A 55617-nucleotide genomic window follows, 5' to 3' on the forward strand; every position below is an offset into this window, starting at 1 on the left:
TGCCGGAGCTGGCGCCCACCCTCGTACGCCACCAGGTGCTGCCCGGTGACGCCCCGCACCTGTCGGTGGGCCTGAGCCGGCTGGAGGCGGCCCGGCGCGGTCACACCCTGCTGGTGGTGGCTCCGGAGCAGCCCGGGGACCGGCTGCTGGAGCGGGTGCACGACGCCCGGCGCGCGGGGGCGACCGTACTGTCCCTGGACGGCGGGGACCCGGATCTCGGGACGCTCGCGCACGAGGTGCTGTCCGTACCGGACGGGGCCGCCGAGCTGGACCTGGACACGGTGCAGCACCTGGTCAGCGCGGCGGCCGGGGAAAACAGCCTGCCGGTCCAGCGCGGGCCGCGGCGGTTCCGCGACCGGCTGGCGCGGCTGGCCGACCAGCTGGCCGCGCCGCCGCCCAGCCGCTGGTAGGCCTAGGCCGTGCCCGTACCTTCTTCGCCCTCGCGCGTCTTGTCGTTCCATTTGGGGTCGTTCTGCCATTCGAGATTGCGCTCCTGCGCGGTCTCCATGGCGTGGTTCGCCTCTTCGGGTGTCGCGTAGGGCCCGAAACGGTCCTTCGCCGGGCACTCGGGGCCTTCCTCGACCTTCTTGTGGACCAGGCAGTAGTACCACTCGCCGGGTTTGCCCACCTGGCGCTTCTTGAACAGGGCCATCGTCAGGCTCCTCTCTTCTGTCGCCATGCTGCCCCATACCCGCTCGATACACTCGCTCGTATGTCTGGCCAGTCGCTGCTCGTACCAGGCGAGCTCACTCCCGTCCGTTCCGTTCCCGGAAACATCCGCCGGCCCGAGTACGTGGGCAAGCCCGCGCCCACTCCGTACACCGGACCGGAGGTGCAGACGCCCGAGACCATCGAGGCCATGCGCATCGCCGGCCGGATCGCCGCCCAGGCGATGGAAGAGGCCGCCAAGCTGATCGCGCCGGGGGTGACCACCGACGAGCTGGACCGGGTCGCCCACGAGTACATGTGCGACCACGGTGCCTACCCCTCGACGCTGGGCTACCGCGGTTTCCCGAAGTCCCTGTGTTCCTCGCTCAACGAGGTGATCTGTCACGGGATCCCCGACTCGACCGTCCTGCGGGACGGCGACATCGTCAACCTCGACGTGACCGCGTACATCGGCGGGGTGCACGGCGACAACAACGCCACGTACCTGTGCGGTGACGTGGACGAGGAGTCGCGGCTGCTCGTGGAGCGCACCCGCGAGGCCCTGAACCGGGCCATCAAGGCCGTCAGGCCGGGCCGGCAGATCAACATCATCGGCCGGGTCATCGAGTCGTACGCGAAGCGCTTCGGCTACGGCGTCGTCCGGGACTTCACCGGTCACGGGATCAACTCCTCCTTCCACTCCGGCCTGATCGTCCCGCACTACGACAGCCCGCACGCCACCACCGTCATCGAGCCCGGGATGACCTTCACCATCGAGCCGATGCTGACCCTGGGCACCCACGAGTACGACATGTGGGAGGACGGCTGGACGGTGGTCACGAAGGACCGCAAGCGGACCGCGCAGTTCGAGCACACGCTGGTGGTCACGGACACCGGGGCGGAGATCCTGACGCTGCCCTGATCCGAGGGAGAACACCTCGCGGAGGTTTTTGCCGACAAGGCGTCGGGAACATATTGACTTAGGTAAGCCTAAGAAGGAGGATCGGGTGTGGCGGCACGGCCGCCACACCTGTCTCACCCTTGCTCCACCCTTGTTCCTCCCTTTTCTTCCGATTCCTCGGAGGTCCGCCTTGGACGCCTTCTCGACCGTCATCCGTGTCGCCTCGCACGAGCAGCACACCGAGGCGGAGACGTCTACCTTCATGAGCGACCTGCTGGGCGGCCGTCTCGGCGTGGACGCCTACACCCGCTACACCGAGCAGCTGTGGTTCGTGTACAAGGCCCTGGAGGACGCCGCGGAGGCCCTCAGGGGCGACGCCGTGGCCGGGCCGTTCATACAGCCCGAGCTGATGCGCCTCGCCGAGATCGAGCGGGACCTGGCCCACCTGCGGGGTCCCGCATGGCGCGAGAGCCTGGTCGCGCTGCCCGCCACCGAGGCCTACGCGGCCCGCGTGACCGAGTGCGCCGCCTCCTGGCCGGGCGGGTACGTGGCCCACCACTACACCCGCTACCTGGGCGACCTCTCCGGCGGCCAGATCATCCGCGACAAGGCGGAGCGGACCTGGGGCTTCGAGCGCAAGGGCGACGGCGTCCGCTTCTACGTCTTCGCGGACATCTCCAACCCGGCCGCCTTCAAGCGGACCTACCGCGAGCTGCTGGACACGATCGCCGCGGACGACCTGGAGAAGCAGCGCATCATCGACGAGTGCAAGCGCGCCTTCGACTTCAACGGCGCGGTCTTCCGCGAGCTGGGCGAGCAGTTCCCGCTCAGCGCGTAGCGCGGGCCGCGGGCTGAACGGGGAAGGGGGGTGGGCCCATCGGGCCCACCCCCCTTCCGTGCTCCTGCGCCGCGCCTCACACCCCGGCGGGTCCGGAGGGGGCGAAGCGGACCCGGCCGCCGATTTCCACGGTGCCGTCCGGGGCCGGGGCCGTGAGGATCTGGGAGCCCCTGCCCTGGGTGATGTTCAGGGCGCGGTTCAGTTCGGCCGTCAGGAGGATCGCCGCCGAGCCGGTGGCCTCGTCCTCGACGATCACCCCGTCCGGGCGCCGCGGGAAACCGCGGGCCCGGATCCGGCCCGCGGCCTCGTCCTCCCAGGCCCAGGCGTACAGCCAGCCCTCGCCCGGCGGCGGGCCGGGCAGCGCGTCCACCGCGGCGGCATCGGCGTACTGCTCGGTGCGCTTGCCCTCGACCCACTCGGGCCGCGCGCTGATCCAGGTGAACTCCCCGTCGTCGCGCGCCCATACGGCGCCCGCGGGGGGCTGGAGCTCCTCGATGTCGAGCAGCCACGCGACACCGACCAACGGGTGCCCGGCGAAGGACATCCGGGTGCCGGGCGTGCGGATGTCGACGATCCCGCGCTCGGGATCGTCGACGAACACCGTCTCGCTGTAGCCGAGTTCGGCGGCCAGTGCCTGCCGTGACGCATCGTCGGGGCAGGTCCGGCCGTCGCGTACGACGCCGAGCGTGTTGCCGTGGCTGCCGTCACCCGCGCAGAAGACCCTGAGGACGTCTAGATCGTTCACGCGGGAATTGAAGCACGGGTCAGATCTGGGCGGTGCGGCGCCTGCGCGCGACGAACACCGCGCCCCCGCCCGCGGCGATGATGGCGGCGGAGGAGCCGAGCAGCGCGCCGGCCGGGATCTCGGAGCCGGTGGCGGCGAGGCCGCCGCCGACCGTGCCGCCGCCTCCGGTGCTGCCGGTGCCGCCCGTGGTGCCGGTGCCGATCGGGGTCAGGGCGGCGCCCTTGGCCACCGAGACCGTCAGGTTGACGTCGTCCGCCCGGGTGCCCACCGGGTACATCGAGCCGGTGGTGGAGTTGGCGAAGGCCGCGGAGCCCTCGGCCGTGAGCGCGGTGCGCACCGCGTTCAGGGTGAGCACGCCGTTCTTGGTCTTGTAGTCGGCCTTCGAGAGGTCGAGCGTGGCGAAGGGGATGTTCGCCTTGACCCCGGCGGCCGTCTTCACGTCCAGGACCAGGGTTCCCTTGTCGCCCTGGGCGTTGACGCGGACGTTGCCGAAGGTCATGTCGATGCCGTGGCCGGCGTACTGGAAGCGCAGGTTGCCCGCGAAGGTGGCGTTCAGCTTCCGCGCCTTGGTGTCGAGGGTGCCCTTGCCGCCGCCGAAGGCGAAGCTGTCGCCGTTCGCGACCGCGCCGCCCGCCGGGGTGACGGTGCCGCCCGCGCTCTGGACGTACTTCCGGAAGGACTCCTTGACGCCCCAGCCCAGCTTGCCGCCGAGGATCTTCTGCGGGCCGCCGGTCGCCGGGGAGCTGGTGGAGGCGGAGGGGCTCGGGGAGGCGGGCTTCGACGGTGCGGGCTTGGTCGGGGTCGGGGTCGGCTTCGTCGGAGAGGTGGAGGGCGACGAGGTGGGCGTCTTCGTCGGGCTCGCCGAGGAGGACGGGCTCGGGGTGGGCTGCGGCGGGAACTTCAGTACGGCCGTCAGCGGGTCGCCCGCCTTGTCCTTGTAGCTGTCCGAGCCGAGGAGCTTGGCGGCGTCGGCCGTCAGCGTGGTGCCCAGGTTGGCCATCGACTGCCCGCCGAAGGCGACCTTGGCGAAGGGGACGTTCTTGGTGAGCACGCCGTCCCGGGTGACGTCGATGATCAGCAGCTTCTTGCCCGTGTCGATGCGCGGGTTCGCGAGCTTCACCTCGAAGCGGTGCGCGGCCGAGGTGAAGGTGACGCTGCCCTTGAAGGCGGCGGTCACGAGGTGGGTGGCCGGGTCGTACGCGCCGGTGGCCGAGCCGAAGGTGAAGCCCTTGGCGGTCTTCTTCGCGCCGCCCGCGACGGTGATCTCGCCCTGGGCGATGGTCGTCACATAGGTGCGGTAGCTCTCCAGCACACCCCAGTCGAGGGTGCCGCCGACGACCGGGATCACCGCGGGGGCGCTCTGCGCCGCGGGGGCGCTCTGCGCCGTGGAACCGGCCGCGGTGGCGGGCAGGACGAACGCGGTGGCGGCTATCGCGGCGGAGGTGGCCACGGCGGCTGCGAGGGCGACGGGGCGGCGGATCGATGACATGGCGGGTCTCCTGAAACGGGGGTGAAGGAGGCGAGGGAAGAGAGGAAGTGCGGGGCGTCCGATGGCACGGCGAAGCCGAGCCCTGGCGGTACGGGGCCCTGCGGGGCCCTGCGGGGCTTGTGTGTGGGTGCGGGGGTTGCGCGTGAGCGCGGTACGGGGCTTGCGGGCCGGGCCGGTTCGGATGGGCCCGGCCCGCACGGCAGGGTGGTGCGGGGCCCTGCGGGTGCGGGGCCTTGCGGGTGCGGGCGGTAAGGGTTCGGGGCGCCGGTCAGCCGCGCGGAGCGGCTCCGTCGGCCCCCGAGGAGTCGGAGGAGTCGGAGGAGTCCGGTTGCCCGGGGGCCGGAGCGGCCGGAGTTCCGGTGCCCGGAGCCGAGGCCGCGTCCGGGGTCGGGGCCGCGTCCGGGGCCGGAGTCGGGGCCACGCGCGGAGTCGGGGCCGGAGCCGAGGCCGCGTCCGGAGCCGGGGCCGGGGCCGCGCCTGCGTCGCCGTCGCGGCGGTTGCGGAGGGTTAGGAAGGTGGCTCCGCCCGCCAGGACCAGGACCGCCACCGCGAGGGCGGCGTACAGGCCGGTGTTCGAGGAGTCGTCCGCCTTCGCGGCGGCGGCCGGGGTCGGGGTCGGGGCCGGCGGGGCGGCCGGGGTGGCCGTGGAGCCGAGGTTCGGGAGGGCCGGGAGCTTCGCGGCTCCGTCGAGGGCGACCGCGAGGGAGACGGGGTCCATCTCCGTGCCGGACTTGTACATGGAGTTGAAGGCCTGGGCTCCGCCTTCCGTCAGCGTGGCCGGGGCTTCGGTGAGGGTGGCGAGGCCGCCCTCGGTCGTGAGGCCCTTCGCGTCGAACTCGACGAGCGGGACGGCGGGTTTGGTGTCCGCGCCGGTGGTGACGTCGGCAAAGAGCACGCCCTTGCCGTTCTCCACCTTGACCGTGACCGCTCCGAGCTTCAGGTCCACGTGCGCCCCGGTGAAGTGCACGGAGCCGGCGAAGGCGGCGTCAAGGGTGCCCTTCGCTCCGTCGTACGCGCCCTTGCCCTGCGGGAAGCGGAACAGCGCGCCGCCGTCCTGGGCGCCTTCGGCCAGTTCCCACTTGCCCTGGCCGATGGAGCCGGAGACGTATTCGCGGAAGGTGCGCCGCACGCCCCAGTCGACGGCGGCGTCGGTGAACGCCCCGCCGGCCTGCGGGGTCTGCGCCGCCGGGGCGCTGGGCGACGGTGAGGCGGGCTGCTCGGCCGCCGCGGCCTTGACGTCCACGGAGAGCGAGACCGGGTCGAGCTGCGCGCCCGCGGCGTAGTAGCCGGCGAAGGCCTTGGCGCCCTGCTCGGTGAGGGTGGCCGGGATGTTGGCGAGGGCGATCGGGCTGCCGCCGCCCTTCATGTTCACCCCGCCCAGGCCCAGCTCGGCGAAGGGGACTTGGGAGGCGGTGGTGACCGCTCCGCCCTCCTTGGCCTTGCTGGAGACGTCCACGTAGAGGGTGCCGCTGCCGCCGCTGATCTTGATGGTGGGGCGGCTGACGCTCATGTCGAGCTCGTACGTGCCGTCCGGCTTCTGGTGGCCCTGGAAGGTGACGCCCCCGCTGAAGGAGGCCTGCAGGGAGCCGCTGTCCGGGTCGTAGGAGCCGCTGGCGGAGTGGAAGCGGAACAGGCTGCCGCCCGCGGTGGCGGCTCCGTTCTTCAGCTTGAACCCGCCCTTGGCCACCGGCCCGGTGACATAGCTCTGGAAGGAGGATTTAATGCCCCAGTCAAGTCGGCCGCCCTCCACGGTGCGGCCCGCCGCCTGGGCGGCGGTCGCCGGAAGCAGGACTCCCAGCAGGGCCGCCAGGGTCGCCAGCAGGGCGACGGCGGAAGCACGGGCGGGTCTTGCGGACATGAATGTCCCCTCCAGGGTCTAGCGAGCGAGGTTAGGCTAACCTAAGCTACGTTCGGCCGGGTGTGAAACCCCCTGGCCCCCGGAACCTTCGGAGCCTCGGTCCGGGCCCCACTCCCAGTCGGACGATCAGGACGGTGCCTTCGTGCCTACGCCCGCCGCGTCAACCCGCTTGTCCCGCTTCGCCGTCGCCCTGACCGCCGTGGTCCTGGCACTCGGCGTGAGCGCCTGCGGAGGTACGGCCGCCCCCTCCCCCGCCACCGGTGCCCCGGCCCTCCCGGACCGGGTGGAGCCGCTCGCGCAGGCGCCCGCGCCCGCGCTCCCGGCGACGGTTGCCTCGGCGGACGGCGCACAGGTCACCGTCGCCTCGGCGGAGCGGGTGATCCCGCTGACGGGCGGCCTCAACGAGATCGTGTACACCCTCGGACTCGGACCCAAGGTCGTCGCCCGGGACATCACCGCCACCTTCGAACAGGCGGCGGACCTCCCGGTGGTGACGCGGGGCCACGACGTCTCCGCCGAGAGCGTGCTGTCGCTGCGTCCGACCCTGGTGCTGGCCGAGACCACGTCCGGCCCCGCCGAGGCGATCCAGCAGATCCGCGACGCCGGCGTCCCGCTGCTCGTGGTGGCCCCGGCCAAGTCCCTGGACGACGTGGCGAAGCGGACCGACACCGTCGCCGCCGCGCTGGGCGTCAAGGAAGCCGGTGCGCAGCTGAACCGGCGCACCGCCGACCGCATCGCCGCCGCCCGCACGGCCCTGCCCGCCTCGGGCAAGAAGCCGCGCGTGGCCTTCCTCTACCTGCGCGGCACCGCCTCCGTCTATCTGATGGGCGGCTCCGACTCCGGCGCCGGCTCCCTGCTGGAGGCGGCCGGCGCGGTGGACACCGGCCCGGAGTCGGGGCTCGGCAAGGACTTCACCCCGATCACGAGCGAGGCCCTGGCCGCCGCCGCGCCCGACGCCATCCTGGTCATGTCCAAGGGCCTGGAGTCCGTCGGCGGCGTCGACGGACTGGTCAAGATCCCGGGCGTGGCCCAGACCCCGGCGGGCATGGACCGGCGGGTGGTCAGCGTCGACGACGGGGTCCTGCTCAACTACGGTCCGCGCACCGACCAGGTCCTGACCTCCCTCATCACCCAGCTCTACGGCAAGGCCTCCTGACGTGTCCCTCTCGTACGACCAAGCCCCCGAGACGCCGCCCGGAGCGGGCCCCCTTCCCGCTCCCGGACGGGCGGCGTCCCGGGCCCTGCCCACCGCCGCCGGCGCACCGCCCCGGCGGCGGTGGGGTTCCGCCTGGCTCACCGGCTCGCTGGCCGCCGTACTCGTCCTGCTCGCGCTGGTCTCCGCCGGCGTGGGGGCGTACGAGATCCCGCTCGGGGAGGTGATCGGGTCGGTGCAGCACCGCCTCGGCCTCGGGGGCGCCGCCCTCGACCGGGTCGGGGAGAGCGTGCTGTGGAACGTACGGCTGCCCCGTGTGGTCCTCGCCCTGCTCGTCGGGTCCGCTCTCGGCTGTGCCGGGGCGCTGATGCAGGGGGTGTTCGGCAATCCGCTGGCCGAGCCCGGGGTCATCGGGATCTCGGCGGGCGCGGCCGTGGGCGCGGTCGCCGCGATCGGGCTGGGCCTGACCTTCTTCGGCAACTGGACCGTCACCGCCTGCGCGTTCGTCGCGGGGCTGATCACCGTCGGCGCCGTGTACCTGCTGTCCCGCAACGGCGGCCGGACGGAGGTCGTCACCCTCATCCTGACCGGCATCGCCGTCAACGCCTTCGCGGGCGCCCTGATCGGCCTGTTCGTCTTCTTCGCCGACAGCGGCCAGGTCAACCAGATCACCTTCTGGCAGCTCGGCTCCCTCGCCCAGGCCACCTGGCCCAAGGTGCTGGCCGTCCTGCCCTGCGCCCTCGCCGGGCTGCTGATCGCCCCCTTCTACGCGCGCAAGCTGGACCTGCTCTCCCTCGGCGAGCGGCCCGCCCGTCACCTCGGCGTCGACGTGGAGCGGCTGCGCCTGGCGCTGATCCTGGTCGTCGCGCTGCTGACGGCGGCGGCCGTCGCCGTGGCCGGGATCATCACCTTCGTCGGGCTGCTCGTGCCGCACCTGCTGCGCATGGCCAACGGTCCGGGCCACCGCTTCCTGGTGCCCGGCAGCGCGCTCGGCGGAGCCGTGGTGCTGGTCGCCGGGGACCTGGCCGCCCGGACCCTCGCCCAGCCCGCCGAGCTGCCGCTCGGCGTGCTGACCGCCCTGCTCGGCAGCCCGTTCTTCTTCTGGCTGCTGCGCCGCACCCGCCGCAAGCAAGGAGGCTGGGCATGAGCGTCCGCTTCGCCGCATTCCGCAGGAACGGGCGCACCGTTCCCGCCCGGCCCGCCCCCGGCGCGCCGCTCGCCGAGGTCACGGACCTGCGCGTACGGCTCGGCGGGCGCGAGGTGCTCGCCGGGATCGGGCTGACCGTGCGCGCCGGGGAGGTGCTGGCCCTGGTCGGACCGAACGGCGCGGGCAAGTCCACGCTGCTGGCGGCCCTGTCCGGGGACCTGCCGGCCGCCTCCGGGGAGGTCCGGATCGACGGCCGACCGATGGGCGACTGGCCGGCCCCCGAGCTGGCCCTGCGCCGGGCGGTGCTCCCCCAATCGGCCGAACTGGCCTTCCCCTTTCCCGTGGAGGACGTCGTACGGATGGGCCGCGCCCCCTGGGCGGGCACCGAGGCGGCCGGCTCCGACGAGGAGGCGGTGGCCGCCGCGATGGCCGCCACCGAGGTGACGGGCTTCGCGGCCCGCCCGTTCTCGGGGCTCTCGGGCGGCGAGCGGGCCCGGGTCGCGCTGGCCCGCGTACTGGCGCAGGGCGCCCCGCTGCTGATGCTGGACGAGCCGACGGCGGCGCTGGACCTGCGCCACCAGGAACTGGTGCTGCGGATCTGCCGGGAGCGCGCGGCGGCCGGGGACGGGGTCGTGGTGGTCCTGCACGACCTGGGTCTGGCGGCGGCGTACGCGGACCGGGTCGCCGTGCTGCACGACGGCCGGATCGCGGCGGACGGCCCGCCGGCGGAGGTGTTCGAGGACGGGCTGCTGAGCCGGGTGTACCGCCAGCCGGTGGAGGTCCTCCCGCACCCGCGCACCGGGGCACCGCTGGTGGTCCCCGTACGGAACGGCGGGCCGGAGCGGCCCGGAGCGGACGGTTCCGCCGTACGGAACGGCCGCCTGGGCTTGACCTCCGCTTGACCTGCGCATGGGCCCGGCGTGGGGCACTCGTAACGGCCCCGTGTCCGGCCCTCGAATGTGTGGGCTGAATCACTGGACGCACGGGTATGGGTCAGGTAAGCCTCGGTTAAGTTAGGTCCGCCTCACCGGCCGCCCCCACCCGATCGGGACGGTCGTCTGCCGAACGCCAGACCGCCAGGAGCCCCCTATGCGTCCCGTCCGCCTCTCCGTCGTCACCGCGGCAGCCGTCGTGGCCGCCCTCACCGCGGTCACCGGCTGCTCCGAGAAGAGCGACGCGTCCGGCGACGGCACCATCAAGGTGGCGGCCTCCGACTCCGCCTGCGAGGTCTCCACGAAGGAGTTCCCCGCGGGCAAGGTCGCCTTCGAGGTCGAGAACAAGGGCTCCAAGGTCACCGAGCTCTACGTGCTCTTCCCCGACGACCGCATCGTCGCCGAGCGCGAGAACATCGGCCCCGGCACCAAGGCCACCATCACCGCCGAGCTCAAGGCGGGCGACTACGAGATCGCCTGCAAGCCCGGCATGAAGGGCGACGGCATCCGCCAGCAGGTCAAGGCCACCGGCACGGGCGGCACGGAGAAGCGCAGCCCCGAGGCCGACGCCGCGGTCGCCGCGTACCGCAAGTACGTGCAGGAGCAGGCCGACGAGACCATCCCCAAGGCGCAGGCCTTCGCGGACGCGGTCAAGGCCGGCGACGTCGAGGCCGCGAAGAAGGCGTACGCCCCCTCGCGCATCGGCTGGGAGCGCACCGAGCCGGTCGCCGAGTCCTTCGGTGACATCGACCCCAAGGTCGACGTCCGCGAGGACGGCCTGGAGGCCGGCCAGGAATGGACCGGCTGGCACAAGCTGGAGAAGTCCCTCTTCGAGGGCAACAAGATCGACGACGCGGACAAGAAGCTCGCCGAGACCCTGATGGCCGACCTGGCCGTGTGGCAGAAGAAGGTCGGCCAGGCGGAGATCACCCCCACCTCGATGGCGAACGGCGCCAAGGAGCTCCTCGACGAGGTCGCCACCGGCAAGGTGACGGGTGAGGAAGAGCGCTACAGCCACACCGACCTGGTCGACTTCAAGGCCAACGTCGAGGGCGCCGAGAAGGCCTTCGAGCTGCTCAAGCCGATCACCTCGAAGACGGACCCCGCGCTCACCGCCGAGCTGGACAAGCAGTTCGCGGCACTGAACAACCTGCTGGAGAAGTACCGCCCGAACAAGGCCGCCTACGAGTTCACCTCGTACGACAAGGTCGGCGAGGCCGAGCGCAAGGAGCTCTCCGACGGCGTCAACGCCCTGGCCGAGCCGCTCTCGAAGCTCGCCGCCGCGGCCGCGAAGTAACTCCGGAACAGCAGAGCAGGCGGGAGAACCTCACATGAGCGAGTCGGTGGCCGGGCAGCAGCCCGCGCAGGACCACGCGCAGGGCACGCCGGAGCAGGCGGGCCCGGCTTCGGGCGCGCCCTCGCGCCGGGCCGTCCTCGGCTGGGGCGGCGCGGGCCTCGCGCTCGGCGCGGCGGCGGCCGGTGGTACGGCCATCGCACTGAACTCGGGCCCCGACATGGTCTCGGCGGCTTCGGCCGGCGCGGCCGTGCCGTTCCACGGTGAGCACCAGGCCGGCATCTCCAGTGCCGTCCAGGACCGCCTGCACTTCGCCGCCTTCGACGTGAAGACCAAGGACCGGGCCGAGCTGGTCCAGCTCCTCAAGGACTGGACCGAGGCGGCCCGCCTGATGACGGCCGGGCAGCCCGTCGGCGAGGGCGGCTACGGCGGCCTCCCGGAGGCCCCGCCGGACGACACGGGCGAGGCGCTGGGTCTGAAGGCCTCCCGCCTCACCCTGACGATCGGTTTCGGGCCGGGCCTGTTCGCCAAGGGCCGCTTCGGCCTGGAGGGCAAGCGCCCCGAGGCCCTGATCGACCTGGAGCTCTTCCCCGGCGACAACCTCGACCAGGCCCGCTCGGGCGGCGACCTGTGCGTGCAGGCCTGCGCCGACGACCCGCAGGTCGCGGTGCACGCCATCCGCCAGCTCGCCCGCATCGGCTTCGGCAAGACGGCGGTGCGCTGGTCGCAGCTGGGCTTCGGCAAGACCTCCTCGACCACGCCTGACGAGCAGACCCCGCGCAACATGATGGGCTTCAAGGACGGCACCCGGAACATCTCGGGCACCGACAAGGCCGCCCTGGACAAGCACGTGTGGGTCGGCGCCGGCGACGGCAGCGACTGGCTGACCGGTGGCTCGTACCTCGTGGCGCGCCGGATCCGGATGAACATCGAGACGTGGGACCGCACGCCCCTGGGCGAGCAGGAGGACATCTTCGGCCGCGACAAGGGCGAGGGTGCCCCCGTCGGCAAGTCCAAGGAGCGCGACGAGCCGTTCCTGAAGGCGATGAAGCCCGAGGCGCACGTCCGCCTCGCGCACCCGGACACCAACAACGGTGCGACGATCCTGCGCCGCGGCTACTCCTTCACCGACGGCACCGACGGACTGGGCCGCCTCGACGCGGGCCTGTTCTTCCTCGCCTACCAGCGCGACGTGCGCACCGGCTTCGTACCGATCCAGCGCAAGCTGGCGAAGTCCGACGTCCTCAACGAATACATCCAGCACGTGGGTTCGGCCGTCTTCGCCGTCCCGCCGGGCGTCCGCGACAAGGACGACTGGTGGGGCCGGACGCTGTTCGCGTAAGGGACCGGGAGAACCGAAGTGTTCAGCAACTATCTGATCGGGCTGCGCGAGGGGCTGGAAGCCAGCCTCGTCGTCTGCATCCTCATCGCCTATCTGGTCAAGACCGGGAACAAGGCCAAGCTGGGGCCGCTGTGGGTGGGCGTCGGCCTGGCCGCCGCCCTGTCCCTGGCCTTCGGCGCGGGTCTCGAATTCGGCACGCAGGAACTGACCTTCAAGGCGCAGGAGGCGATCGGCGGCACCCTGTCGATCGTCGCGGTCGGCCTGGTCACCTGGATGGTCTTCTGGATGAAGCGCACCGCGCGGCACTTGAAGGCCGAGCTCCAGGGCAAGCTCGACGCGGCGCTCGCGATGGGCACCGGCGCCCTGGTGGCGACGGCGTTCCTGGCCGTCGGCCGGGAGGGCCTGGAGACCTCGCTGTTCGTGTGGCGTTCGGTCCACGCGGCCGGTGACGGCGCGGCCCCGCTGATCGGCGTGCTGCTCGGCATCGGGTCGTCGATCCTGCTGGGCTGGCTGTTCTACCGCGGCGCGCTGAAGATCAACCTGGCGAAGTTCTTCACGTGGACCGGCGGCATGCTGGTCGTGGTCGCCGCGGGCGTGCTCGCGTACGGCGTCCACGACCTCCAGGAGGCCGACTTCCTGCCGGGGCTGAACAACAAGGCCTTCGACATCAGCGCGACGATCCCGCCGGACAGCTGGTACGGGACCCTGCTCAAGGGCACCTTCAACTTCCAGCCGGACCCGACCGTGCTCCAGCTGATCGTGTGGGCCCTGTACCTGGTGCCGGTGCTCGCCCTGTTCCTGGCGCCGTCGCTGGTCAAGCGCACGAAGCCGGAGCCGAAGCCCGAGTCGGAGTCGGAGTCGAAGCCGGAGTCCGCGCCCAGCGGCTCCTGACTCACCACAGCTTGTCGATCGTCCCCGGGTAGAGGGGGACGCGGATGCCGGTGAAGGCCGCGCGGACCTGGTCCGCGCGGCCTTCGTCGTCCGCGGCCGATGCCGCGCCGGTGCCGCCGGCGCCCCGGGCGAAGAACGCCCCGAGCACCGTCTTGCCGAGGCCCGGGGCGTCCGTGGCGAGCGGCTCCTCGGGGGTGCCGCCGACCAGGACCGTGCCGGGCAGCACCTCGAAGCCGGCCGCCTCGTAGAACGGGACCAGCTCCGGGTCGCAGCTGAACAGCGCCAGGTCCACCGCCGGATCGGCGGCGAGCCCGGCGCGGGCCGCCGCCACCAGCCGGCCCCCGTACCCGCGCCCCCGTACGTCGGCCCGGGTGACCACGCCGCTCAGCCCGGCCGCGCGGTACGTACGCCCGTCCGCGAGCCGGACCGGCTTGTGGAGGAGCGCCAGGCAGGCGGCGACCCGCCCGTCGGCGTCGAGGAGCAGGACCGCGCGCGGGGCGAGCGCCGGGTCGTGCCCGGGGGACGACCCGGGCCAGGCCCGCGCCTCCAGACCCGCCACCTGCTCGGCGAGCCCGGAGGGCAGGACTTCGTACTCCTGGATGGTCCCCTCGGTTCGCATTACGGGATCAGCGCGCCCGCGCCGCCGACCCGGACCCGGCTGTCGCCGGCGCGCAGCTCGACGGTGAGCACTCCGGGGCGGCCCATGTCGGCGCCCTGGTGGAGGGTCAGGACGGCTTCGTCCGGGACGAGGCCGACCTCGCGGGCGTACGCCCCGAAGGCGGCCGCGGCCGCGCCGGTCGCCGGGTCCTCGACGACGCCGCCGACCGGGAAGGGGTTGCGTACGTGGAACTCCGACGGGCCCGCCCGGAACACGAGCTGCACGGTGACCAGGTCCAGGCGCCGCATCAGCGCCTCCAGCCGGTCGAAGTCGTAGTCGAGGTCGGCGAGCCGGGCCCGGGTGGCGGCGCCCAGCACCAGGTGGCGGGCTCCGGCGTAGGCGATCCGCGGCGGGAACGCCGGGTCCAGGTCGGCGGCCGGCCAGTCCAGGGCGGCCAGGGCCTCGGCGAGGTCGGCCGGGTCCAGGTCCTCGGTGTGGGGTTCGACGCTGGTCAGGGTCGCGCGCAGGCCGCCGGCCCCGTCCTCCCGGGTCACCGAGACGGGCACCGTGCCCGCGCGGGTCGCGAAGACCAGCTCGCCCGGGCCGATCCGCTCGCCCAGCGCCACGGCCGTGGCCACGGTGGCGTGCCCGCAGAAGGGGACCTCCACCTTGGGGCTGAAGTAGCGCACGGAGAAGGCCCTGCCCGGCTCCCCGCCCAGGCCCTCGGGCGGGGCGGTGAGGAAGGCCGTCTCGCTGTAGTCCAGTTCGGCGGCGATCTTCAGCATGGCGGCCTCGTCGAGGCCCGCGGCGTCGAGGACGACACCGGCGGGGTTGCCGCCGGCCGGGTCGTCGGAGAAGGCGGTGTAGCGCAGCACGTCAGTCATGATCGCCACAACGGTGCCCCACGGCCCCGCATTCCCGAATCCGGAGCGTATGCGCAGGTCGGGACGGGGGCGGGCCCGAGGACGCCTCGGATGCGGCCCCCGGGCCGGGCACGAAACGGGTCAGCCGCGCCCGATGTAGGGCATCGCGGTCGCCATCACCGTCGCGAACTGCACGTTCGCCCCGAGCGGGAGCTCGGCCATGTGCAGCACGGTGCGCGCCACGTCGGCCGCGTCCATGACGGGCTCCACCGCGAGCTGTCCGTTGGCCTGCATGATCCCGGTCTGCATCCGCTCGGTCATCTCGGTGGCCGCGTTGCCGATGTCGATCTGCCCGCAGGCGATCCCGTACGGACGCCCGTCCAGCGAAAGGGACTTCGTCAGGCCGGTCATGGCGTGCTTGGTCGCGGTGTACGCGATCGAGTTCGGCCGGGGCACGTGCGCGGAGATGGAGCCGTTGTTGATGATGCGGCCGCCCTGCGGGTCCTGGGCCTTCATCACCCGGAAGGCCGCCTGCGCGCAGAGGAAGGAGCCGGTGAGGTTGACGTCGACCACCGAGCGCCAGGCCTCGTAGGAGATGTCCTCCAGCGGGACTCCGGCCGGGCCGAAGGTGCCGGCGTTATTAAAGAGGAGGTCCACCCGCCCGTAACGCTCCCGGACGGTCTCGAACAGCGCGGACACGTCGTCCGGGTCGCTGACGTCGGCCCGGACGCAGAGCACCTCGGCGTCCGGGTGGGCGGCCCTGGCCGCCTCGGCGGTCTCCTCCAGCGGCTCGGTCCTGCGGCCGGCCACGGCCACCGCCCATCCGGCGGCGGCGAGGGTGAGGGCCACGGACCGGCCGATCCCGGATCCGGCTCCGGTCACTACGGCGATCTGCTTCAAGCGTGCGTTCATGGGGCCGCAGGCTACGTCACACGGCGCATCGGCCCCGGGACGTTCCGATTGCTGAGAACATGGGTCGATCAGGGGGTGTGAAGACACGATAAGAAGACTGGAGTTCCGTATGCCGGAGCGAGGCCACGCGACAGCGCCCTCGAAGGACTCGTCGCCCGCGATTCCCTCCCCCCTCACCACCGCACCTCCCCTGACGGCCGCCCGCCGGACGGGACTGCTCGTCACCTTCATCCTCGGCGGACTCACCGCCCTGCCCCCGCTGTCCATGGACATGTACCTGCCGGCCCTGCCGACGGTGACCACCGCCCTGAACAGCCCGGCCGCGACCGTCCAGCTCACCCTCACCGCCTGCCTCGCCGGCATGGCGCTCGGCCAGCTGGTGATCGGCCCGATGAGCGACAAGTGGGGCCGCCGCCGCCCCCTGCTCATCGGCATGGTCGTCTACGTCCTCGCCACCGCCATCTGCGCCTTCGCCCCGACCGTCGAGCTGCTGATCGCCTTCCGGCTGCTCCAGGGCCTGGCCGGCGCGGCCGCGATCGTGATCGCGCGGGCCGTCGTACGCGATCTGTACGACGGGGTCGAGATGGCCCGGTTCTTCTCCACCCTGATGCTCATATCCGGCGTGGCGCCGATCATCGCCCCGCTCATCGGCGGCCAGGTGCTGCGCTTCGCCGACTGGCGCGGGGTGTTCGTCGTCCTCACCGTCGTGGGGGCCCTGTTGACCGCACTGGTCTGGCGCAAGCTCGGCGAGACCCTGCCGCCCGAGCGGCGTCAGACCGGCGGCGTGGGCGCCGCGCTGCGGACCATGCGAGGGCTGTTCGCCGACCGCGTCTTCGCCGGCTACACGCTGGCCGGCGGCTTCGCCTTCGCGGCGCTGTTCGCGTACATCTCCGCCTCGCCGTTCGTCGTGCAGGAGATCTACGGGGCTTCGGCCCAGACCTTCAGCCTGCTGTTCGGCGTCAACTCCCTCGGCCTGATCGCGGTCGGCCAGATCAACGGCAAGCTGCTGGTCGGCCGGGTCAGCCTGGACAAGGTCCTGGGGTACGGGCTCGCGGTCATCGCGGCCGCCTCGGTCGCCCTGCTCCTCATGACCGCCGGGGTCTTCGGCGAGGTCGGGCTCTTCGCGATCTGCGCCGGACTGTTCGTCCTGATGTCCGCGATGGGCCTGGTCCTGCCCAACACCAACGCGCAGGCCCTGATGCGCGCCCCGCACGCGGCCGGCTCGGCCTCCGCCCTGCTCGGCACCTCCTCCTTCCTGGTCGGAGCCGTGGCCTCCCCCCTGGTCGGCATCGCGGGCGAGGACACGGCGGTACCCATGGCCCTGGTCCAGGCGACCTGCTCCTTCCTCGCGGTCCTCTGCTTCGTCGTCCTGTGCCGCCCGTGGCGGACCAGCCCGCCGGCGGCGAAGGCGACCACGACGCCGACCACGACGGCGAGCTGACCGTCCGGGGCCGGACCGGGGCTTCGGCCCCGGTCCGGCCCCGTCCCCGGCCCCGTAAACTTGGCGGGTGAACGACACCGCCACCACCACCGCCGAAACCCTGCGCAGCGCCCTCGCCGGGCTGCTCGAAGGCCTCCCGCAGAAGCAGGCCACGGCCGCCGTGGAGCGGCTGATCGCCAATTACCGCGGCCAGATCCCGACCAACACCCCGGTCCTGCGCAACCGCTCCGACGTGGCCGCCTACGCGGCGTACCGGATGCCCGCCACCTTCGAGGCCGTACGGTCCGCCCTGGACGGGCTCGCCGAGGCGGCCCCGGGCTGGTCCCCGGCCTCGCACGTGGACGTGGGCGGCGGCACGGGAGCCGCGGCCTGGGCGGCGGACTCCGTCTGGGGCGGGCCGCGCGAGACGGCCGTGCTGGACTGGGCCGACCCGGCCCTGGTCCTCGGCAAGGAGCTGGCCGCGGCCTCCTCCTCCGCCACCCTGCGGGCCGCCGAGTGGCGCCAGAGCGTCATCGGGGCGGGGATGACCCTCCCCGCGGCGGACCTGGTGACGGTCTCCTACGTCCTGGGCGAACTGACCCCCGAGGCCCGCGGCGAGGTCGTCGCCGAGGCGGCGCGCGCCGGTCAGGCCGTGGTGGTGGTCGAGCCCGGCACGCCGGAGGGGTACCTGCGCGTCCGCGAGGCCCGCGACCGGCTGATCGAGGCCGGGTTCCAGGTCGCCGCCCCGTGCCCGCACGACGGGACCTGCCCGATCCAGGTCGGCAAGGACTGGTGCCACTTCTCGGCGCGGGTCAGCCGCTCCTCCCTGCACCGCCAGGTCAAGGGCGGCTCCCTGTCCTACGAGGACGAGAAGTTCAGCTACGTGGCCGCGAGCCGCTTCCCGGTGGAGCCGGCCGCCGCCCGCATCACGCGCCGGCCGCAGCTCCGCAAGGGGCTGGTCCTGCTGGAGCTGTGCGGACCCGAGGCCGAGGGGCAGACCAAGGTCAACGTGACCAAGCGCCACGGGGACCTGTACAAGGCCGCCCGGGACGCCGACTGGGGCCAGGAGTGGCCGCCCCCGCAGGGGGCTGAGCCCGCAGGGGCCTGAGGCCGTAGGAGGCTCAGGCCTCAGGAGGCTCAGGCCCCAGGAGCCCGAGGCCTCAGAAGGCTGAGGCCGTAGGGGCCTGAGCCCGTGGCAGGCCCAGGCCCCTCGTCCGGACGCGCGGCCGGCTAGGGCCTCAGCTCCTGCGTGCAGCACTTCACGCTGCCGCCGCCCTTGAGCAGCTCCCCCAGGTCCATGGGGACCGGTTCGAACCCCCGCTCCCGCAGGGGGGCGAGGAGTCCGGTCGCCTCCTGCGGGAGCAGTACGTGCCGGCCGTCGCAGACCGCGTTGAGCCCGAGGGCCGCCGCGTCCTCGGCGCGCGCGATCAGCGCGTCGGGGAAGAGCCGGCGCAGTACGGCCCGGCTGCCCGCGGAGAAGGCGTCCGGGTAGTACATGATCTCGTCGCCGTCGAGCACGGACAGGGCCGTGTCCAGGTGGTAGTAGCGCGGGTCGACCAAGTCGAGACCGATGACCGGACGGCCGAAGAACTCCTGGGCCTCGTCGTGCGAGAGCGGGCTGGAGCGGAAGCCCCGGCCCGCCAGGAGATAGGTGGCGGTGACGGCGAAGTCACCCTCGCCCTCGTTGACGTGGGACGGCTCGTGGACGTCCCGGAAGCCGTTCGCGCGGAACCAGTCGAGGTGGATCTCCGCCTCGGCGGCCCGCTCGGGGTAGGCGAACCGCGCGCCCAGCACCCGGCCGTCGACAACGAGGGCGCCGTTCGCCGCGAAGACCATGTCGGGCAGTCCCCGGTCGGGGACGAGGGTCTCTACGGTGTGGCCCAGGGCCACGTAGCGGTCGCGGAGGTCCTCCCACTGGGCCATGGCCAGGGGCAGGTCCACCGGTTTCGTGGGGTCCATCCACGGGTTGATGGAGTACGTGACCTTGAAGTGCGCGGGTGGGCACATCAGGTAACGCCGGGGTGTGGCGTCTCTGCGCAATGAAGGCTCCTCACGGTGATGAGAAGAGAATCGTCCCTCCTCGGCGGGAACCGCGCAGTGAACTGACTGGGTGGTTTTCCGAACGGCTGAAAGTCGAGCGGTTCGGAGTTGATAAGTTTCCGAAATGAGCCCCAGCCCCCTCCCCGCCGACGGTTCCGACCCCGGTTCCGACCCCGGTCCCGACCCCGCCGCCCCCCGGTCTCCGGACGCCACGCGCCGCAGCGACCGCTCGCGGCGGGCCATCCTGGACGCGGCGCTCGAACTGGTGGGGGAGGTCGGCTACAACAAGCTGACCATCGAGGCCATCGCCGCCCGCGCCGGAGTCGGCAAGCAGACGATCTACCGCTGGTGGCCGTCGAAGGCCGCGGTGCTGCTGGACGCCTCGGTCGCGCTCGCCGGGGACGCGAGCTCCGACGGGGCGTGGACCGGCTTCCCCGATACCGGGGACCTGGGCGCCGACCTGAAGTACGTACTGCGGGCGACGGTGGACGAGTTCGCCGACGAGCGGTACGCGGCCCCCGCGCGCGCCCTGATGGCGGCCGGCGCCACCGACCCCGAGCTGGGGGCGCGCTTCACGGAGCAGCTGCTGGAACCCCAGCTCGCGCTGTACGAGGAGCGGTTGCGGTCGGCCCGCGAGGCCGGGCAGCTCCCGCCGGACACCGACCTGCGGCTGACCGTCGAAATGCTGCTCGGACCTCTGACCTACCGCTGGCTGCTGCGCACGGCGCCGCTCACGCACGCGTACGCGGACGCGCTGGTGGACGCGGTGCTGGGCGGGGGCGGGGCCGGGTGGGATAAGTCATGACCTTTTGATGGCCGAGAACATATGGCCGATTTATGTGGTTGTGTGGGGTCCCTGGTCGGGGGGTGCGGTCACCCGGCGCCCAGGATGGTGGGAACATGTGAGGGTCTACCGGGCAACGGTGTAGGTGAGGGGATAGATGGGGTCTGAGTCGGGCCGCGTCAAACGCGGCGAGCAGAGCAGGATTTCCCAGTGGCTGCGCCGCAAGCCCAAACCCGACGCCGAGGACCCCGCGCGCGAACGCGAAGCCCTGCTCCTGGCCGTGGCCGCCGCGGGTCTGCCGATCTCGCCCGCCGCGCATCCGGCCGGCTACCGGTGTTCGTGCGACCGGATCGGCTGTCCGACGCCCGCGCGGCACCCCATCTCCTTCGCCTGGCAGACGCAGTCCACTACGGACCGCGCGCAGGTCGAACGCTGGGCCCGCAACCAGCCCGCGGCCAACTTCATCACCGCGACGGGCATGGTCCACGACGTCCTGGACGTCCCCCTGGAAGCCGGGCACAGTGCGCTGGAACGCCTGCTGGCCGCCGGCATCGAGGTCGGCCCGGTCGCCGAGTCCGGCGGTACGGGCGACCAGGCCCGCATGCTCTTCTTCACCGCGACCCGGGGCACGCCCGAGGACGAGGACGAGTGGTGGCCCTGCGAACTGGACTGCCACCCCGAGACGATGGACGAGCACCCCGGGCTGCGCTGGCACTGCCGGGGCAGCTACGTCCTGGTACCGCCGGCCGCACTGCCCGGTGACCTCTCGGTGTCCTGGCTCCGCGGCATGGAGCATCCGCTCGTCGATCCGCTGACCCTGCTGGAAACCCTCACGGACGCCTGCGCCACCTACGCCGGCGCCTCGGACCACACCCCCGCCACGGTCGCCTGGCCCCTGGGCCGCTGACGCCCTAGGGGGCGCTCCGCACCGAGGACCGCGGCACGGAACCGGGGCCCGCCGGGCCGGCGGCCTCGCGCCCGCCGCCCCGGCGGATGCCGAGCAGGGCCCCCAGTGCGGCGGCCACCAGGATCAGCGCGGCCGCGCCCAGCGTCGGCCCGTCCGGGGAGGTCAGCGGCTGACCGCGCAGCGCCTGCCAGGTCAGCAGGGCCAGTACCGCCCCGTACGCCGAGCCCGCGACCAGTACGAGGCGCAGCCGCACCCGTTCCTCGCGCAGGACGGGGAACCGCGCCGCGAGGACGGCCAGGAGCAGGACGAGCAACGGCAGCAGCTGGATTGCGTGCATCCCCACGAAGTGCGGGACGCGCAGATCGCCGCCGGTGGTGGACCAGCCGGTGAGCGGCAAGCCGGGCCCGCCGTCGGGCACTCCCACGGCGTGCCCGCCCACGATCGGGGCGTCGTCGTCGCCGGCCGCGAGCTGCTCGGCCGTCGGCCGGGTCATCAGGAAGCCGAGCCCGGCACCGATCAGCGCCAGGGCCGCGGCGATCCGGATCGACCAGGTGGTGGCCCGGTCGGCGATCCGGGCCCGGAACAGCAGGACGGCGATCACCAGCGCACCCAGCCACAGCATCACGATGCTCCCGGCCATGACGTTGTACAGCTGTGCGTCGAAGGGAGTGGCGTAGTTGAAGTGGCTCTGCCGGCCGCGGAAGGCCTGCGCGGTGATGAGCACCATCTCCACGGCGCCGGCCACCGCCACCACCGTGCCCGCCCACCACGCGGGCCGGGCGAGCCGGGGCCGGGCCTGTCCGAGCAGGGAGATCATCCAAGCCAGGCTCAGCGCGTAGGCGAGGATCGAGGCGGCGAACTTGAACGGCTTCACCCAGATCGGGGCGCCCAGCAGGATCCGGTCGTCGACGAGGATCCCGACGGCGCAGCCGGCCGCCCATAACCCCATGACGCCGGCGAGCACCACCAGCGGTCGGTGCCAGGCACGCGGAAACAGAAACGGCATCTCTCCACCCCCCACCAAAATGGATAGTGGCACTCACCACTATCCGGTAGTGCCACTATCTATGCTGGGTACGGCACACGCAAGGGCTCCAGGAACCAGGACGGAAGCGAAGATGCGCATCGGAGAGCTGAGCGCGCGGACCGGGGTACCGGTACCGACGATCAAGTACTACGTACGGGAGGGCCTGCTCCCGGCCGGTGAGCTCAGCAGCCCCAACCAGGCGCACTACGAGGAGACGCACGAGCGCAGGCTGCGCCTGATCCGCGGCCTCCTGGAAGTGGGGAAGCTCCCCGTGGCGGCCATCGGGGACGTGATCCGCGCCATCGACGACAAGGAGCGGTCGGTCCACGGTCTGCTCGGCCCGGTGTCGGACGCGCTGGTTCCCGAGCACGGCGGGACGCCCGACGCCGAGACCGAACTGGCGCGGGCGAAGGTGGCGCGGATCATCGAGCGGCGCGGCTGGCAGGTGGACGCGGACAGCCGCGCGGGCGAGGCCCTGGCCGCCGCGCTGGCCGCGCTGGAGCGGGCCGGCCACGGAGCCTTCACGGAGGTACTCGACACGTACGCGCAGGCGGCCGAGCTGGTGGCCGGCGCGGACCTGGCCTACACGACGCACGCGGTGGCACGGGAGGACCTGGTCGAATCCGTCGCGGTCGGCACGGTCCTGGGCGACGCGATGTTCGCGGCCCTACGCAGACTGGCCCAGGTGGACGCCTCGTCCCGCACCTACGGAACCCCACAGGCGGACTGACCCCGCTCCCGGCACCGGCCCACCCGCAGCCCCGGTCAGTGGATCTGGGTGACGACCACGTCGAGGGACCAAGCCTTGCCCGGCTTCACCGGCGCTTCGGCCTCCACCGTGAAGCCCAGGTCGCGCAGCGCCGTCACCAATTCCGCCGGGGTCGCGGGGACCGCGCCCGCCGACAGGAGGTCGCGGACCAGGCGGCCCTTGGTGGCCTTGTTGAAGTGGCTCACCACCGACCGCTTCTCGACCCCGTCCACCATCTGGGAGTGCAGCACCCGGACCGTGGCCGTGCGCCCCGCCACCTCCCCCTTCGGCTTCCAAGCCGACGCGTACGCCGAGGACCGCAGGTCCAGGACCAGGCCCTCGCCCGCCGCCTCCGGCATCACCGAAGCCATCGGTTCGCGCCAGAACGCGCCCAGCGCCCCCAGCCCTGGCAGCTTCACGCCCATCGAGCAGCGGTAGGAGGGGATGCGGTCCGCCACGCCGACCGCTCCCCACAGGCCCGAGAAGACCAGGAGGGATTCCGCGGCCAGGGACGCCGCCGCCGGCGTGAGCGTCGACAGGCCCAGCGCGTCGTACAGGACGCCCGTGTAGATCTCCCCGGCCGGGCGGGCGACCGCCGTCGGCAGCTCCGCGTTCTTGGCGACCTCACCGCGCAGGCCCTCGCTCAGGCCGAGCACCTCGCGGGCCTTCAGCTCGTCGCCCACACACAGCTCGACCAGCTCCTCCAGCACCGCCGCCCGGGCCGCGGCCAGCCCCGGCAGCGAGAGCGTCTCCGGCTTCAGCGGAGCGCCGGAGCCGCCGGCGGCCTTTCCTTCGGACGGCGGCAGCAGCACGAGCACGGTGGTTCTCCTTCGACGGGCACGGCACAGCGACGGGGGTGCGGCCCCCGACCAGGGTAGACGGCTCACCGCGCCGCCCGGGCCCACCGGCCATAGGCTCGGCTCATGCCACGCCGTCACATGATCATGACCGGCGCAGACGGGGCTGCTCTGCGGGCCGCGCTGCGTGAACTGAGGACGAAGCTGGAGGTGCCGGAGGAGTTCCCGGCGCCCGTACTCGCCGAGGCCGAGCGGGCGGTGCGCGGCCCCCGCCTCCCGGACTCCGACGCCACCGACATCTCCCTCTTCACGATCGATCCGCCGACCTCGCGCGATCTGGACCAGGCCATGCACCTGGCGAAGCGGGCCTCCGGCGGCTACCGGGTCCACTACGCCATCGCCGACGTCGCCGCCTACGTCACCCCCGGCGGCGCCCTCGACGCCGAGGCCCACCGCCGGGTCACCACCCTCTACTTCCCCGACGAGAAGGTCCCCCTGCACCCGGCCGTGCTCTCGGAGGGTGCCGCCAGCCTGCTCCCGGACCAGACCTGCCCGGCCCTGCTGTGGCGGCTCGACCTGGACGCCGAGGGACGGGTGGAGAGCACCGATGTGCGCCGCGCGCTCGTGCGCAGCCGGGCCAAACTCGACTACGACGGCGTCCAGAAGGCCATCGACGCGGGCACCGCCGAGGAACCGCTCGCCCTGCTGAAGGACATCGGGCGGCTGCGCGAGGCCCTGGAGGCGGAGCGCGGGGGGATCTCGCTGAACGTGCCCGAGCAGGAGGTCGTCGAGCACGAGGGCTCGTACAGCCTGGCCTACCGGGCCCCGCTCCCGGCCGACGGCTGGAACGCGCAGATCTCCCTGATGACCGGCATGGCCGCCGCCGACCTGATGCTCGCCGCCGGGGCGGGCATCCTACGGACGCTGCCGACCGCTCCCGACGGAGCCGTCGGGCGGCTGCGCCGGGCCGCGAAGGCCCTGCGGATCGACTGGCCGCACCACGTCCCGTACGCGCAGCTCGTGCGCGGGCTCGATCCGCACCGGCCCGCCCACGCCGCCTTCCTCCAGGAGTGCACGGCCCTGCTGCGCGGCGCCGGGTACACGGTCTTCACCGGCGGCGAGACCCCGGACCCGGTCCTGCACGCCGCGGTCGCGGCCCCGTACGCCCACTGCACCGCGCCGCTGCGCCGGCTCGTCGACCGGTACACGGGCGAGCTGTGCGTGGCCGCCGTGGCAGGAACCGAACCCCCCGGGTGGGCGCTGGAGGCGCTCGACGCCCTGCCGAAGGAGATGGCGGACGGGACCCGGCTGGCGAACTCGGCGGAGCGGGAGTCCGTGGACCTGGTGGAGGCGGCGCTGCTCAAGGACCGCGTCGGCGAGACCTTCGAGGCGACGGTCATCGACGTCAAGGACCGGGAGCCGCTGGTCGGCACGGTCCATCTGGAGGAGCCCGCGGTGATCGGCCGCGTGGAGTCCACGTCGGCGGAGCTCCCGCTGGGCGAACGGATCCGGGTCCGGCTGACGGAGGCGGACCCGGGACGGGCGAAGGTGCTCTTCGCACCGGCCTAGGCCGCTGCCGCGACCGGGGCGGGCCGGGGCGGGGCATCGCCGGGGATGCCCCGCCCGATTCGCGGGCCGCGGTCTGTCGTTAGCGGTCTGTGGTCAGCGGTTGCGGATCCAGAAGCCGATGGCGCTCAGCTCGGTGGGTTCGACGGACCAGGCGCCGGGGGCGTCGATCACCAGCAGGCGCGGGCTCATGGGCACCTCGACGGTGTTGCGGCCGCGGCTCTCGCGCTCGAAGACCAGGTCGCGGTTGTCGTTGTTCCGGACGGCATGGACCGTCATGTAGCCCCGCTCGTCGCCCCTGCCGAGGTTCCCCACCTTGATGTGGTCGATGTAGCGGGAGTAGGCCAGTACGTCCGGCCCGCGTCCCTCGATCCGCCCGTCGAGCTCGTGGACGACCGTCACCGGCCGCAGCGTGATCGTCCACGCGCACAGGTAGGTGTCCACCTCCAGCCGGATCGCGGCCTTGCCCCCGTGGCGGAAGACGGTCCGGCCGCGCAGGTCGTCGAGCACGCTGACCATGATCTGCCTGCCGTTGTCCGAGCCGCGGTCCAGGACGTTGACGTGCACGTACCCCTCGGCCTCCTTCACCAGGTCGACCACCACGAAACCGCGCGGAAGCAGGGTGTCGACCTCGATGATCTCGCGGCCCCGGCCGGAGTACCGGACCTCCGGGAACTCCTGCCCGAACTCGGCGGGGAGCGCGTTGCGCCGCCCCGACGGCACATCGCCCGGCACGGCGGCGGTCGGGACGGGGCCCGTCGTGGCGGGGCCGGTCGCGGCGGGGCCTTCCGTGGCGGGGCCGGTCGTCTTCTCCACGCCGTCGGACAGCCGCGGCGCGGACTCCGCCGGCGGGGCCCGGAAGGCCGGCGGCGCGGGAACGGCCGTGGGAACGGCCGGCGCCGCGGGCTCCGGCAGGGGCGGCGGGAGCGGGAGCCGGTCCGGGAACGGCGCCGGGGCGGGCCCCTCCTCGCGGTCCTCGCGGTCCTCGCGGTCCTCGGGTTCCTCGGGTTCCTCAGGCACCGTGAAGCCGAAGTCGGCCGCCAGGCCCGGCAGTCCGGACGCGTAGCCCTGCCCCACCGCGCGGAACTTCCATCCCCCGTCCCTGCGGTAGAACTCGCCGAGCAGGATCGCGGTCTCCGTCGTCGCGCCGTCCACGGCGTACAGCGCGAGCTGCTCCCCGGTGGCCTCGGAGACCGCCCGCAGGTACAGGTCCGCGACCTCCCCGAAGGTCCCGCCGTCACAGGACGCCGCGACCACGATCCGCTCCACGGACGGCTCGACGCGGCCGGGGTCTATCTCCAGCCAGTCCGCGGTGACCCCGCCGTCCCCCCGGGCGTCGCCCAACAGCCGTACGGCGCTCGCCGCGTGCTCGGGCTGGTTGTAGAACACCAGGTCACCCCGGCCCCTGACCTTGCCGCCCGCCCCGACCAGCAGCGCGGCCGCGTCGACCGCCGGCGAGCCGGGCCCGCCGTCGCGGCGCACGACGGCGACGCGCATCGGCTCACCGCCGAGCGGAAGGTTTCCCCCCTTGATGATCTCTGTCATGCACGCATCCTGACATCGGGCCCGGCGACCTGCCATCATCGGCCGACCGCGCGGTATCACCGGCCGCGCAACAGCGGGAGGAGCAAGCGGCCATGGGCTCGGTCGACGCCCTCGACGTACGCACGATGGCCGCCACCACCGCGGGAAGCCGATCGGCGCGCCGCCGGCCGCCGGCCCCCGCGCTGCGGCCGCTCATCATCAACTACACGGGCTTCCACACCGAGTTCACCGCTCCGCGACGCCGCCTGGAGCTCCCCACCGGCTGCGTGACGCTGGTGTTCAGCTTCACCGAGGGCCTGTGGGTCTCCCGTACGGAGAACCTCGCCGCGGCCCAACTGCGGCCCGCCGCCCGGGCTATGATCAGCGGCCCGCGCACGGTGCCGGCGATCGGGGTGCACGCGGGGGTGGTGCACGGGCTGGAGGTGAACATGACCCCGCAGGGCTGCTACCGGCTCTTCGGCGTTCCCATGTGGCACTTCGAGGACGCACACGTGGATCTGGTGGAGGTCCTCGGACGGCAGGGCCACCACCTCACCGAACGGCTCCAGGCGCTTCCCTCGTGGACGGAGCGGTTCGCCCTGCTGGACGCCCTCTTCTGCGCCCGGCTCGACGCCGGCCCCTCCGGCGCGCCCGAGGTCACCGGAGCCCTCTCCGGACTCTGGGCCGACACCCGCTCCCTGACCCGGGTGAGCGCCGCGACGGGGTGGAGCGCCCGTACCGTGCGGGCGCGGTTCCGCGAGCAGGTGGGCCTCTCCCCCAAGGCCATGGCCCGGGTGTTCCGGCTGCAGCACGCGCTGCGGCTGCTGGCGGCGGGAACGGCGGCCGCGCAGGTGGCGGCCGTGTGCGGCTACCACGACCAGGCGCACCTGAGCCGTGAGGTGAAGGCGATGACGGGGCTGCCCCCGTCCCGGTTCGTCCTGCTGCGGGGCGGGCTGGCACCGGGTTCGGTCCTGGACCGGATGCGGGGCCGGGTCAGCAGCGTGATGCTGACCGGCTAGGGCGTCTCTTTCGGATCTTGTCGGCCGAGTCCGCGGCGTCTGGTGCCGTGCCTGGGCGTGCTGTCGGGGCGCTCGCGTACTGGGCGTACGGGGCCGCCTCGGCAGTGCGGCCGGGCGCGGTGCCAGGCGCCGCGGGCCCGGCAAGATCCGAAAGAGACGGCCTAGGGCGGCGGATCGCGACCCGGGACGCGCCTTGGATCGCGTCCCGGGTCGCGGCCGGACCGTGCGGCCCGGCGGCGGCTCCCCCGTTGGATTCCGCCGGGCCCCGCCGACGGGCGTCGGCTCCCGTCGACGGGCCTCGGCCCCGTCGGCGAGCGTCGGCCCCGTCGGCGAGCGGTTCGCCCGCCCCGGGCTGAGGACCCCCGTACCTCAGCCCGCGAGCGAGCGCCCCGCACCGGGTCCCGCACCCGGAGCCGGACGCCGTGACGGCGCCCGCGCCCCTTCCTTCTCCGCCTCCACCCACCGGATCGGCCACTCAGTCGGCTAGACGCGACGCGTCAAGCATTTGAGTGCCGATCCATCTAGTGTGCTAGACGGCTGGACGAAGATACGCCGCCGTACACACGCCCTGTCAAGGCCCTGCGGGGCGCCCTGCGGACAATATGGCGTGGGTCACATTCCCACGGGTCCGCTAGCTGGGTAGACGTGATTCGTTGCACTGTGTGGCGAAAGCCATCTAGGCAAGTAGATAATGCTGGTGATGATTTAGTACTGAACTACACGGTCCAGCAGCGGGCGGGCAGACGGGAGCAGTGACGGTGATGGGTGAGGAGACCCCCACCGGCCGGCGGGACACCATGGGTGACCGCCTCGGCTTCTTGATGGAGACGATCCACCCGGCCGGCCGGGGCCCGTACACGTACCAAGAGATCGCCGAAGGCACCAAGAAGCTGTCCGGCCCTTCCGTCTCGCACGGCACGGTCCAGACCATCCGGCTGAACAACAACCCGAATCCGGGCATCGACTCGATCCGCGCGATCGCCAACTTCTTCGGCGTCACCGTCGGGTACCTGGCCGACGGCGAGAACGCCCAGGCGATCGAGCAGCGGATCGAGGAGCGGATCGCCCGGCTGCGCGAGGAGATGGGCAAGGCCGCGGCGGCCGACGAGTTCGCCCAGGTCCTGGAGGACGAGCAGGTGAAGGCCGCGGCCTTCCGGCTGAGCGGGCTGTCCGCCGGGTCCATGCGCTCCGTGACCGGCTTGATCAAGCAGCTCCGGAAGGCCGAAGGGCTTCCGGATGTGAAGCCCCGCCGCCGTCGCGGCAAGGAATCCTGACGCGCCAAGTGGAGTCCTGAGGCAGGAAATCAGCCACGCGCTCCCCTCCTGCCGCCGTATTCCGGCCACCGATTCGCCCTCACTCAGCCCCCGCTGCGCTTCCGGTTACTCTCAAACCCGATCAGGTGTGCGGACTGGGCGACGAGCGGCGGGGAGGGCGACCATGCGCTGGTGGAAGCGCGCCGACTCGGAGTGCGCCGCCGTCGCGGACCGGCTCGTCATCCCCCGGCCGTTCGACCTGGAAGCCTTCTGCGAGGGCATCGCCGCACAGCGCGGCCGGCCGCTGATCCTGCTGCCCCTCGACGGACCCCCGGACCCGTCCCTGCCCTGTGGGATCTGGCTCGGACTGGACGTCGCCGACCTCGTCTTCTACGACGCCGTCGCGGCCGAGATCCTCAAGGTGCAGATCGTCCTCCACGAGATCTCGCACATGCTGCTCGGCCATGTCGCTCCCGAACTCGACATCCCCGAACAGGCCTCGGAGCGGGAGATCGCCCGCGCCTCCGAGCACTTCCAGCGCCTGCTGACGCGCACGCACACGGCCGTCTCCGGAATCGACCGGCCCGAGCTGCCCGTGGCCTCGATCATCCGCACCGAGGCCGCCCGGATGCGGAGCGTGGCGCGCAGGACCGAATCGATCGACGAGGAACTCGGCCTCGACATCGACCGCCTGGCCCACCTCATGGGGCGGAGCAAGTTCGCCAGCCCGCAGGAGCGGCAGGCCGAGACCCTGGCCACGCTCATCCACGAGCGGGCCGGCCGCTATCACACGACGCAGTCGACCTCCACCGACAGTGAGGCCGAGGACCGTCTCGTACGCCTCCATGACGCCCTCGGGCACCCCGTTCGAAACACGTGGTCATGAAGTGAAACACCTGGAAATCGCCATCCTGGTCATGCTCTGGACGGTGACGCTCTGGCGCGCCCCCTCAGCCGTCCGGTCGGTCAAACAGCGGGCCCTGTGGGCGGCGTTCGCCGCCCTGACCGTCTCCATGACGCTCCGCCTCCCCGGTGTGATGCACACCCTGGACGACTGGGCGGGGGTCAACAACCTCTCCACCCTCGTCAAGCACTGGCTGGGCATGATCGCGGCCGGCGCCGTCGTCGACTTCGTGGTCGCCATCGCCCGGCCCGAGACCGGCCGCCGGCTGCGGGTCCGCCACTACGCCGCCCTGACCGCGATGACGGCCATGGCGGTGCTCTTCGCCTTCTTCGTCCCGCGGCCCCACGAGATGACCGACTTCTTCGAGGAGACCGCCGGCAACGGCTGGGCCACGGTCTACTACCTCCTCTTCGTCGTCTACCTCGGCATCGCCATGGCCACCGCCACCTGGCTCTTCTGGGGCAGCGCCCGGCACGCCAGCGCCCTGTGGCTGCGGACCGGCGTCCGCCTCATGGGCATCGGGACCGCCGTCGGCGTGCTTTACACCCTGCTGCGGGCCGGGTACATCGCGAGCCGCCTCGCGGGCCTCACGGACGAAACCAGCGACATCGCGGTCGAAGGCGTCACCGACGCGCTGAAGTACCTGGCGATCGGCTTCATCCTCATCGGGAGCAGCATCCCCGCCTTCGGCGTGGCCTGGCGCACCGTCCAGGACGGCCGCCACCACCGTCAACTCCAGCCGCTCTGGCAGGACCTGACCGCGGTCACCCCCGACATCGTCCTGAAGGCCGGCCTCCTGCGCAGTCCGCGCCTGCGGCTGTACCGCAGGGTCATCGAGATCCGCGACGCCGCCCTGACCCTGGACGCCTACACCGCCCAAGAGGTCCGCGAGCGCGCGCGCCGCGCGGCCCTGGAGGCCGGCTTCGACCCGGCGACGAGCCCGGCGGCCGAAGCCCTGCGGATGCGGGCGGCCCGCGAGGCCAAGGCCCGCGGCGTCCTGCCGCCGCGCGGCGCCCAGGAGCCGGGGGCCACCATCGGGATCGACGACCTCGACTTCGCCACCGAAGTACTGCGCCTCATCCAGCTCGCCCGGATCTACCACTCCTCCGTGGCCGACGCGTTCCTCACCGAGACCGGCCAGGAGGCCACCGCATGACCACCACGCTCGACCCCCGGCCCACCGAGTCCCGGTCCGCCCGCCTGATCACCGACGGGCTCGATCCCAAGACCTGGATCATCCTCGACACCCTCCTGATCGGCTGGCACACCGCCGGCGTCGCCGGAATCGGCTGGGGACTCCTCGGCTGCCTGTTCGCCGCCGTCATCCCGCTGGCCTTCATCAAGTACGGCATCCGGCGCGGCCGCTGGGCCGACCGGCACGTCGGCCAGCGGCAACAGCGCATCGTCGTGCTGGTGTTCATCATCGGCTCGGTCACCACCGGCATCGTGCTGATGGCGCTCCTCGGCTCGCCCCGCACGATGATCGCGCTGATCGCGGCCATGCTCGTCACCCTCGCGGGCCTGCTCGCCGTCACCCCCGCCTGGAAGATCAGCGTGCACGCGGCCGTCTCCTCCGGGAGCGTGGCCATGCTCGCGATGACCTACGGGCCCTGGCTGCTGCTCGCCTACCCGCTGGTCGCCGTCGTCGGCTGGTCCCGGGTCGAGCTGAAGGACCACACCCTCGCCCAGGTCATCGCGGGCACCGCGATGGGCGCGGCGGTGGCGGCCACGACCTTCGGGCTGGTCCGCTAGCCCGCTCGGCTCCGTTCTCGGCCCGTGCCGTTTTCGACAAGACAGGCGCGGATGGGCTTGTCACGCTCAGCGGACACCGTCGGCGCTTCGGCAGCCCGTCACGGGGGTGCGGGCTGCCGAAGCGCCTCGACGAGGGCGCGGGGTTCGTCCGCGTGGAAGCGGATGACGCGGGCTTCGGCGCGGGCGCCGAGGGGGCGGCGGAAGGCGAGCGGCCGGGTCAGTTCCACGGTGACCGTGGTCTGGCTGCCGACGATCAGGTCGAGCACCCCGTCCTCGGAGAGGCTGACGAGCCGCCCCTCGGGGTAGCGCCGGTCCACCCGGACCGAGGCCACCGCGTCCGGCGGGACGGTCAGGTCGAAGAGGGCTCCGTAGCGGATGCGCAGGGTCCCGTCGGGGCGCACGACGTGCGGCCGGGTGACGCAGGCGGCGTGCAGGGCGAGCATCAGCAGCACCCCGTACACGTCGAGGACGAGCACCACGCGGTGGACGGCCGGCCAGGGGATCAGGAAGGCCAGCGCCACGGTCTCGATCAGCGACACGAACACCAGCCCGTACATCATGGCCGTCTGAGGTCCGGTGTACGGGGCCGCGTGGTCCGCGGACCGCACCCCGTGCGGGGGCCGCCGCAGCGCCCACCGGGCCAGGGCGGCGCAGGCCCGCAGCTCGTGGAGCACGAGGCGGCGTACGGGTACGGGGACCACGGCCCGTACGGCCTCGCGGCGGGCCGCCGCGGGGTCGGCGCCGCGGGCGCGGGAGGCGGCGTACAGGGAGTACAGGACGCCCGCCTCCAGCAGGAGGACCCCCAGCACCACCGCTTCGGCGACGGCGAGGGCCCAGCCGGGCGGGCGCACCCCGGCCGCCACGCACACCACCAGCGCCAGCTCCATGGGGAGCACCGCGGCCACCCCGATCCGTGCCGCGCGTATCGCGCTCATTCCCGGCCCCTCTTCGTCCGCTTCGTCTCCGTGGCCCACGTGTCCGTGAAGGCCTCCATCACCCGGCGGACGACCTCCGCCTGCGCCGGGGCGTACTCGGCGAGCAGGGCCTCCAGGAAGCCCGGCATCTCCTGCGGCCCGCCGGGCCCCGCCGTCGCCCCGTCCAGCACCGCCGCGAACGCCTCGGCGGGCACCGCGGCCACCAGTTCCGCGGCGAGCGGCCCGATCCGGGGATCGTCCGCGTCCGCGTCGGCGAGCTCGTCGAGCCGCTCGTACAGCGCGAGCACGGACGGATCGGCGGCGACCGTCCCGAGCACGGCGTAGAGCTCCTCCCCCACCGCGCCCGAGGCGTCCAGCAGGCTCAGGTGCTCCCGGTCGAGCGCGGCGGACGGCGAGGCCGTCGCGGGCGCCTTGGCGAGCAGCTCCGCGAGCGCGGGCGAGACCGGCTCGGCCTCCCCGGGCGGTGCGGCGAGCAGGACGGCGAGGCGCCGCCTGCGCTCGGCCAGTTCGGCCTGCTGACGGGCGAGGTCGGCGTCGAGCTCGGCCAGCACCTCGGCGAGCTCGCGCCCCGCGTCGTCCGCGAGCACGTCGCGCACCTCGTCGAGGCTGAGCCCGAGCTCGGTCAGCCGGCGCACCCGGGCCAGCCGGACGGCGTCGCGCACGCTGTACGCGCGGTAGCCGTTGGGGCGCCGGTCCGGCTCGGGGAGCAGGCCGACGTGGTGGTAGTGCCGGATCGCCCGGGTGGTGACCCCGACGAGCGCGGCGATCTCTCCGATCCGCATGAGCCCAGTAGAAACCTTGCCGCTGCGTCAAGGTCAAGCGCTGACACGTTGCGGGTACCATGGTCGACACGGCAGACGAGTCGGCCGGGCGGCCGCGTCGGGATCCCCGGATCCCGCCGAGGAACGTCCGGGCTCCACAGGGCAGGGTGGTGGCTAACGGCCACCCGGGGTGACCCGCGGGACAGTGCCACAGAAAACAGACCGCCCGGGGCTTCGGCCCCAGGTAAGGGTGAAACGGTGGTGTAAGAGACCACCAGCGCCTGAGGCGACTCAGGCGGCTAGGTAAACCCCACCCGGAGCAAGGTCAAGAGGGTCCGGCCGTCTTCGGACGGCGGGACCTGCGCGAACGTTCGAGGGCTGCCCGCCCGAGTTCGCGGGTAGACCGCACGAGACCGGCGGCAACGCCGGTCCTAGATGGATGGCCGTCTCCCCGGCGACCGCGAGGTCACCGGGCGACAGAACCCGGCGTACAGGCCGGCTCGTCTGCCGTCGAACAGCCCCCGCTTCCCCGTTCGTTCGGGTACGGGGGCTTCGTCGTACCCGACGGGCGGTCAGTTCTTGAACACGGAGCACATGGAGTTGGTGAAGTTCTCGTCGCAGTACGTGACCTCCTTGATCTTCACGGAGGCGACGGTCTTGGGGTCCTTGGTCTTGACCGAGAAGTCGTAGAAACGTCCTTCACCGATCTCGGATTTTCCGACGCCGATGCGCTTCGCGGAGGTGGAGTCCTCTCCGAGGAAGTCGCCGTCCTTGTCGTACGCCTCGAACCTGACGAAGTAGCTCGCAGCCTGGGTGCCGGAGTTGACGATCTTCCAGTTGAAGCGGAAGGTCGTCGTCCCGTACTCGGTCTTGACGCCGATGGGGGTAAGCGTCACGTCACCGGTGTGACCCTGCGACGGGTCTTCCGTGGTCGCCGCCGCCGGGGCCTCCGGCATGACGGGCGCCCCCTTGCACAGGTAGTCCTTGAACGCCTTGTTGACCGGCTCGCGGCCCTTCGTCCGGGACTCTTCCACGAGGATGACGTCGGCACGCTTGTCCTCGGGCTGGATGCAGACCAGGCGGGAGCCGGCGACCTGCGCGGCCACCTCGGCCGCGGTCAACTCGGAGAGCGTGCCCTTCTTGGTGGAGTTCTCGAAGACGACGTCCATGAACGACTTCTCGTCGGGGCTGAGATTGTCGGAGCGGTAGCCGGTGGGTGCCGCCGCCTTGTCGCCGCCCGTGGTGGTGGCGGCGGTTTCGGGCTTGTTGGCGAGGGCCAAGGTGGTGAGGGCGGTTCCCGTGATGACGAGCGCCGTTGCGGTGACGCCGACGAGGATCTTCGCGGAGGTCGGCCACTTTTTGGGAGGCTGCGGGGGTGCCGGCCACACCGGTGCGGCAAGCGGTTCGGGCGGCGGGTAACCGTACGCGGGCTGCGGCGGTGTGGGGTCGGGATGGGGCGGCGTGGACATGAGTGGTGCCTCCGGGGAAAGGATCTCGGGGTGGGTGGAGCCCGCGCGGAGTAGACCTTGAACGTGGGTCGATCCAGACGCGTCCGGGCCGTGAAACAGCCCCCCGTGGTCGGCTGACGGCCACCCATAGGGGCTTCGTGACGGCGTCAGAGGCGGATACCGAACATCCGGAACATGGCCTTGACGAGCTGCATCATGATCTTGAGCGGCCAGACGATGCAGAGGTTGATCACGAGGCTGACGAGTCCGAGCCTGGCCTTCTTCTTTGGTGAGCGGTCGATGTCGTTGGGGATCTTGCGGTTGGCGTAGGAGCCGTACGTGCAGAAGTCACCGCCGACGACGCGGGTGGCGGCGGCCACCTGGATGAGGACCGTCCCGATGCTTCCGGCGATTCGGCGAGGCTGAGTTCCCTGGCCATGCGGGCCGTTACTCGCAGGCCACGCCGTCGCCGTCGCGGTCCAGGTGGCGGCCGTAGCCGGGGTCGCCGCGGCGGACCGGTGCGGCTCCGGCCGCGCGGGCGGCGGTGCAGTTCTTGTAGTAGACGCTGCCCCCACCGCCGCCGGTGGAGGAAGAGCCGCCGGAGGTGGACGAGCCACCCGTGGCCGAGTCGGAGTCGTCGCCGTTGGAGTCGTCGGCCGGCGGTGCGGGGGCCGGTTCCTGAGTCGGGGTCGGGGTCGGGGTCGGCGTGGGGGTGGGCGTGGGGGTGGGCGTCGGGCTCGGTTCGGGGGTCGCGGTGACCGTGGCCGTCGCGGTGACGGTTGCGGTGACGGTCGGGGCTGGAAGAGGCTTCGCGGCCGGGGTCTTGGGTGCGGGCCCCGACACCATGGCCATGAGGATGAAGACCCAGAGCGACGCCAGGGCCACCGTGATGATCTTCCCGGCCTTGCCCCAGCGGACTATGAACGCCAGCGCGGCGCCCACTGGGGGCAGGAACAGGGTGGCTGCGACGACGGCGGGGACGGCCAAGGCGGGCTGCTGCCACCAGCGTCGGGCGGCGGCGTCGGGCGCGGGAGGGTACGGGTAGGTCACGTGATGCCCTTCTGGCATTGCATGTCATGAGCGCGGCGACATTACACAGAACGTCGAGATTCCGACCAGGTTGGTACGAAGGGTGAGACGGCGGAGCCTCCGCCGGGTCCGGACTGCTGCCGGGGACGGAGTCGTGCGCGTGCGCAGTCAGGCGCGGCATGTGACGTCAACGGTGAAGGCGGCGACGGATTGGCTTTCGGAGACGGCGTACGGGGCCCCCTGGCCGGCGCACGGGTCCTCGCCCGCACACGCGCGGTCTCCGACGGCGGAAGGATCTTTCGCGATGTGGCGCCCGCGCAGAGTAGAGCCTGACGGACGGTCGATCCAGACGGGTCTAGGACGCGGAACAGGCGCCGCTTGACCGTGAGTTCAGGGGCGGGGCTCCTGCCGAGCGGTCAGAGGATCTCCGCGTACGGCCGGCCGGTCACGGAAGGGTGAGCGGCGTCTGGGCCCAGCCGCGCAGGGCTGCGGGGAGACGGCGGTACGAGCCTTCGGTCAGCCGGGCGTAAAGGGGGCCCCTGCGGGTGAGAACTCCGTCGCCCTGGATGCCCCGGACATGGCGGATCCCCCGCTGGTCGGCTCGGGGGCGGGGGCGGGGGCGAAGAAGGCCCGAGTCGGCCGGGACACCGGAAACGACGAAGCCCCCGCCTTGGTCCGGTCGCTGCCCGAGGGCGGGGGGGGCTTCGTCGTACCGCGGTGGCGGTCAGCGGTCCCAGTGGGCACCGTAGCGGGGCCGGTAGGGCTCGATGAGCGGCTCCGGGTCGTGCAGCGCTGCGCGGCAAGCGGCCCGGAGCCGGGCGCGGCCGACGCGCTCGGCCCTGTTGGCGGCCTCGGACAGGGATCCCCCGAAGGCGCAGCAGTACCGCCAGCTGTCGAAGGCGCGCCGGATCTCCCGCGGCCGCGGGCGCCGGCCCTCCTTGGCCGCGGCACGGAGCTCGGCCGCGGAGTAGCGCAGGGTGCGCAGATCCACGCGGCGCCAGGGACCGCTGAACCCGGTGTGGCACGGGACCCGGGCCTCGCGCTCTGCGCGCCGCTGGCGGCCGTACGGGGTGTGCTCGGCGGGAATGTGGTGGGCGGTGCGGGACACGGAGAGCCTCCAGTCGCACCCCAGGGCCTTCCTGGGGGTGCTACCGGAAGCCGGACGGGTACGGCTGCACGGGCGGCCCCCTCCTCCTGCTGTCCTCACGCGACCCCGTTCTACCAAAGGCGGCGCACCGCGGCTCGGGGATTACGGCGAGGCCCCCCGCCCGGTCGGGGCGGGGGGCCTCGTCGTACGGCCGGGCCGGTGGCTCAGCGGAGGTGGGACGTGTCGTTCAGGAGGCGGACCGAGGCGTTGCCGTCGGCGTAGTAGGCGACCGCCGACAGGGAGGCCGCCGAGAGCTCCATGCGGAACAGGGCCTCCGGCGGGGCGCCCAGGGCGAGGCGGACCAGGATCTTGACCGGGGTCACGTGCGAGACGAGGAGCACCGTGCGGCCCGCGTGTTCGGCGAGCAGCCGGTCCCTGGTCGCCGAGATGCGGCGGGTGGCCGTGGCGAAGCTCTCGCCGCCGCCCGTGGGGGCGGCCTTCGGGGAGTCCAGCCATGCCTGGAGGTCCTCGGGGTGGCGCTCGCGCGCCTCCGCGAAGGTCAGCCCCTCCCACGCGCCGAAGTCGACCTCGCGCAGGCCCTCTTCGACGGTGACGGTGAGCCCGAGCCGGTCGGCGACCGCCTGCGCGGTCTCCCGGCAGCGGCGCAGCGGGGAGCTGATCACCGTCTCGATCGTGCCGCGCGCCGCGAGCGACTCCGCGACGGCGGCGGCCTGGCGGCGGCCCGCCTCGGAGAGCTCCGGGTCACTGCCTCGGCCGCTGCCGGAGAACCGCTTCTGCGGAGTCAGCGCGGTCTCTCCGTGGCGCAGCAGCACGAAGGTGGCGGGTGGCCCCATGTCGGGCCCCCAGCCCTGCCCCGCCGCGGGGGCGCTGCCGGTGGCGGCGGCCGAGGCGGGGGCGGGGGCTGTGCCGCTACCGCTGTCGGCACCCGTGCCGGTGCCGGCCGTGTCCGGCCCGGAAGCCGGGGCCGGCGAGCCCGAGAGGTCGGCCGGGGCAGCCCGGTCGGCGAGGTCCGCCGAGTCCTCCGGGTCCCCGAACAAGGTGTCCGCGCCCGCAGCCGCGCCCGCACGGGTCCGCGTACCGCCGCCGGAGGCGAGGGCCGCGCGGACGGCCGCGGCGCCCGCCGCGGCGTCGCCCACGGGGCCCGCCGGCGGCGGGGTCGCCAGAGTGCGGGCCGCCGAGGCGTCCAGGGCGGCCGAGGAGTTCGCCGGCTCCCACTGCTTGCCGCGCTTGCCCGCGTCCATCGCCTCGTTCGCGAGCCGGTCCGCGTGCTTGTTCTTCTCGCGCGGGATCCACTCGTACGTCACCTGCGCGCGCGGCATGACCTTCGCGGCCTCCGCCGCGAGCGGCTTCATGTCCGGGTGCTTGATCTTCCAGCGGCCCGACATCTGCTCGACGACGAGCTTGGAGTCCATGCGTACGAGGACCACCGCGTCCGGGTCCAGCTCGCGGGCGGCCTTCAGCCCGGCGATGAGGCCCTTGTACTCGGCCACGTTGTTCGTCGCGACGCCGATGTACTCCGCGCGCTCGGCCAGCGTCTCGCCCGTCACCGGGTCGAGGACGACGGAGCCGTACCCGGCGGGCCCCGGGTTGCCCCGGGAGCCGCCGTCGGCTTCCACAACGAACCGCGGCATCAGATGCCCGAGTCGGCCATGCGGACCAGGATGCGACCGCAGCTCTCGTGCCGGACGATCTGGTCGCGGGCGGCGGCCTTGATCTCGTTGACCTCGGCGAGGTCGAGCTCCAGGCGGCAGCCCTCGCAGCGGCGCTGCGACAGGCGGGCGGCGCCGACGCCGCCCTGCTTCACGCGGATCTTCTCGTACAGGGCGATCAGCGCGGCCGGCATCATGGTGACGATGACCTCGCGGTCCTTGGCGATGCCCGCGACCTCGGCGTCGATCTCGCCGGTGGCGGCGTCGCGGCGCGCGGTGGCGTCGACGAGCTTGGTCTCCAGGGAGGCGACCCGGTCGGTGAGCTCGGTGACGCGCTCCTGCGCACCCTCCAGACGCTCCATGACCTCCAGGACCACGTCCTCCAGGTCACCCTGGCGCTTGGCGAGGGAGACGACCTCGCTCTGCAGGTTGGCCAGGTCGCGGGCGGAGATGCCGACGCCGGTGTCCAGGCGGGACTGGTCGCGGGCGGCGCGCTGGCGCACCTGGTCCACGTCCTGCTCGGCCTTGGTCTGCTCGCGGGCGGCGTCGGTGGCCTGCGTCTGGGCGGCGACGAGGAAGTCGCGCTGCTGGGCCAGGTCGCTGGTCAGCGAGTCGACCTCGGCGTGCTCGGGGAGCATCTTGCGCTTGTGGGTCAGCTGAGACAGCCGGACGTCCAGGGCCTGGACGTCGAGAAGTCGGATCTGGTCGGCGGGCTCGGCGTTCAGTTGGGGGCTCCAGGGAGGGAAGAGGACGTCGAAGGCGACGTCGAAGGGGATGTCACGGACGGCGCGTGCGCCGTCCACGGGTCGGTGGCCGTGCGCGAGACGTGGGTCCGCAGACCCCAGCCGTTGCGCTCGGAGATGGCGTCGAGCTGGGCCGCGGCCTGCTCGCACCAGGGCCATTCGGTGGCCCAGTGGGCGGCGTCGACGAGGGCGAGCGGACTCTGCTCGCGGGCCTCGGACACCGGATGGTGGCGCAGGTCGGCGGTGACGTACGCGTCGACACCGGCGGCCCGGACCTGCGCGAAGAGGCTGTCGCCGGAGCCGCCGCTGACGGCGACCGTACGGATCATCGCGTCGGGGTCGCCGGCCACCCGGATGCCCTGCGCGGTCGGCTGGAGCCAGGCGGCGACGCGCGCGGTGAACTCGCGCAGCGTCTCGGGCCGGTCCAGTTCGCAGAGCCGGCCCAGCCCGCGGCGGCCCTTGGGGTCGCTCGGGTCGGGCACGAGCGGGCCGGTGACGCGCAGGTCGAGGGCGCCGGCGAGGGCGTCGGAGACGCCCGGGTCCGCGGTGTCGGCGTTGGTGTGCGCGACGTGCAGCGCGATGTCGTTCTTGATCAGCGTGTGCACGACGCGGCCCTTGAAGGTGCCGGCCTCGACGGTGGTGGTGCCCCGCAGGTAGAGGGGGTGGTGGGTGACGAGCAGGTCGGCACCCAGCTTCAGCGCTTCGTCGACGATCTCCTGGACGGGGTCGACGGCGAACAGGACCCGGGAGACCTCGGCGTCGGGATCGCCGCAGACGGTCCCGACGGCGTCCCACGCCTCGGCCCGCGAGGGGGGCCACAGAGCGTCCAGCGCGGCGATGACTTCAGAGAGACGGGGCACAGGCCAAGGCTACCGTCCGTGGCGACCGGCCCCGGTCTTCCCGTCCCATCCGCGGGCCGATGCGGATACTGTCTGCGGCGGCAGGGGAAACGGGGGGATCCATGCGTGCCGGAGAAGTGCTCGACGCCCGATATGAGCTGGTCCGACGCCTGGACGTGGGCGGCATGGGCGAGGTCTGGGAGGGCATCGACCGGCGCATCCGCCGCAAGGTCGCCATCAAGCTGATCCGCGAGGAGGCCGATCCGGCGCTGGTCCCGGAGCTGGTCTCCCGGCTCGGCCGGGAGGCGACGGCCGCGGGACGGCTCGCGCACCCCCACATCGTCGCCGTGTACGACTACAACAGCGTCGAGCAGGACGACGTACCGCTCGTGTACATCGTCATGGAGCTCGTACGGGGCCGCTCGCTCGCGGAGGAGCTCGCGCAGCGGCTGCCCGTGCTGCCGCAGGCGCTGGCCTGGGCCGAGCAGATCGCGCTGGCCCTGGAGTCGGCGCACGGGCCGGAGGCCGGGGTGGTCCACCGGGACCTCAAGCCCGGCAACGTGATGGTCACCTACGGCGGGCTGGTCAAGCTCCTCGACTTCGGGATCGCCCGCTTCCTCGAGGACAACGACACCCACCACACGAAGCTCACGGGTGCCCGGATGGTCGGCACCCCCGCCTACATGGCGCCCGAGCAGTGCGAGGGCCGGCCGGTGGACGGGCGGACCGACCTGTACGCCCTGGGCTGCCTCCTCTACACGATGCTCACCGGGCGCCCGCCCTTCACCCTGGAACGGGGCCTGCTCCAGGTCATGTACCAGCAGGTGCACGAGGTTCCGCCGCCGCCGAGCGCGTACCGGCCGGTGCCCGCGCCCGTGGACCGGCTGGTCATGGAGCTGCTCGCGAAGGCTCCGGCGGACCGGCCGGCGGACGCCGCCGAGGTGGTGGACCGGCTGCGCACGCTCAGCCGCACGCTCGCGGCGTCGGCGGCCCCGGCCGCCGCGGAGGCCGGTGCGGGGGCCGCGGCCGCCGGTGCGGGGGCCTACGTACCGACCGAGCCGGACCTGCCGCCCGCACCGCCGTTACACGGAGGCGGGGAGGACGGGGAGGACGGCGGGGCCGGGGAGGCCGCCGGCGACGAGGACGAGGACGAGGTGCTGGAGGGCGAATACGCCGATCCCGACCCCGGCGAGGCCTTCAGCGCCCGGATCCGCGCCGGGCTGGTGGAGCGCGGCCGGGCGGCGCGCGCGGAGGACGACCCCGGCATCGCACGGCTGGCCCTCGGCGAGGTGCTCGCCGACACCGTCCGGCTGTTCGGCCCCGGGGACCCGCTGACCGTGGAGTTCGGCTTCGACCTGGCCTGCGCCTGCGCCCGGGACGGACTCTTCGGGGAGGCCTCGGCGCTGCTCGGCGAGATCGTGCCGCGCATGGAGGCCCTGCACGGCCCCGGGGACCGCCGCACCCTCTACGCCCGCTGCCTGCTGCCCTGGTACCTGGCGAACGCGGGGGCGCTGCGCGAGGCCGCCGGGCTCTACGCGGACATCGTGCGCGACCTGCGCCGGGTGCTCGGGGAGAGCGACAGCCTCACCCTGCACACCCGGTACCAGTACGTCACCCAGCTGGCCAAGGCCGGTGACGACATCGGCGCGGTCCAGCTGTGGCTCTCCCTGATCCCGCGGCTGGACTCCGAACAGCGCACGGTGGGGGCGCTCTGCGCGGACGCCCGGCGCGAGCTGTGCGACGCGGTCCTGCGGCTACGGGGCAACCCCGAGGCGGCCGTCCGGCTGCGGGTGCTCGTGGCGAATCTCGTCGGGCTGCTGGAGGACGGGCGCGAGGAGACGTACGCGGCCCGGATCGTGATGGCCGGCTGGGTCGCCGAGGCGGGGACCCCGCAGGAGACCCTGCCCACCTGGCGGGTGCTGATCAGCGACTGCACCGCGGCGCTCGGTGAGGAGCATCCGCTGACGCTGCTGGCGCGGTTCCGGCTGGCCGAGCACACCGAGGGCGCGGGCCGCCCGGCGGAGGCGCGCGCGCTGCTCGGGGAACTGATGCCGGCGCTGTACGCGCACCAGGGTCCGGCCGGGGAGCTGGTGCTACGGGCCCGCTACCTGCTGGCGCTGACCGCCCGGGCGGCCGGTCCGGCGGCGGACCTCGCGCAGTGGGAGGAGCTGGCACCGGATCTGGAGGCGCTGCTCGGGAGCGGGGACCGGCTGACGGTGGACGCCTGGCTGCGGCTCGCGCTGGCCCTGTCCGCGCGGGACCGGCCGGCGGAGGCGCTGCCACTGCTGAACGCCGTACTGCCGCGGCGCAGCGACCTGTACGGGGCGGACGAGCCGGTCACCCTGCGGGGGCGGTACGCGCAGGCCGCCGGGGTGGCCGCGCTGCACGGGGAGGCGGTGGCCCGGCCGATGTGGCGGGAGCTGCTCGCGGAGGTGACCCGGGCGATGGGCGGCCGGCACGACCTGACCCGCGCGGTCCGGGAGCGGCTGGGGCTCGCCCCCGAGCCGGAGGAGGCCCGCTCGGCGGACCTCCCCGGGCTCGGCCCGGTCTGGACCGTACGGGCCACGTGACCGGGAACGGGACCGGGACCGGGACCGGGCGGGCCGCGTGACCGGGAACGGGACCGTGCCGGCTACTTGACCAGGAAGCCGCGCAGGTCGTCCAGGACCTTGTCGGCGGCGGTCACGCCCAGGCCCAGGTACCACGTCTCGTCCGGGACGTCCTTCGCCCGGCCCTGCTTCACGGCCTCCAGGCCCTTCCACAGCGGGTTGTCCTCGGCGGAGTCGCGCTTGGTCTTGTCCTTGGCCCCGTAGACGCCGGTGAAGATCCAGTCGGCGGCGGCCTCGTCCATGCGCTCCGGGCTGATCTCCACCGCGAGGTCCTCGACCTGCTGGTTCTGCGGGCGCGGGATGCCGGAGTCCTTCAGGATCGTGCCGATGAAGGAGGCGTCGGCGTACAGGCGGGTCTTGCCGGGCATGTAGCGCAGCATCGTGACGGTCGGCTTCTTCTCGCCGAGGTCCGCGCCGAGCGCGGCCGCCTTGGCCTGGTAGGCGTCGAGCTTGGCCTTGGCCTGGGCGGTCTTGTCGAGGGCGGCGGCGTTCAGGAGGTAGTTCTCCTTCCACGGGAAGCCGGGGCGGATGGAGAAGACGGTCGGGGCGATCTTCGAGAGCGCGTCGTACTTGTCCGCGGAACGCAACTGGCTGCCGAGGATCAGGTCGGGCTTGAGGGCATTGATCGCTTCGAGGTTGAGGTTGTTGATGGTGCCGACGGACTTGGGCTCGCCGGCGTCCTTCTTCAGGTAGCCGGGGATGCCCTCGTCGCCCTCGGTCGGCGCGTAGCCGACGGGCCGCATGCCGAGCGAGACCACGTTGTCGAGCTCGCCGACGTCGAGGACGACGACCCGCTTGGGGGCCGCCTTCAGCTCGGTGGAGCCCATGGCGTGGGTGACCGTGCGCGGGAACTGCCCGGCCGCGGCGGTGGTCCCGAAGGCCGCCGTCTTCTTCGCGGCGTCGGAGAAGTCCTTGCCGCCCTGGGCCGCGGCCTTCTTCTCGGTGCCCCCGGCCGCGGCTGCCTTGCCCGGCTCCGCGGCCTTGTCGTCCCGGCCTCCGCAGGCGGTGAGGACGAGTGCGGCGGCAGCGGCCAGGGCGACGGCGGCGACGGAGCCACCTCGGGGCGTGCGGCGTCGGAGGGACATGGAGCGTCTCCTGAGGATGGGGAGGGGGCGAAACACGGAAAGATCCGAAAGATCGGCAAAAGCGGTTAGGTATACCTAACCAGCCTCCTCACCCTAAACGCCCCGATATCGCACAGCACAATCGCCTCCCCCGCCTCAGCTGAATCGTCACTCCGCCACCCGTATGTGTGAAGCGGGGATCGTCGCGTTGTCCGGAGAGAAGCGCGATCACTACTTTCCTCGGCGGAGGTGTCCGCAGATGACTGTCTGTGCCATCGAGAAGACCAGCGCGACCCCGTTCACCATCGCCGCCGACGGGTCCTACGCCGCCCGGCTGGCCGGGGACGGCGAGGCTCGTTACCCGGAGCGCTGGACGCTGACCGGGCCCGAGCCGTACGCGGTGCCCCTGCCCCTCGCCCAGCCCGAGGAGGCCGACAGCGAGGTGCTGCCGCTGACCGACGGGCGGGTGCTGATCCGCCGGCGGGTCGCGGAGCGGCACGCCTTCGCGCTGCTGTACCCGACGGGCGGGGGCGCCGCGGGATCCGGGCCCCGGACCGGGGAGCTGCAGCTCGGCGCGATCGCGCCGGAGGACGGCACCGAGGCCGACGGCGTACGGATCACCCTGCTGCCCCCGTCCCCCGACGGGCACGGGGCCTTCGCCCTGGCCGTGGGGGCCACCTCGACCACGGTCTGGCAGGTGGCCGGGTCCCCGTTCGGGCCGGAGCGGGTCGCCCGGATCCCGGGGCGGTGCTCGGGCGGGGTCTGGCTGGACCGGACCGGCCGGCTGCTGGCGCTGGACCGCGAACTGGACGGCCCGGCCGGGCCGGTGACCAAGGCGGTGGCCGTGGACCTGTGGCGGGGCGGGGAGATCTCGCCGCTGCTCCAGATCGCGGAGGCGAGCAACGACCGGCTGCTGCTGGCCGATGCCGACAGCGGGTTGCTGCTGATCCGCTCGGACGCGCCGGGCGAACCCCGGCTCGGCTGGGGGGTGCTGGGCAGCGCCCGGCCTGTGCGGTTCCCCGAGTGCCTGCGGGCCGTCGGGGCCACGGCGACGCCGTTCGCGGTGCAGCCGGGGCAGGTGCTGATGCCGGAGAGCTGCGGGGTGGCGCTCCGGGTGGACGAGGCCGGCGACGGCTACGGCGGCTCCGTGGCGGGGCTCGCCCTGTGGCGCCCCGCCGACCGGCACGTGTTCCGGCTCGGCGCCCCGGCCGGCTGGCTCGGCGGAACGGGCCGCTGGACCCCGGAGGGCCGCCTGCACCTCCCGTACGCCACCCCCGAAGTCCCCTGCGGCCTCCTGGGCATGACTCTCCCGCTCTCCCCGCCCCCGCCGGTCCGCCTGGACCCCATCCCCCTCCCCCCGGCCCCCACCCGCCCGGTCCCCTTGCAGCAGGCCCCCTTGGGGTGAGCCCCTCCGCCGCCGGTCGCCCACGCCCCGGCCTGCACGGGCCGCTGGCCTTCGCGCTCCTGCGGTGATCCCGTGTGCGGGCATGCCCGTGGGGCGGCGGGTTCGGGGACCTGCCGCCCCTGGGGCGTCGTGCGCGTCCGTCAGCCGTCGTGCTTGAGGCCGAGGACTTCCGCCGCCGCGAAGGTTTCGTTCGCGGGGCGGGCGTCGTAGTGCGGGGTGAGGACCTCGTCGAGTTCCTCGTAGGAGAAGGACTCCTTGGTGGTGTCGAACTTGGCCGCCACCTTGGGGCGTTCCATGACGACCACGATGCCGCCGTGGACGACGAACAGCTGCCCGTTGGCCTTGGCGGAGGCCGGGGAGGCCAGGTACCCGACGAGCGGGGAGACGTGCTCGGGGGCGAGGGCGTCGAGCTTGCCCTCCTCCGGGACCTGGAAGCCCGCGAAGACGTCCTCGGTCATACGGGTACGGGCGCGCGGGCAGATGGCGTTGGCCGTGACCCCGTACTTGGCGAGGGCCAGGGCGGTGGACGTGGTCAGGCCCACGATGCCGCCCTTGGCCGCCGCGTAGTTGGGCTGGCCGGCCGAGCCGCCGAGGAAGGCCTCGGAGGAGGTGTTGATGATGCGGCCGTAGACCGGTCCGCCCGCCGCCTTGGAGCGTTCGCGCCAGTGCACGGAGGCGAAGTGGGTCGTGTTGAAGTGACCCTTGAGGTGGACCCGTATGACCGAGTCCCACTCCGGCTCCGACATCGAGAAGACCATCCGGTCGCGCAGGATGCCCGCGTTGTTGACCAGGATGTCGAGCTTGCCGAAGCTGTTCACCGCCAGCTCGACCAGCTCGCGCGCCTGCTCGAAGTCGGCCACGTCGCCCAGGTGCGCCACCGCCTGTCCGCCCGCGGCGCGGATCTCCGACGCGACTTCCTCCGCCGGAGCGGCCGAGGCCTCGCCGGAGCCGTCGCGGCCGGGCTGCCCGAAGTCGTTGACGACCACGCTCGCGCCGAGCCGGGCGAGTTCGATCGCCTCGGACCGGCCGAGGCCGCGGCCCGCCCCGGTGACGATGGCGACGAGTCCCTCAAGTGGCAGTGACATCCGTACGGTTCCTCTCGAAACGGGTCAGAGTTCGATGCAGGTGCGCAGGGCCACGCCCGTACGCATCTGGTCGAGCGCGTCGTTGATCTCGGCGAGCTGCACGCGGTGCGTGATCAGGCCCGCCAGGTCCACCCGGCCGGCCCGCCAGAGCGCGATGGTGCGCTCGTAGGAGCGGAGCACGTCGCCGCCGCCGTACATCGACGGCAGGATCTTCTTCTCGTCGAAGAAGAGGGAGAACATGTTGATCGAGTAGTTGTCGTCGAGGGCGCCCGCGCCGACCACGACGACGGAGCCGCCGCGGCGGGTCATGTCGTAGGCGGTCTTGGTGGTCGCGGACTTGCCGACGACCTCGAAGACGTAGTCGAAGCCCTCGCCCGCGGTGATCCGGTTCTTGGCGTCGGCGAACTCCTCCGGGGAGACCGCCTCGGTGGCGCCGAAGCGCAGCGCGGCCTCGCGCCGGGAGGCGACCGGGTCGACGGCGATGATCTGGGCGGCGCCCTGGACCTTGGCGCCCTGGATGACGGAGATGCCGACGCCGCCGCAGCCGATGACGGCGACCGAGGAACCGGCCTCCACCTTCGCGGTGTTGATGGCGGCTCCCAGACCGGTGGTGACTCCGCAGCCGATCAGGGCGGCGATGTCGAAGGGCACGTCGTCGGGGATCGGTACGGCGCAGCCCGCCGGGACCACCATCTCCTCGGCGAAGGTGCCGGTGCCGGCGAAGCCGAAGATGCTGCTGTCGCCGCGCTGGAAGTTGGGGGTGGCCACGTTGCCGAAGGCCTCCAGGCACAGGTGGCCCTGGCCGCGCTTGCAGGAGGGACAGTGCCCGCAGGGCGGGAGCCAGCAGACCAGGACCCGGTCGCCGATCTTGTGGCTGGTGACCCCGTCACCGACGTCGGTGATCACGCCGGAGCCCTCGTGGCCCGGGATGAAGGGGGCGGGCTGCGGGAGGACGCCGCTCATCGCGGAGAGGTCGGAGTGGCACAGGCCGGTGGCCTTGATGCGGATCTTGACCTTGCCGGGGCCGAAGCCCACGGCCTGCATGTCCTCGACGACCTCGAGCTTGTCCTGGCCTATCTCGCTCTGCAGTGCTGCGCGCACGGTGCGGCTCCTTCGGTCTGCCTGGCTGTGTCTGTGACGGGTGACGGGTTAGGAGTGTTCGACGACGGTGTCGGCGAGGACCGGGGCGTCGTCCCGGTCGGCGGCGCTCACCGTGACGAGGACGCGGCCGGGCTCCTGCCACATCCGGATCCGCAGGGTCTCGCCGGGGAAGACGATCCCGGCGAAACGGGTGCGGTAGGCGCGGACGCGGGACACGTCGCCGTCCAGGAGGGTGTCGACCACGGCCTTCAGGGTCATTCCGTACGAGCACAGGCCGTGCAGGATCGGCTGGTCGAAGCCGGCCAGCTTGGCGAACTCGGGGTCCGCGTGCAGCGGGTTCCAGTCGCCGGAGAGGCGGTACAGCAGCGCCTGCTCCTCGCGGATCTTCCGCTCCTCCACCCGGTCGGGCGCCCGCTCGGGCTGCTCGGCCTTGACGGAGGGGCCGCGGTCGCCGCCGAAGCCGCCTTCACCGCGTACGAAGATCGACGCGTCGGAGGTCCACAGCGGCCCGTCGGCGTCCGCGACCTCGGTGCGCAGGACGATCACCGCCGCCTTGACCTTGTCGTAGACCGCGGCGACCGTGGCGGTGGAGGCGGCCTCCCCCTTGACCGGGATGGGCCGGTGCAGCTCGATGGACTGGCTGCCGTGCAGCACGTTGGCGAGGTTGACCTCGATGCCCGGGGCGGCGAGGCCGCCCATCATGGCCATCCCGGCGCCCGCGACGGTCGCGAAGCTGGGGAGCACGTGGAGCTTGGACTCCAGGGTGTAGCGCAGCTCGTCGGGGTCGGTGGCGGCCCCGGGGTTGTTCGGGGAGGTCCCCGCGCCGAGTCCGAGGTGGTAGAGCTGGATGTCCTTGTGGTCCCAGGCGATGTTCCCCTTGCGGGGTTCGGCGGCGAGGGCCTTGGCGGCATCGATCGGCATGGGCGTGCTGCTCCCTGTGTTGGAAACACCGTCTTTGGGGCACCGGCTGTGCAACAAGCGCGGTGCCTTGGAAGACCTCGGCGCGGCCGTCCGCACCGTCGGCCGCACCGAGGTCGTATGCGGGACCCGGCACTCTAGAACGCGTTCTAGCTTGCCCGGTGAAGGAATGTATAACGCACGCCCCAGCACTTGGGAAGACTCCTGACGATCTGTCAGCCACACTTCGGGTGCGGCGCGTTGCGCCGGTACGGGGCACTTCGCCCCTACCCTGGCCGGGTGGATGAGATGCCCGTCGCCCAGCGCCCTGTCCGATCCCTGCGGGTGCTCCTGGACCCCCCGAACCCGGCCTTGGCGGTCCTCCTCGGCCTCCAGCCGGACATCGAGGTCGTGGCCTCGCCCCTGGCCCGCCCGGCGGTGGCGCTGACCGAGTCGGTGGACCGCGTACCCGCGCTCCTGGCGGAGGATCCCGAATGCCGCATCCTGGTCCTGACGGGCTCCGCCCATCCCGGCCTGCCCCAGGCCGCCCTCGCCGCCGGCGCGGCCGGCCTGGTCCTGCGGGACGGCCCGGTCGAGGACCTCGCGGACGCCGTCCGCCGCGCCTCCCGGGGGGAGTCGGTGGTCGACCCGGCGCTGGAGACACCGCAGGCGCCGCAGGGCTCGTAAGCCCTTCCGGACATGCGCCCGCCCCGCGGATCCTTCAGGAGGATCCGCGGGGCGGGCGGGGTGTACGGCGGCGCGAGGGCGTGCGGATCAACCGGAGGTGGTCGCCGTCCAGTCGTCGACGGTCCGCGACGGGTCCAGGGCGACCGGCAGCCTCTCCAGCCCGCGGAAGGCCGGGAACGGTCCCTTGAGCCACTCCTCGCGGCCCGGCTCCGGAGTCGCCAGGACCATGTCGGGGAACCGGTCGAGCAGGGCCGTCAGCGCCGTCTCCAGCTCCATCCGGGCCAGCGGGGCGCCGAGGCAGTAGTGGGGTCCGTAGCCGAAACCGAGGTGGGTGCTCTGCACGCCCTTCCGCGTCACGTCCAGGGTGTCCGGCTCCGCGAACTTCTCCGGATCGCGGTTCGCCGACGAGATCGCGATCTGGACCAGCGACCCCCGCGCGATGGCGACTCCGCCGATCTCCAGGTCCTCCAGGGCGTAGCGGAACGTGGAGGTCTCCACGGAGCACTCGAACCGGACGAGTTCCTCGACCGCCTGCGGCAGCAGCCCCCGGTCCGCCCGTACGAGCGCCAGCTGGTCGGGGTGGGAGAGCAGCGAGAAGACGGCGTTGCCGATCTGGTACGTGGTCGTCTTGTGCCCCGCGAAGAGCAGCACCCACATCATCGAGACGAGCTCGTCGTCGGTCAGCGCCCCGTCTTCGTGCTCCGTCTGGATCAGCACGGTGAGGAAGTCGTCCGCGGGCTGCGCGCGCTTGCGGGCGACCAGGCCGAGGAAGTAGTTCCGCAGCCAGTGCTCGGCCGCGGCCAGGTCGTCGGCCGCGTCCTTGCTGAACCGGGAGCGCGTCACCTGCCCGAACCACTTCAGGACGTCGGTGCGCTCGTCCCCGACGATCCCGAGCAGTTCACAGATGACCATGACGGGGAGCGGCAGGGCGAAGGAGGCCATCAGGTCGACGGGGGTGTCCGTCGGGCACTTGGCCAGCAGTTCGCCGGCGAGCTGCTCGATGCGCGGGCGCAGGAGCTTGACGTGGCGCGGGGTGAAGGCCTCGTGGGCGATGTGCCGCAGCCGGGTGTGCCGAGGGGGGTCCGCGAAGATCAGGTTGTCGTCGAGGGCGTCGCACTTGTCCCCGAAGACCGCGTGGTAGATCTCGATGCCCTCGTGCATGTCCTTGCCGATGCGCGGATCGGACAGCGCGAGGCGGGCGTCCTCGTACCGGGTGATGAGATACGTGTCCACCCCGTGGTGCGTGGTCAGCTTGCAGACGGGCGCCTGCTCGCGCAGCGACCGGTAGACCGGGTAGGGGCACGTACGGTACTCCGGCGTGCCCATGGACACGGCCGCCTGGGCCTCGCCGACGGGAAGGCCGTCACTCACGGCCACTGCGGGTTCGGTCGTCACGGCTCAGACCTCTCGTGGGGCTCGGGGCTCGACTGTCCAGCCAGCTCCCTGCCTCGGCCCGCGCCCCGCATAACGCCCGTTACCCCGTTCGGGCCCGAAACTACGCCCGCCTGAGCGGATCCGCCGGGTTCCCGCGCCGTCCCGCGATCACCCGCGCGGCCCCGCCATAAGGTCCCCTCCATGCCGGACATCGCAGACATCACTCCTCTCCCGCCCCAGCCGGACGACGGCAGCGACAGCAGGATCGACGTCCACCACCACTTCTGCGCACCGGAGTGGCTGGAGTGGGCCGAGGGCCAGGGCCTGGCGAACCGCAAGGCCCTTCCCCCGTGGGCGCGCTGGGACGCGGCGGCGGCCCTGGCCCTGATGGACCGCGCGGGCATCGCCACCGCCGTCCTCAAGCCGATGCTGCCGGCGCGCTACGCGACGTCCGCCCAACTGCGCGAGGCCACGGCCGTCACCCTGCGGGCGGCGGCGGAGGTCTCCGAAGCCCACCCGGGCCGCTTCGCGTTCCACGCCCCTCTCTTCCTCGACGACCCGGAGGTCGCCCGCTGGGCGCTGCGGCGGGGGCTCGACGAGCTGGGGGCGGTAGGGGTGAACGTGACGGCGAACTACGGAGGTGTCTACCTCGGCGACCCCTCCTACGACCCCCTCTTCGCGGAACTGAACGAACGCTCCGCCGTGGTGGACACGCATCCGCACAACCTGCCGGGCGCCGGCGCGGGCCTCGGCGGGGGGCCCGGGCCGGGCGGCGGGCCGGGCGCAGGCGGCGGACCGGGACCGGACACGGGGCCCGGCGCGGGCCACGGACCCGGTCCGAACTCCGGGCCCGGCGCGGGCCGCGGGCCGGGGGCGGGCGGCGGGCCCGGGGCGGTGGCCGTGCCGGGGATCCCGCACTTCCTGTGCGACTTCCTGCTGGACACCACGCGGGCCGCACTGAACATGATCCACAAGGGCACCCTGGACCGGTTCCCGAACCTGTCGGTGATCCTGCCGCACGCGGGCGGCTTCCTCCCGCACATCGCCACCCGGGTACAGGCCTTCGCGGGGGCGCTCACCCCGCCCGTCGACCCGGCGATGGTGCGGGACCACCTGCTCCGCTTCTACTACGACACGGCCGGGCCCATGTCCCCCGCGGGCACCCTGCTGGCGATGGCGTCCCCCGACCGCATCCTCTTCGGCAGTGACTGGCCCGCGTGTCCTTCGGAGATGGTCACGGACATCGCGCTGCCGGCGCTGGCGGGTGATCCCGCGCTGAGTGCGGCGCAGCTGCGGGGGATCAACCGGGACAACGCGCTGCGCTTGATGCCGAGCCTGGCTCCGCTGAGCCCTGCGCGGGTCTGACCGGCCCCGGGGGGCCACCCTACGCAGCCCTGGCTCCCGGGGAGCCCTGCCCTACGCGGCTGCGGCTTGGCGGACCGTGCCCTGGGGCTGCCGCCCCGGGGTGGCCCTGCGGGGCTGTCCCCTACCCGCCCTTCCACCGTTCCCCGGGCGCTGCCCGGACCCCGGTCCTCAAACGCCGGACGGGCTGAAAAGGGGTCCCCGGACCCCCTGGGGCTCCGCCCCAGACCCCGGTCCTCAAACGCCGGACGGCTGAAATGACACGGGGTACCGGGGTCGGGGACGGGGGCGGGGTGGGGTGTTGGCCTGGACGTAAAACGTGATTTGTGGCGCTGGAGCACGCCGGGCCCTGTCGGAGTAAGGGGCAGGGCGCCTAAATCATGCAGTCCAGGCCAACACCCCACCCCGCCCCCGGCACCGACCCCCACCGCAGCCGCGTCCGGGCTACCTCCGCAGCAGGGTGACCACCGCCGCGCCGCCCAGGCCGATGTTGTGCGCCAGCCCGACCCTCGCCCCGGACACCTGCCGGGGCCCCGCCTCGCCCCGCAGCTGCCACACCAGTTCCGCCGCCTGAGCGAGCCCCGTCGCGCCCAGCGGGTGGCCCTTGGAGATGAGCCCGCCCGACGGGTTGACCACCCACCGCCCGCCGTACGTCGTCGCGCCCGATTCCACCAGCGGCCCGGCGCCCCCGTCCTCGCACATGCCCAGCGCCTCGTACGTCAGCAGCTCGTTGATCGAGAAGCAGTCGTGCAGCTCGATGACGTCCACGTCCCCGATCCCGAGCCCTGACGCCGCGAACACCGCCCGTCCCGCCGCCGCAGACATCGGCTTGCCGACGACGTCGATGCAGGACCCGGACGCGAAGGACGCCTCCGTGTCCGTGGTCATGGACTGGGCGACGATCTCCACCGCCCGCTCCCCCAGCCCGTGCTGCTCCACGAAGCGTTCCGAGACGACCACCGCCGCCGCCGCCCCGTCCGAGGTCGGCGAGCACTGGAGCTTGGTCAGCGGCTCGTGGATGGCCTTCGCGGCGAGGATCTCCTCGACCGTGTAGACGTCCTGGAACTGCGCGTTCGGATTGTTCGCCGAGTGCCGGTGGTTCTTCGCCCCGACCGCCGCGAGCTGCGCGGCCGTGGTCCCGTAGAGCTTCATGTGCTCCCGCGCCGCGTTGCCGAAGATCTGCGCGGTCGGCGGGGACATCTCGAAGCCGTGCCCGGCGGCCATGATCCCGTAGTGCCGGGCCACGGGCGAGGTCTTGAAGTCGCCCCCGTCGGCCCCGCCCCCCAGCGCGCCGCGCTTCATCTTCTCGAAGCCCAGCGCCAGCACGCAGTCGTTGATCCCGCCCTCGACGAACTGCCGCGCCATCATCAGCGCCGTCGAGCCCGTCGCGCAGTTGTTGTTGACGTTGTAGACGGGTACCCCGCTCAGCCCCAGCTCGTACGCCGCCCGCTGCCCGGCCGTGGAGGCCTGGAAGCAGTAGCCCACCGGTACCTGCTCGACCAGCCCGTAGTCGATGCCGGCGTCCGCCAGCGCCGCGTCACCGGCCTCCTTCGCCATGTCCCAGTACTGCCAGTCCCTCGACTCCGGCTTCTCGAACTTCGTCATGCCGACGCCCACGATGTACGACTTCATATCCGTACCCCACTGCCCTTCAGTCCTTGAGTCAGTCCCTGGGAAGGCCGAGAATCCGCTCGGCGACGACGTTGAGCTGGACCTGCGTGGTGCCTCCGGCGATGGTCAGGCAGCGGGACATGAGCATGCCGTGCACCGCCCGCTTCCCCGCGCCCTCGCTCACCGCGCCCGCCGGTCCCAGCAGTTCGAGCGTGAGCTCGGCGGTCTTCTGCTGGTGCGGGGTCTGCACCAGCTTGCGTACGGAGGCGCCCGCCCCCGGCTCCAGCCCCGAGACCTGCTGGAGCGTGGTGCGCAGCCCGATGCAGGCCAGGGCGTGCGCCTCGGCGGCCAGCGCCCCGATCCGGACCCGGTATCCGCCTTCGAGTTCGGCGGAGCGGGCGAGCAGTGCCTCCAGTCCGGTGTCGAAGGTCATCTGGTCGGCCATGTGGACGCGTTCGTTGCCGAGGGTGTTGCGGGCGACCTTCCAGCCCCCGTCCTCCGCGCCCACGAGGGCGTCCGCCGGGAGCGGCACGTCGTCGAAGTAGACCTCGTTGAAGAGGGCTTCGCCGGTGATCTCCTTGAGCGGCCGGATGTCGATCCCGGGGGCCTTCATGTCCACCACGAAGTAGCCGAGCCCTTTGTGCTTGGGCGCGTCCGGATCGGTGCGGGCCAGCAGGATCCCGTAGTCGGCGCTCTGGGCGGAACTGGTCCACACCTTCTGCCCGTTGACGGTCCAGCCGCCCCCCTCCGCCCGCTCCGCCTTCGTCCGCAGCGAGGCCAGGTCCGAGCCCGCCCCCGGCTCGGAGAAGAGCTGGCACCAGGTGACGTCCCCGCGCAGCGTGGGGAGCAGGTACCGCTCCTGCTGCTCGGGGGTCCCGTAGGCGAGCAGCGAGGGCACGACCCAGGTGGCGATGCCGAGGTCGGCGACCTTGACCCCGGCGGCCGCCAGTTCCTGCTGGACGACGAGCTGTTCGACGGGTCCGGCGCCGAGCCCGTACGGGGCCGGCAGGTACGGGGCCGCGTACCCGGTGGGCGCCAGGACCCGGCGTGCGGTGGCGGGATCGAGCCCGGCCGCGTCCGCGATGGCGCTACGGGCCTTCGCGCGGTGGGTCTCGGCCCGCGCGGGCAGCTCCAGGCGCAGCTCGCGCCGGGCGCCCGCGGCGGCGAGCCGTACGGCGCGGACCCGGTGGCCGTCGCCGGGGCCGAGGAGCTGGCGGGCGACGAGGGACCGGCGGAGGTAGATGTGGGCGTCGTGCTCCCAAGTGAAGCCGATGCCGCCGAGCACCTGGACGCAGTCCTTGGCGCAGGAGTACGCGGCGTCCAGCGCGGTGCCCGCGGCCAGCGCGGCCACCAGCGAGCGCACCTCGGCCGGCTCCTCCGTGGCCTGCGCGGCGTCCCAGGCGAGCGCCCGGGCCTGCTCCACGCGCACCAGCATGTCGGCGCACAGGTGCTTGATCCCCTGGAACTGTCCGATGGGCCGCCCGAACTGCTCGCGCACCTTCGCGTATTCGGCGGCGGTGTGCAGCGCCCAGGCGGCGGTGCCGCAGGCGTCGGCGGCGAACAGCACGCAGGCGAGGTCCCGTACGAGGGCCGCGTCGAGTTCCAGCAGGGCGCCGGGCCCGGCGGTGACCCCGCGGGCGCGGACCTCGGCGGTGGGCCGGGTGGGGTCGGCGCTGTCCTGGGTACGGACGTCCAGCGCGGCGGCGTCGACGGCGAACCAGCGGGTTCCGTGCGCGGTCTCGGCGGCGAGCAGCACGAGGTCGGCCTCGCCCGCGCCCAGCACGGGCGGCGCGGTCCCGTCGAGGAGGTAGCCGCCCTCCACGGCGACGGCGGTCAGGTCCCCGGGCCCGAGCGCCACGGCCCCGACCCGCCCGCCGAGGGGCTCGGCCCCGGCCCGGTCCAGGAGTACGGAGGCCAGCACGCTCGGCAGGTACGCCCCGGGCAGCGCCGCCCGGGCGGCCTCCTCCACCACGACGGCGAGGTCGAGCAGGCTGCCGCCCTCCAGGTGCGGTTCCAGCAGCCCGGAGGCGAGCAGCCCGTCCCAGTAGGCGGGCCGCGAGCCCGTCTGCGGCGGGGTGTCGAGGAGCTTGCGCACCTCCTCGGGCGGCACGGCCCGCGCGACCCAGCCGCGTACGGCCTCGGCCAACTCCCGCTGTTCCTGTGTGATTCCGATGCCCATGCGCGGCAGACTAGAACACGTTGCATTCTGACGGAAGGTCAGAACTGAAACGTGTTCTCGCTCGGGGCAGGCACAGGTCATCGACCTCCACTCGGATCGGGCCGAGGCGCAACCGAACAGGGGTGCGGCACGTCTGGAAGGAAATGAGACGAGGAACGGGACTGTGGGGAGCGTTGCCGGCGCTGGCGCTGGCATTGACCGGATGCGTTGCGGCGGCGCCGCCGCCGCTCCAGCCCGTGGACCCGGAGTTCGTGCGCACGATGCGTCCGGTGATCCAGGACGACCTGGCCGCGACCCTGAACGATCAATGGTCCACGACGCCGAAAGACGGGGAGCCGGGGTGGGAGGCCCGCTTGTTCTGCGACGTGCGGATCATCGA

51 protein-coding genes, 1 other RNA gene and 1 pseudogene (2 of these 53 running past the window's edge) are annotated in these 55617 nt (G+C 72.9%); 26 read left to right on the plus strand and 27 right to left on the minus strand.

Annotation, left to right across the window (positions count from 1 at the left end; genetic code table 11):
* On the plus strand, positions 1-410 hold the 3' portion of the coding sequence (locus ACFYYB_RS08910; protein WP_327307006.1) for a hypothetical protein. Its footprint begins 196 nt before the window's first position; only the last 410 of its 606 coding nucleotides appear in the window; its start codon lies off the left edge, out of view; its stop codon occupies positions 408-410.
* A gap of 2 nt (positions 411-412) precedes the next feature.
* Here the strand turns inward: ACFYYB_RS08910 and ACFYYB_RS08915 are convergent, their stop codons facing one another.
* Complete coding sequence (locus ACFYYB_RS08915; protein WP_389434123.1) at positions 413-652, minus strand: hypothetical protein; 240 nt, start codon at positions 650-652, stop codon at positions 413-415.
* A 60-nt stretch (positions 653-712) separates the two neighbouring features.
* Between ACFYYB_RS08915 and map the strand changes: the two genes are divergently transcribed.
* A complete protein-coding gene (gene map / locus ACFYYB_RS08920) occupies positions 713-1570 on the plus strand; it encodes a type I methionyl aminopeptidase (protein WP_327307005.1) in 858 nt (285 codons plus the stop codon).
* Between the two features lie 169 nt (positions 1571-1739).
* Positions 1740-2387 (plus strand): heme oxygenase (biliverdin-producing), encoded by a 648-nt coding sequence (locus tag ACFYYB_RS08925; RefSeq protein WP_389434125.1) that lies wholly within the window; start codon positions 1740-1742, stop codon positions 2385-2387.
* 76 nt (positions 2388-2463) lie between these two features.
* Here ACFYYB_RS08925 and ACFYYB_RS08930 read toward each other — a convergent pair whose 3' ends face one another.
* From ACFYYB_RS08930 to ACFYYB_RS08940, 3 genes are all read right to left on the minus strand, one after another.
* Positions 2464-3132 carry a PhzF family phenazine biosynthesis protein gene (locus ACFYYB_RS08930; protein ID WP_389434127.1) on the minus strand — a complete coding sequence of 223 codons (669 nt, stop codon included), beginning with the start codon at positions 3130-3132 and terminating at the stop codon, positions 2464-2466.
* 19 nt (positions 3133-3151) lie between these two features.
* A complete protein-coding gene (locus ACFYYB_RS08935) occupies positions 3152-4621 on the minus strand; it encodes an HtaA domain-containing protein (protein ID WP_389434129.1) in 1470 nt (489 codons plus the stop codon).
* Between the two features lie 268 nt (positions 4622-4889).
* On the minus strand, positions 4890-6479 hold the full coding sequence (locus ACFYYB_RS08940) for an HtaA domain-containing protein (protein WP_389434131.1): 1590 nt from the start codon (positions 6477-6479) through the stop codon (positions 4890-4892).
* Positions 6480-6621: 142 nt separating this feature from the next.
* Between ACFYYB_RS08940 and ACFYYB_RS08945 the strand changes: the two genes are divergently transcribed.
* The 6 genes from ACFYYB_RS08945 (at position 6622) to efeU (ending at position 13238) form a co-directional block, all read left to right on the plus strand.
* Positions 6622-7635 (plus strand): hemin ABC transporter substrate-binding protein, encoded by a 1014-nt coding sequence (locus ACFYYB_RS08945; RefSeq protein WP_389434132.1) that lies wholly within the window; start codon positions 6622-6624, stop codon positions 7633-7635.
* A gap of 1 nt (position 7636) precedes the next feature.
* A complete protein-coding gene (locus ACFYYB_RS08950) occupies positions 7637-8779 on the plus strand; it encodes a FecCD family ABC transporter permease (RefSeq protein ID WP_389434134.1) in 1143 nt (380 codons plus the stop codon).
* On the plus strand, positions 8776-9681 hold the full coding sequence (locus ACFYYB_RS08955) for a heme ABC transporter ATP-binding protein (protein ID WP_389434136.1): 906 nt from the start codon (positions 8776-8778) through the stop codon (positions 9679-9681). Before ACFYYB_RS08950 ends, ACFYYB_RS08955 begins: the two co-directional genes overlap by 4 nt.
* A gap of 187 nt (positions 9682-9868) precedes the next feature.
* Entirely contained in the window at positions 9869-11008 is a 1140-nt protein-coding gene (gene efeO / locus ACFYYB_RS08960) for an iron uptake system protein EfeO (protein ID WP_389434138.1), read from the plus strand.
* A 34-nt stretch (positions 11009-11042) separates the two neighbouring features.
* On the plus strand, positions 11043-12347 hold the full coding sequence (gene efeB / locus ACFYYB_RS08965) for an iron uptake transporter deferrochelatase/peroxidase subunit (RefSeq protein ID WP_389434140.1): 1305 nt from the start codon (positions 11043-11045) through the stop codon (positions 12345-12347).
* A gap of 18 nt (positions 12348-12365) precedes the next feature.
* The gene (gene efeU / locus ACFYYB_RS08970) at positions 12366-13238 is read left to right on the plus strand and encodes an iron uptake transporter permease EfeU (protein ID WP_389434141.1); all 873 of its coding nucleotides are present in this window, start codon (positions 12366-12368) and stop codon (positions 13236-13238) included.
* 1 nt (position 13239) lies between these two features.
* Here efeU and ACFYYB_RS08975 read toward each other — a convergent pair whose 3' ends face one another.
* The 3 genes from ACFYYB_RS08975 to ACFYYB_RS08985 form a co-directional block, all read right to left on the minus strand.
* The gene (locus tag ACFYYB_RS08975) at positions 13240-13857 is read right to left on the minus strand and encodes a GNAT family N-acetyltransferase (protein WP_389434142.1); all 618 of its coding nucleotides are present in this window, start codon (positions 13855-13857) and stop codon (positions 13240-13242) included.
* The gene (locus ACFYYB_RS08980; RefSeq protein WP_389434143.1) at positions 13857-14720 is read right to left on the minus strand and encodes a PhzF family phenazine biosynthesis protein; all 864 of its coding nucleotides are present in this window, start codon (positions 14718-14720) and stop codon (positions 13857-13859) included. The genes ACFYYB_RS08975 and ACFYYB_RS08980 overlap by 1 nt, the downstream gene beginning before the upstream one ends.
* A 120-nt stretch (positions 14721-14840) precedes the next feature.
* Positions 14841-15611 carry an SDR family oxidoreductase gene (locus ACFYYB_RS08985; RefSeq protein WP_389434145.1) on the minus strand — a complete coding sequence of 257 codons (771 nt, stop codon included), beginning with the start codon at positions 15609-15611 and terminating at the stop codon, positions 14841-14843.
* A gap of 109 nt (positions 15612-15720) precedes the next feature.
* On the opposite strand from ACFYYB_RS08985, the gene ACFYYB_RS08990 reads away from it, so the two are divergent.
* A complete protein-coding gene (locus tag ACFYYB_RS08990) occupies positions 15721-17052 on the plus strand; it encodes a Bcr/CflA family multidrug efflux MFS transporter (protein ID WP_389434146.1) in 1332 nt (443 codons plus the stop codon).
* Between the two features lie 67 nt (positions 17053-17119).
* Positions 17120-18139, plus strand: a complete 1020-nt coding sequence (locus ACFYYB_RS08995; protein ID WP_389434147.1) for a small ribosomal subunit Rsm22 family protein — start codon at positions 17120-17122, stop codon at positions 18137-18139.
* 122 nt (positions 18140-18261) lie between these two features.
* On the opposite strand, the pseudogene ddaH reads toward ACFYYB_RS08995, so the two are convergent.
* Positions 18262-19080 (minus strand): annotated as a pseudogene (gene ddaH / locus ACFYYB_RS09000) (dimethylargininase); the annotation flags it as partial.
* A gap of 115 nt (positions 19081-19195) precedes the next feature.
* Here ddaH and ACFYYB_RS09005 point away from each other — a divergent pair.
* On the plus strand, positions 19196-19876 hold the full coding sequence (locus ACFYYB_RS09005) for a TetR/AcrR family transcriptional regulator (protein WP_389434148.1): 681 nt from the start codon (positions 19196-19198) through the stop codon (positions 19874-19876).
* A 136-nt stretch (positions 19877-20012) separates the two neighbouring features.
* Positions 20013-20762 (plus strand): bifunctional DNA primase/polymerase, encoded by a 750-nt coding sequence (locus ACFYYB_RS09010; protein WP_389434149.1) that lies wholly within the window; start codon positions 20013-20015, stop codon positions 20760-20762.
* A gap of 4 nt (positions 20763-20766) precedes the next feature.
* On the opposite strand, the gene ACFYYB_RS09015 is transcribed toward ACFYYB_RS09010, so the two are convergent.
* Positions 20767-21768, minus strand: a complete 1002-nt coding sequence (locus ACFYYB_RS09015) for a hypothetical protein (protein WP_389434151.1) — start codon at positions 21766-21768, stop codon at positions 20767-20769.
* A 112-nt stretch (positions 21769-21880) separates the two neighbouring features.
* On the opposite strand from ACFYYB_RS09015, the gene ACFYYB_RS09020 reads away from it, so the two are divergent.
* A complete protein-coding gene (locus tag ACFYYB_RS09020; protein ID WP_389434153.1) occupies positions 21881-22519 on the plus strand; it encodes a MerR family transcriptional regulator in 639 nt (212 codons plus the stop codon).
* Positions 22520-22554: 35 nt separating this feature from the next.
* Here the strand turns inward: ACFYYB_RS09020 and yaaA are convergent, their stop codons facing one another.
* Complete coding sequence (gene yaaA / locus ACFYYB_RS09025; protein ID WP_389434155.1) at positions 22555-23355, minus strand: peroxide stress protein YaaA; 801 nt, start codon at positions 23353-23355, stop codon at positions 22555-22557.
* Between the two features lie 105 nt (positions 23356-23460).
* Between yaaA and ACFYYB_RS09030 the strand changes: the two genes are divergently transcribed.
* On the plus strand, positions 23461-24903 hold the full coding sequence (locus tag ACFYYB_RS09030) for an RNB domain-containing ribonuclease (protein WP_389434157.1): 1443 nt from the start codon (positions 23461-23463) through the stop codon (positions 24901-24903).
* Positions 24904-24996: 93 nt separating this feature from the next.
* Here ACFYYB_RS09030 and ACFYYB_RS09035 read toward each other — a convergent pair whose 3' ends face one another.
* A complete protein-coding gene (locus ACFYYB_RS09035; RefSeq protein ID WP_389434159.1) occupies positions 24997-26445 on the minus strand; it encodes a TerD family protein in 1449 nt (482 codons plus the stop codon).
* 92 nt (positions 26446-26537) lie between these two features.
* On the opposite strand from ACFYYB_RS09035, the gene ACFYYB_RS09040 reads away from it, so the two are divergent.
* The 5 genes from ACFYYB_RS09040 (at position 26538) to ACFYYB_RS09060 (ending at position 31352) form a co-directional block, all read left to right on the plus strand.
* Complete coding sequence (locus ACFYYB_RS09040; RefSeq protein WP_389434160.1) at positions 26538-27443, plus strand: helix-turn-helix domain-containing protein; 906 nt, start codon at positions 26538-26540, stop codon at positions 27441-27443.
* 761 nt (positions 27444-28204) lie between these two features.
* Positions 28205-28717 (plus strand): XRE family transcriptional regulator, encoded by a 513-nt coding sequence (locus tag ACFYYB_RS09045; protein WP_389434162.1) that lies wholly within the window; start codon positions 28205-28207, stop codon positions 28715-28717.
* Positions 28718-28880: 163 nt separating this feature from the next.
* The gene (locus tag ACFYYB_RS09050) at positions 28881-29582 is read left to right on the plus strand and encodes a hypothetical protein (protein WP_389434163.1); all 702 of its coding nucleotides are present in this window, start codon (positions 28881-28883) and stop codon (positions 29580-29582) included.
* 1 nt (position 29583) lies between these two features.
* A complete protein-coding gene (locus ACFYYB_RS09055; RefSeq protein WP_389434165.1) occupies positions 29584-30756 on the plus strand; it encodes an MAB_1171c family putative transporter in 1173 nt (390 codons plus the stop codon).
* Positions 30753-31352 (plus strand): phosphatase PAP2 family protein, encoded by a 600-nt coding sequence (locus ACFYYB_RS09060; protein ID WP_389434167.1) that lies wholly within the window; start codon positions 30753-30755, stop codon positions 31350-31352. The genes ACFYYB_RS09055 and ACFYYB_RS09060 overlap by 4 nt, the downstream gene beginning before the upstream one ends.
* A 98-nt stretch (positions 31353-31450) precedes the next feature.
* Here ACFYYB_RS09060 and ACFYYB_RS09065 read toward each other — a convergent pair whose 3' ends face one another.
* Both ACFYYB_RS09065 and ACFYYB_RS09070 read right to left on the minus strand, forming a co-directional pair.
* Positions 31451-32287: a hypothetical protein gene (locus ACFYYB_RS09065; protein WP_389434168.1), complete on the minus strand. Its 837-nt coding sequence runs from the start codon at positions 32285-32287 to the stop codon at positions 31451-31453.
* The gene (locus tag ACFYYB_RS09070) at positions 32284-33069 is read right to left on the minus strand and encodes a MerR family transcriptional regulator (RefSeq protein ID WP_389434170.1); all 786 of its coding nucleotides are present in this window, start codon (positions 33067-33069) and stop codon (positions 32284-32286) included. Before ACFYYB_RS09070 ends, ACFYYB_RS09065 begins: the two co-directional genes overlap by 4 nt.
* Before the next feature lie 76 nt (positions 33070-33145).
* On the opposite strand from ACFYYB_RS09070, the gene rnpB reads away from it, so the two are divergent.
* Positions 33146-33555: RNase P RNA component class A (gene rnpB, locus ACFYYB_RS09075), an RNA gene on the plus strand.
* Between the two features lie 65 nt (positions 33556-33620).
* On the opposite strand, the gene ACFYYB_RS09080 is transcribed toward rnpB, so the two are convergent.
* From ACFYYB_RS09080 to ACFYYB_RS09110, 7 genes are all read right to left on the minus strand, one after another.
* Positions 33621-34517 (minus strand): hypothetical protein, encoded by an 897-nt coding sequence (locus ACFYYB_RS09080; RefSeq protein WP_389434171.1) that lies wholly within the window; start codon positions 34515-34517, stop codon positions 33621-33623.
* A gap of 146 nt (positions 34518-34663) precedes the next feature.
* Positions 34664-34876 (minus strand): hypothetical protein, encoded by a 213-nt coding sequence (locus ACFYYB_RS09085; protein ID WP_389434172.1) that lies wholly within the window; start codon positions 34874-34876, stop codon positions 34664-34666.
* A gap of 67 nt (positions 34877-34943) precedes the next feature.
* Positions 34944-35546: an excalibur calcium-binding domain-containing protein gene (locus ACFYYB_RS09090; protein WP_389434174.1), complete on the minus strand. Its 603-nt coding sequence runs from the start codon at positions 35544-35546 to the stop codon at positions 34944-34946.
* Positions 35547-36249: 703 nt separating this feature from the next.
* Positions 36250-36633: a hypothetical protein gene (locus ACFYYB_RS09095; protein WP_389434176.1), complete on the minus strand. Its 384-nt coding sequence runs from the start codon at positions 36631-36633 to the stop codon at positions 36250-36252.
* Positions 36634-36836: 203 nt separating this feature from the next.
* On the minus strand, positions 36837-38264 hold the full coding sequence (locus tag ACFYYB_RS09100; protein WP_389434177.1) for a bifunctional RNase H/acid phosphatase: 1428 nt from the start codon (positions 38262-38264) through the stop codon (positions 36837-36839).
* Positions 38264-39007 carry a zinc ribbon domain-containing protein gene (locus ACFYYB_RS09105; protein WP_389434971.1) on the minus strand — a complete coding sequence of 248 codons (744 nt, stop codon included), beginning with the start codon at positions 39005-39007 and terminating at the stop codon, positions 38264-38266. The genes ACFYYB_RS09100 and ACFYYB_RS09105 overlap by 1 nt, the downstream gene beginning before the upstream one ends.
* Entirely contained in the window at positions 39004-39885 is an 882-nt protein-coding gene (locus ACFYYB_RS09110) for a Nif3-like dinuclear metal center hexameric protein (protein ID WP_389434178.1), read from the minus strand. The genes ACFYYB_RS09105 and ACFYYB_RS09110 overlap by 4 nt, the downstream gene beginning before the upstream one ends.
* 101 nt (positions 39886-39986) lie before the next feature.
* Between ACFYYB_RS09110 and ACFYYB_RS09115 the strand changes: the two genes are divergently transcribed.
* Positions 39987-42434, plus strand: coding sequence for a protein kinase (locus ACFYYB_RS09115; protein WP_389434179.1), 2448 nt, complete (start codon positions 39987-39989; stop codon positions 42432-42434).
* A 62-nt stretch (positions 42435-42496) separates the two neighbouring features.
* Here the strand turns inward: ACFYYB_RS09115 and ACFYYB_RS09120 are convergent, their stop codons facing one another.
* Positions 42497-43558, minus strand: coding sequence for an ABC transporter substrate-binding protein (locus ACFYYB_RS09120; protein WP_389434180.1), 1062 nt, complete (start codon positions 43556-43558; stop codon positions 42497-42499).
* Between the two features lie 238 nt (positions 43559-43796).
* On the opposite strand from ACFYYB_RS09120, the gene ACFYYB_RS09125 reads away from it, so the two are divergent.
* A complete protein-coding gene (locus ACFYYB_RS09125; protein ID WP_389434182.1) occupies positions 43797-44942 on the plus strand; it encodes a hypothetical protein in 1146 nt (381 codons plus the stop codon).
* A gap of 140 nt (positions 44943-45082) precedes the next feature.
* Here ACFYYB_RS09125 and ACFYYB_RS09130 read toward each other — a convergent pair whose 3' ends face one another.
* The 3 genes from ACFYYB_RS09130 to ACFYYB_RS09140 are packed head-to-tail and all read right to left on the minus strand — an operon-like array spanning position 45083 to position 48049.
* Positions 45083-46027 (minus strand): 3-oxoacyl-ACP reductase, encoded by a 945-nt coding sequence (locus ACFYYB_RS09130; RefSeq protein WP_389434184.1) that lies wholly within the window; start codon positions 46025-46027, stop codon positions 45083-45085.
* A gap of 24 nt (positions 46028-46051) precedes the next feature.
* A complete protein-coding gene (locus ACFYYB_RS09135; protein ID WP_266958368.1) occupies positions 46052-47128 on the minus strand; it encodes a Zn-dependent alcohol dehydrogenase in 1077 nt (358 codons plus the stop codon).
* A 48-nt stretch (positions 47129-47176) separates the two neighbouring features.
* On the minus strand, positions 47177-48049 hold the full coding sequence (locus ACFYYB_RS09140; RefSeq protein WP_389434185.1) for a MaoC/PaaZ C-terminal domain-containing protein: 873 nt from the start codon (positions 48047-48049) through the stop codon (positions 47177-47179).
* Between the two features lie 285 nt (positions 48050-48334).
* Between ACFYYB_RS09140 and ACFYYB_RS09145 the strand changes: the two genes are divergently transcribed.
* Positions 48335-48712 (plus strand): DNA-binding response regulator, encoded by a 378-nt coding sequence (locus ACFYYB_RS09145; protein ID WP_389434973.1) that lies wholly within the window; start codon positions 48335-48337, stop codon positions 48710-48712.
* 87 nt (positions 48713-48799) lie between these two features.
* Here ACFYYB_RS09145 and ACFYYB_RS09150 read toward each other — a convergent pair whose 3' ends face one another.
* Positions 48800-50107, minus strand: a complete 1308-nt coding sequence (locus ACFYYB_RS09150) for a cytochrome P450 (protein WP_389434186.1) — start codon at positions 50105-50107, stop codon at positions 48800-48802.
* A 180-nt stretch (positions 50108-50287) separates the two neighbouring features.
* Here ACFYYB_RS09150 and ACFYYB_RS09155 point away from each other — a divergent pair, with 180 nt between their 5' ends.
* Positions 50288-51451, plus strand: a complete 1164-nt coding sequence (locus ACFYYB_RS09155) for an amidohydrolase family protein (RefSeq protein ID WP_389434187.1) — start codon at positions 50288-50290, stop codon at positions 51449-51451.
* Positions 51452-51892: 441 nt separating this feature from the next.
* Here the strand turns inward: ACFYYB_RS09155 and ACFYYB_RS09160 are convergent, their stop codons facing one another.
* Positions 51893-53080 carry a beta-ketoacyl synthase N-terminal-like domain-containing protein gene (locus ACFYYB_RS09160; protein ID WP_389434189.1) on the minus strand — a complete coding sequence of 396 codons (1188 nt, stop codon included), beginning with the start codon at positions 53078-53080 and terminating at the stop codon, positions 51893-51895.
* A 31-nt stretch (positions 53081-53111) separates the two neighbouring features.
* Positions 53112-55238, minus strand: coding sequence for an acyl-CoA dehydrogenase (locus ACFYYB_RS09165; RefSeq protein ID WP_389434190.1), 2127 nt, complete (start codon positions 55236-55238; stop codon positions 53112-53114).
* 173 nt (positions 55239-55411) lie between these two features.
* On the opposite strand from ACFYYB_RS09165, the gene ACFYYB_RS09170 reads away from it, so the two are divergent.
* Positions 55412-55617, plus strand: partial view of a hypothetical protein gene (locus tag ACFYYB_RS09170; protein WP_389434192.1) — the beginning only. It continues 316 nt past the right edge of the window; the window shows 206 of its 522 coding nt (coding positions 1-206); the start codon lies at positions 55412-55414; its stop codon lies beyond the right edge, outside the window.

This window comes from Streptomyces sp. NPDC002886 (genome assembly GCF_042888445.1).
Taxonomy (GTDB): Bacteria; Actinomycetota; Actinomycetes; order Streptomycetales; family Streptomycetaceae; genus Streptomyces.

What these genes read in the sequence shown, in the direction of transcription:
- ACFYYB_RS09015 (WP_389434151.1), bottom strand. Translation starts at nt 21,768, where the DNA reads ATGCCGTTTCTGTTTCCGCGTGCCTGGCACCGACCGCTGGTGGTGCTC.
- ACFYYB_RS09145 (WP_389434973.1), top strand. Translation starts at nt 48,335, where the DNA reads ATGCCCGTCGCCCAGCGCCCTGTCCGATCCCTGCGGGTGCTCCTGGAC.
- ACFYYB_RS09125 (WP_389434182.1), top strand. Translation starts at nt 43,797, where the DNA reads ATGACTGTCTGTGCCATCGAGAAGACCAGCGCGACCCCGTTCACCATC.
- ACFYYB_RS08975 (WP_389434142.1), bottom strand. Translation starts at nt 13,857, where the DNA reads ATGCGAACCGAGGGGACCATCCAGGAGTACGAAGTCCTGCCCTCCGGG.
- ACFYYB_RS09060 (WP_389434167.1), top strand. Translation starts at nt 30,753, where the DNA reads ATGACCACCACGCTCGACCCCCGGCCCACCGAGTCCCGGTCCGCCCGC.
- ACFYYB_RS09035 (WP_389434159.1), bottom strand. Translation starts at nt 26,445, where the DNA reads ATGACAGAGATCATCAAGGGGGGAAACCTTCCGCTCGGCGGTGAGCCG.
- efeB (WP_389434140.1), top strand. Translation starts at nt 11,043, where the DNA reads ATGAGCGAGTCGGTGGCCGGGCAGCAGCCCGCGCAGGACCACGCGCAG.
- efeO (WP_389434138.1), top strand. Translation starts at nt 9,869, where the DNA reads ATGCGTCCCGTCCGCCTCTCCGTCGTCACCGCGGCAGCCGTCGTGGCC.
- ACFYYB_RS09070 (WP_389434170.1), bottom strand. Translation starts at nt 33,069, where the DNA reads ATGCGGATCGGAGAGATCGCCGCGCTCGTCGGGGTCACCACCCGGGCG.
- ACFYYB_RS08980 (WP_389434143.1), bottom strand. Translation starts at nt 14,720, where the DNA reads ATGACTGACGTGCTGCGCTACACCGCCTTCTCCGACGACCCGGCCGGC.
- ACFYYB_RS09050 (WP_389434163.1), top strand. Translation starts at nt 28,881, where the DNA reads ATGCGCTGGTGGAAGCGCGCCGACTCGGAGTGCGCCGCCGTCGCGGAC.
- ACFYYB_RS08955 (WP_389434136.1), top strand. Translation starts at nt 8,776, where the DNA reads ATGAGCGTCCGCTTCGCCGCATTCCGCAGGAACGGGCGCACCGTTCCC.
- ACFYYB_RS09155 (WP_389434187.1), top strand. Translation starts at nt 50,288, where the DNA reads ATGCCGGACATCGCAGACATCACTCCTCTCCCGCCCCAGCCGGACGAC.
- ACFYYB_RS09030 (WP_389434157.1), top strand. Translation starts at nt 23,461, where the DNA reads ATGCCACGCCGTCACATGATCATGACCGGCGCAGACGGGGCTGCTCTG.
- ACFYYB_RS08940 (WP_389434131.1), bottom strand. Translation starts at nt 6,479, where the DNA reads ATGTCCGCAAGACCCGCCCGTGCTTCCGCCGTCGCCCTGCTGGCGACC.
- ACFYYB_RS09020 (WP_389434153.1), top strand. Translation starts at nt 21,881, where the DNA reads ATGCGCATCGGAGAGCTGAGCGCGCGGACCGGGGTACCGGTACCGACG.
- ACFYYB_RS09065 (WP_389434168.1), bottom strand. Translation starts at nt 32,287, where the DNA reads ATGAGCGCGATACGCGCGGCACGGATCGGGGTGGCCGCGGTGCTCCCC.
- ACFYYB_RS09165 (WP_389434190.1), bottom strand. Translation starts at nt 55,238, where the DNA reads ATGGGCATCGGAATCACACAGGAACAGCGGGAGTTGGCCGAGGCCGTA.
- ACFYYB_RS08985 (WP_389434145.1), bottom strand. Translation starts at nt 15,611, where the DNA reads ATGAACGCACGCTTGAAGCAGATCGCCGTAGTGACCGGAGCCGGATCC.
- ACFYYB_RS09100 (WP_389434177.1), bottom strand. Translation starts at nt 38,264, where the DNA reads ATGCCGCGGTTCGTTGTGGAAGCCGACGGCGGCTCCCGGGGCAACCCG.
- ACFYYB_RS09080 (WP_389434171.1), bottom strand. Translation starts at nt 34,517, where the DNA reads ATGTCCACGCCGCCCCATCCCGACCCCACACCGCCGCAGCCCGCGTAC.
- map (WP_327307005.1), top strand. Translation starts at nt 713, where the DNA reads ATGTCTGGCCAGTCGCTGCTCGTACCAGGCGAGCTCACTCCCGTCCGT.
- ACFYYB_RS09005 (WP_389434148.1), top strand. Translation starts at nt 19,196, where the DNA reads ATGAGCCCCAGCCCCCTCCCCGCCGACGGTTCCGACCCCGGTTCCGAC.
- ACFYYB_RS09160 (WP_389434189.1), bottom strand. Translation starts at nt 53,080, where the DNA reads ATGAAGTCGTACATCGTGGGCGTCGGCATGACGAAGTTCGAGAAGCCG.
- ACFYYB_RS09120 (WP_389434180.1), bottom strand. Translation starts at nt 43,558, where the DNA reads ATGTCCCTCCGACGCCGCACGCCCCGAGGTGGCTCCGTCGCCGCCGTC.
- ACFYYB_RS09115 (WP_389434179.1), top strand. Translation starts at nt 39,987, where the DNA reads ATGCGTGCCGGAGAAGTGCTCGACGCCCGATATGAGCTGGTCCGACGC.
- ACFYYB_RS09040 (WP_389434160.1), top strand. Translation starts at nt 26,538, where the DNA reads ATGGGCTCGGTCGACGCCCTCGACGTACGCACGATGGCCGCCACCACC.
- ACFYYB_RS09140 (WP_389434185.1), bottom strand. Translation starts at nt 48,049, where the DNA reads ATGCCGATCGATGCCGCCAAGGCCCTCGCCGCCGAACCCCGCAAGGGG.
- ACFYYB_RS08915 (WP_389434123.1), bottom strand. Translation starts at nt 652, where the DNA reads ATGGCCCTGTTCAAGAAGCGCCAGGTGGGCAAACCCGGCGAGTGGTAC.
- ACFYYB_RS08990 (WP_389434146.1), top strand. Translation starts at nt 15,721, where the DNA reads ATGCCGGAGCGAGGCCACGCGACAGCGCCCTCGAAGGACTCGTCGCCC.
- ACFYYB_RS09045 (WP_389434162.1), top strand. Translation starts at nt 28,205, where the DNA reads ATGGGTGAGGAGACCCCCACCGGCCGGCGGGACACCATGGGTGACCGC.
- ACFYYB_RS09010 (WP_389434149.1), top strand. Translation starts at nt 20,013, where the DNA reads ATGGGGTCTGAGTCGGGCCGCGTCAAACGCGGCGAGCAGAGCAGGATT.
- ACFYYB_RS08935 (WP_389434129.1), bottom strand. Translation starts at nt 4,621, where the DNA reads ATGTCATCGATCCGCCGCCCCGTCGCCCTCGCAGCCGCCGTGGCCACC.
- ACFYYB_RS09130 (WP_389434184.1), bottom strand. Translation starts at nt 46,027, where the DNA reads ATGTCACTGCCACTTGAGGGACTCGTCGCCATCGTCACCGGGGCGGGC.